General features: G+C 41.6%; 54 protein-coding genes (1 of these 54 running past the window's edge). 26 read left to right on the top strand and 28 right to left on the bottom strand.

Annotated features, from left to right (window positions below; all coding sequences use genetic code 11):
• Window positions 1-422, bottom strand: partial view of a beta strand repeat-containing protein gene (locus tag FCR06_RS22495; protein ID WP_138503676.1) — the start only. The gene continues 2,275 nt to the left of window position 1, outside the view; only the first 422 of its 2,697 coding nucleotides appear in the window; its start codon is at window positions 420-422; its stop codon lies beyond the left edge, outside the window.
• 139 nt (window positions 423-561) lie between these two features.
• Here FCR06_RS22495 and FCR06_RS32900 point away from each other — a divergent pair, with 139 nt between their 5' ends.
• From FCR06_RS32900 to FCR06_RS22485, 3 genes are all read left to right on the top strand, one after another.
• Complete coding sequence (locus FCR06_RS32900; protein ID WP_189523531.1) at window positions 562-711, top strand: hypothetical protein; 150 nt, start codon at window positions 562-564, stop codon at window positions 709-711.
• A gap of 429 nt (window positions 712-1,140) precedes the next feature.
• On the top strand, window positions 1,141-1,263 hold the full coding sequence (locus FCR06_RS34360; RefSeq protein WP_262984702.1) for a hypothetical protein: 123 nt from the start codon (window positions 1,141-1,143) through the stop codon (window positions 1,261-1,263).
• Window positions 1,264-1,582: 319 nt separating this feature from the next.
• Window positions 1,583-2,305 (top strand): class I SAM-dependent methyltransferase, encoded by a 723-nt coding sequence (locus tag FCR06_RS22485; protein ID WP_138503674.1) that lies wholly within the window; start codon window positions 1,583-1,585, stop codon window positions 2,303-2,305.
• Between the two features lie 24 nt (window positions 2,306-2,329).
• On the opposite strand, the gene FCR06_RS22480 is transcribed toward FCR06_RS22485, so the two are convergent.
• The 3 genes from FCR06_RS22480 to FCR06_RS22470 form a co-directional block, all read right to left on the bottom strand.
• Window positions 2,330-2,887: a DUF202 domain-containing protein gene (locus tag FCR06_RS22480; RefSeq protein WP_317616835.1), complete on the bottom strand. Its 558-nt coding sequence runs from the start codon at window positions 2,885-2,887 to the stop codon at window positions 2,330-2,332.
• A gap of 253 nt (window positions 2,888-3,140) precedes the next feature.
• Complete coding sequence (locus FCR06_RS22475; RefSeq protein ID WP_138503673.1) at window positions 3,141-3,791, bottom strand: hypothetical protein; 651 nt, start codon at window positions 3,789-3,791, stop codon at window positions 3,141-3,143.
• Window positions 3,792-3,933: 142 nt separating this feature from the next.
• Window positions 3,934-4,638, bottom strand: a complete 705-nt coding sequence (locus tag FCR06_RS22470) for a cadmium resistance transporter (RefSeq protein ID WP_138503671.1) — start codon at window positions 4,636-4,638, stop codon at window positions 3,934-3,936.
• Window positions 4,639-4,908: 270 nt separating this feature from the next.
• Here FCR06_RS22470 and FCR06_RS22465 point away from each other — a divergent pair, with 270 nt between their 5' ends.
• From FCR06_RS22465 to FCR06_RS32895, 4 genes are all read left to right on the top strand, one after another.
• Window positions 4,909-5,895 carry a LysR substrate-binding domain-containing protein gene (locus tag FCR06_RS22465; protein WP_138503669.1) on the top strand — a complete coding sequence of 329 codons (987 nt, stop codon included), beginning with the start codon at window positions 4,909-4,911 and terminating at the stop codon, window positions 5,893-5,895.
• A gap of 263 nt (window positions 5,896-6,158) precedes the next feature.
• Window positions 6,159-7,469, top strand: a complete 1,311-nt coding sequence (locus FCR06_RS22460; RefSeq protein WP_138503667.1) for an efflux RND transporter periplasmic adaptor subunit — start codon at window positions 6,159-6,161, stop codon at window positions 7,467-7,469.
• A gap of 219 nt (window positions 7,470-7,688) precedes the next feature.
• Window positions 7,689-8,429, top strand: a complete 741-nt coding sequence (locus tag FCR06_RS22455) for an SDR family oxidoreductase (protein WP_138503665.1) — start codon at window positions 7,689-7,691, stop codon at window positions 8,427-8,429.
• 109 nt (window positions 8,430-8,538) lie between these two features.
• Window positions 8,539-8,685 (top strand): hypothetical protein, encoded by a 147-nt coding sequence (locus FCR06_RS32895; RefSeq protein WP_189523530.1) that lies wholly within the window; start codon window positions 8,539-8,541, stop codon window positions 8,683-8,685.
• Between the two features lie 337 nt (window positions 8,686-9,022).
• Here the strand turns inward: FCR06_RS32895 and FCR06_RS22450 are convergent, their stop codons facing one another.
• Window positions 9,023-10,435, bottom strand: a complete 1,413-nt coding sequence (locus FCR06_RS22450) for an NAD(P)/FAD-dependent oxidoreductase (RefSeq protein WP_138503663.1) — start codon at window positions 10,433-10,435, stop codon at window positions 9,023-9,025.
• 276 nt (window positions 10,436-10,711) lie between these two features.
• Window positions 10,712-10,834, bottom strand: coding sequence for a hypothetical protein (locus tag FCR06_RS34865; protein WP_138503662.1), 123 nt, complete (start codon window positions 10,832-10,834; stop codon window positions 10,712-10,714).
• 333 nt (window positions 10,835-11,167) lie between these two features.
• Between FCR06_RS34865 and FCR06_RS22440 the strand changes: the two genes are divergently transcribed.
• Both FCR06_RS22440 and FCR06_RS22435 read left to right on the top strand, forming a co-directional pair.
• The gene (locus tag FCR06_RS22440; RefSeq protein WP_138503660.1) at window positions 11,168-11,350 is read left to right on the top strand and encodes a hypothetical protein; all 183 of its coding nucleotides are present in this window, start codon (window positions 11,168-11,170) and stop codon (window positions 11,348-11,350) included.
• 276 nt (window positions 11,351-11,626) lie between these two features.
• On the top strand, window positions 11,627-12,319 hold the full coding sequence (locus tag FCR06_RS22435; RefSeq protein WP_138503658.1) for a pentapeptide repeat-containing protein: 693 nt from the start codon (window positions 11,627-11,629) through the stop codon (window positions 12,317-12,319).
• Between the two features lie 38 nt (window positions 12,320-12,357).
• Here the strand turns inward: FCR06_RS22435 and FCR06_RS22430 are convergent, their stop codons facing one another.
• The 3 genes from FCR06_RS22430 to FCR06_RS22420 all read right to left on the bottom strand — a co-directional run bounded on the left by FCR06_RS22430 (window position 12,358) and on the right by FCR06_RS22420 (window position 14,184).
• Window positions 12,358-12,933 (bottom strand): TMEM175 family protein, encoded by a 576-nt coding sequence (locus tag FCR06_RS22430; protein ID WP_138503656.1) that lies wholly within the window; start codon window positions 12,931-12,933, stop codon window positions 12,358-12,360.
• Window positions 12,934-13,087: 154 nt separating this feature from the next.
• Entirely contained in the window at window positions 13,088-13,399 is a 312-nt protein-coding gene (locus tag FCR06_RS22425; RefSeq protein ID WP_138503654.1) for a hypothetical protein, read from the bottom strand.
• Between the two features lie 149 nt (window positions 13,400-13,548).
• Window positions 13,549-14,184, bottom strand: a complete 636-nt coding sequence (locus FCR06_RS22420; RefSeq protein ID WP_138503652.1) for a transaldolase family protein — start codon at window positions 14,182-14,184, stop codon at window positions 13,549-13,551.
• Window positions 14,185-14,212: 28 nt separating this feature from the next.
• Between FCR06_RS22420 and FCR06_RS22415 the strand changes: the two genes are divergently transcribed.
• Complete coding sequence (locus FCR06_RS22415) at window positions 14,213-14,452, top strand: hypothetical protein (RefSeq protein ID WP_138503650.1); 240 nt, start codon at window positions 14,213-14,215, stop codon at window positions 14,450-14,452.
• A 95-nt stretch (window positions 14,453-14,547) separates the two neighbouring features.
• Window positions 14,548-17,073 (top strand): cyclic nucleotide-binding domain-containing protein, encoded by a 2,526-nt coding sequence (locus FCR06_RS22410; protein ID WP_138503648.1) that lies wholly within the window; start codon window positions 14,548-14,550, stop codon window positions 17,071-17,073.
• 51 nt (window positions 17,074-17,124) lie between these two features.
• Here FCR06_RS22410 and FCR06_RS22405 read toward each other — a convergent pair whose 3' ends face one another.
• Window positions 17,125-17,595: a DUF4351 domain-containing protein gene (locus tag FCR06_RS22405; RefSeq protein WP_317616834.1), complete on the bottom strand. Its 471-nt coding sequence runs from the start codon at window positions 17,593-17,595 to the stop codon at window positions 17,125-17,127.
• 353 nt (window positions 17,596-17,948) lie between these two features.
• Complete coding sequence (locus tag FCR06_RS22400; protein WP_138503646.1) at window positions 17,949-18,440, bottom strand: cupin domain-containing protein; 492 nt, start codon at window positions 18,438-18,440, stop codon at window positions 17,949-17,951.
• 166 nt (window positions 18,441-18,606) lie between these two features.
• Here FCR06_RS22400 and FCR06_RS22395 point away from each other — a divergent pair, with 166 nt between their 5' ends.
• From FCR06_RS22395 to FCR06_RS22380, 4 genes are all read left to right on the top strand, one after another.
• Window positions 18,607-19,788, top strand: coding sequence for a low temperature requirement protein A (locus FCR06_RS22395; RefSeq protein WP_138503644.1), 1,182 nt, complete (start codon window positions 18,607-18,609; stop codon window positions 19,786-19,788).
• A 507-nt stretch (window positions 19,789-20,295) separates the two neighbouring features.
• On the top strand, window positions 20,296-20,514 hold the full coding sequence (locus FCR06_RS22390; RefSeq protein WP_138503642.1) for a hypothetical protein: 219 nt from the start codon (window positions 20,296-20,298) through the stop codon (window positions 20,512-20,514).
• 267 nt (window positions 20,515-20,781) lie between these two features.
• Window positions 20,782-21,270, top strand: coding sequence for a DUF2243 domain-containing protein (locus FCR06_RS22385; protein ID WP_138503724.1), 489 nt, complete (start codon window positions 20,782-20,784; stop codon window positions 21,268-21,270).
• 154 nt (window positions 21,271-21,424) lie between these two features.
• The gene (locus FCR06_RS22380) at window positions 21,425-22,033 is read left to right on the top strand and encodes a DUF4129 domain-containing protein (protein ID WP_138503722.1); all 609 of its coding nucleotides are present in this window, start codon (window positions 21,425-21,427) and stop codon (window positions 22,031-22,033) included.
• Between the two features lie 229 nt (window positions 22,034-22,262).
• Here FCR06_RS22380 and nifJ read toward each other — a convergent pair whose 3' ends face one another.
• Both nifJ and FCR06_RS32890 read right to left on the bottom strand, forming a co-directional pair.
• Window positions 22,263-25,886: a pyruvate:ferredoxin (flavodoxin) oxidoreductase gene (gene nifJ, locus FCR06_RS22375; protein ID WP_138503640.1), complete on the bottom strand. Its 3,624-nt coding sequence runs from the start codon at window positions 25,884-25,886 to the stop codon at window positions 22,263-22,265.
• Between the two features lie 1,021 nt (window positions 25,887-26,907).
• The gene (locus FCR06_RS32890; RefSeq protein ID WP_189523528.1) at window positions 26,908-27,048 is read right to left on the bottom strand and encodes a hypothetical protein; all 141 of its coding nucleotides are present in this window, start codon (window positions 27,046-27,048) and stop codon (window positions 26,908-26,910) included.
• 182 nt (window positions 27,049-27,230) lie between these two features.
• On the opposite strand from FCR06_RS32890, the gene FCR06_RS32885 reads away from it, so the two are divergent.
• The 6 genes from FCR06_RS32885 (at window position 27,231) to FCR06_RS34350 (ending at window position 33,312) form a co-directional block, all read left to right on the top strand.
• Window positions 27,231-27,383 carry a hypothetical protein gene (locus FCR06_RS32885; protein WP_189523527.1) on the top strand — a complete coding sequence of 51 codons (153 nt, stop codon included), beginning with the start codon at window positions 27,231-27,233 and terminating at the stop codon, window positions 27,381-27,383.
• A 176-nt stretch (window positions 27,384-27,559) separates the two neighbouring features.
• On the top strand, window positions 27,560-29,869 hold the full coding sequence (gene katG, locus FCR06_RS22370; RefSeq protein ID WP_223280241.1) for a catalase/peroxidase HPI: 2,310 nt from the start codon (window positions 27,560-27,562) through the stop codon (window positions 29,867-29,869).
• Window positions 29,870-29,991: 122 nt separating this feature from the next.
• Window positions 29,992-30,123, top strand: a complete 132-nt coding sequence (locus tag FCR06_RS34355) for a hypothetical protein (protein ID WP_262984701.1) — start codon at window positions 29,992-29,994, stop codon at window positions 30,121-30,123.
• 115 nt (window positions 30,124-30,238) lie between these two features.
• Entirely contained in the window at window positions 30,239-30,454 is a 216-nt protein-coding gene (locus tag FCR06_RS33720) for a hypothetical protein (RefSeq protein ID WP_223280240.1), read from the top strand.
• A 418-nt stretch (window positions 30,455-30,872) separates the two neighbouring features.
• Window positions 30,873-33,095 (top strand): hypothetical protein, encoded by a 2,223-nt coding sequence (locus FCR06_RS22355; RefSeq protein WP_138503638.1) that lies wholly within the window; start codon window positions 30,873-30,875, stop codon window positions 33,093-33,095.
• Window positions 33,096-33,183: 88 nt separating this feature from the next.
• On the top strand, window positions 33,184-33,312 hold the full coding sequence (locus tag FCR06_RS34350; protein WP_262984700.1) for a hypothetical protein: 129 nt from the start codon (window positions 33,184-33,186) through the stop codon (window positions 33,310-33,312).
• A gap of 30 nt (window positions 33,313-33,342) precedes the next feature.
• On the opposite strand, the gene FCR06_RS22350 is transcribed toward FCR06_RS34350, so the two are convergent.
• From FCR06_RS22350 to FCR06_RS22305, 10 genes are all read right to left on the bottom strand, one after another.
• Complete coding sequence (locus FCR06_RS22350; RefSeq protein ID WP_138503636.1) at window positions 33,343-34,542, bottom strand: DUF4159 domain-containing protein; 1,200 nt, start codon at window positions 34,540-34,542, stop codon at window positions 33,343-33,345.
• 84 nt (window positions 34,543-34,626) lie between these two features.
• Window positions 34,627-35,658, bottom strand: a complete 1,032-nt coding sequence (locus FCR06_RS22345) for a phage tail protein (RefSeq protein ID WP_138503634.1) — start codon at window positions 35,656-35,658, stop codon at window positions 34,627-34,629.
• Window positions 35,659-35,752: 94 nt separating this feature from the next.
• A complete protein-coding gene (locus FCR06_RS22340; RefSeq protein ID WP_138503632.1) occupies window positions 35,753-37,957 on the bottom strand; it encodes a putative baseplate assembly protein in 2,205 nt (734 codons plus the stop codon).
• On the bottom strand, window positions 37,954-38,367 hold the full coding sequence (locus FCR06_RS22335) for a GPW/gp25 family protein (protein ID WP_138503718.1): 414 nt from the start codon (window positions 38,365-38,367) through the stop codon (window positions 37,954-37,956). The genes FCR06_RS22340 and FCR06_RS22335 overlap by 4 nt, the downstream gene beginning before the upstream one ends.
• A 200-nt stretch (window positions 38,368-38,567) precedes the next feature.
• Complete coding sequence (locus FCR06_RS32880; protein WP_189523526.1) at window positions 38,568-39,065, bottom strand: PAAR domain-containing protein; 498 nt, start codon at window positions 39,063-39,065, stop codon at window positions 38,568-38,570.
• A gap of 88 nt (window positions 39,066-39,153) precedes the next feature.
• The gene (locus FCR06_RS22325; protein ID WP_138503630.1) at window positions 39,154-40,887 is read right to left on the bottom strand and encodes a VgrG-related protein; all 1,734 of its coding nucleotides are present in this window, start codon (window positions 40,885-40,887) and stop codon (window positions 39,154-39,156) included.
• A gap of 88 nt (window positions 40,888-40,975) precedes the next feature.
• Window positions 40,976-41,527, bottom strand: coding sequence for a hypothetical protein (locus tag FCR06_RS22320; protein WP_138503628.1), 552 nt, complete (start codon window positions 41,525-41,527; stop codon window positions 40,976-40,978).
• 33 nt (window positions 41,528-41,560) lie between these two features.
• Window positions 41,561-45,088, bottom strand: coding sequence for a hypothetical protein (locus FCR06_RS22315; RefSeq protein WP_189523525.1), 3,528 nt, complete (start codon window positions 45,086-45,088; stop codon window positions 41,561-41,563).
• A gap of 197 nt (window positions 45,089-45,285) precedes the next feature.
• On the bottom strand, window positions 45,286-45,810 hold the full coding sequence (locus tag FCR06_RS22310) for a phage tail protein (RefSeq protein WP_138503624.1): 525 nt from the start codon (window positions 45,808-45,810) through the stop codon (window positions 45,286-45,288).
• On the bottom strand, window positions 45,810-46,046 hold the full coding sequence (locus FCR06_RS22305; protein ID WP_138503622.1) for a hypothetical protein: 237 nt from the start codon (window positions 46,044-46,046) through the stop codon (window positions 45,810-45,812). The genes FCR06_RS22310 and FCR06_RS22305 overlap by 1 nt, the downstream gene beginning before the upstream one ends.
• Before the next feature lie 191 nt (window positions 46,047-46,237).
• Between FCR06_RS22305 and FCR06_RS22300 the strand changes: the two genes are divergently transcribed.
• The 5 genes from FCR06_RS22300 (at window position 46,238) to FCR06_RS22280 (ending at window position 53,721) form a co-directional block, all read left to right on the top strand.
• Window positions 46,238-47,848: a DUF4157 domain-containing protein gene (locus FCR06_RS22300; RefSeq protein ID WP_223280239.1), complete on the top strand. Its 1,611-nt coding sequence runs from the start codon at window positions 46,238-46,240 to the stop codon at window positions 47,846-47,848.
• Between the two features lie 207 nt (window positions 47,849-48,055).
• Entirely contained in the window at window positions 48,056-48,379 is a 324-nt protein-coding gene (locus FCR06_RS34860) for a papain fold toxin domain-containing protein (protein WP_138503712.1), read from the top strand.
• Window positions 48,380-48,576: 197 nt separating this feature from the next.
• Complete coding sequence (locus FCR06_RS22290; RefSeq protein ID WP_223280238.1) at window positions 48,577-50,994, top strand: DUF4157 domain-containing protein; 2,418 nt, start codon at window positions 48,577-48,579, stop codon at window positions 50,992-50,994.
• Between the two features lie 166 nt (window positions 50,995-51,160).
• Window positions 51,161-52,039, top strand: a complete 879-nt coding sequence (locus FCR06_RS22285; RefSeq protein WP_223280237.1) for a DUF4157 domain-containing protein — start codon at window positions 51,161-51,163, stop codon at window positions 52,037-52,039.
• A 290-nt stretch (window positions 52,040-52,329) separates the two neighbouring features.
• Window positions 52,330-53,721 carry an MATE family efflux transporter gene (locus tag FCR06_RS22280; RefSeq protein ID WP_138503620.1) on the top strand — a complete coding sequence of 464 codons (1,392 nt, stop codon included), beginning with the start codon at window positions 52,330-52,332 and terminating at the stop codon, window positions 53,719-53,721.
• Window positions 53,722-53,904: 183 nt separating this feature from the next.
• Here the strand turns inward: FCR06_RS22280 and FCR06_RS22275 are convergent, their stop codons facing one another.
• From FCR06_RS22275 to FCR06_RS22255, 5 genes are all read right to left on the bottom strand, one after another.
• A complete protein-coding gene (locus tag FCR06_RS22275; protein ID WP_138503618.1) occupies window positions 53,905-54,897 on the bottom strand; it encodes a D-alanine--D-alanine ligase in 993 nt (330 codons plus the stop codon).
• A gap of 108 nt (window positions 54,898-55,005) precedes the next feature.
• Entirely contained in the window at window positions 55,006-55,374 is a 369-nt protein-coding gene (locus FCR06_RS22270; RefSeq protein ID WP_138503617.1) for an SET domain-containing protein, read from the bottom strand.
• A 113-nt stretch (window positions 55,375-55,487) separates the two neighbouring features.
• Window positions 55,488-56,648, bottom strand: coding sequence for a KamA family radical SAM protein (locus FCR06_RS22265; protein WP_138503615.1), 1,161 nt, complete (start codon window positions 56,646-56,648; stop codon window positions 55,488-55,490).
• 130 nt (window positions 56,649-56,778) lie between these two features.
• Window positions 56,779-57,027 carry a hypothetical protein gene (locus tag FCR06_RS22260; protein WP_138503613.1) on the bottom strand — a complete coding sequence of 83 codons (249 nt, stop codon included), beginning with the start codon at window positions 57,025-57,027 and terminating at the stop codon, window positions 56,779-56,781.
• 208 nt (window positions 57,028-57,235) lie between these two features.
• On the bottom strand, window positions 57,236-57,671 hold a 436-nt coding region (locus FCR06_RS22255), incomplete at its 5' end, for a transposase (protein WP_145973337.1).

Here is a 57,671-nt window from a genome sequence, read left to right as displayed (position 1 = left end):
TCACCGCCGTTGCCACCAGTACCAGTGCCAAAGATACTGTCTTTCCCCTGCCCTGTATTTAGTTTGCCACTGTTAGTAATACCAGTGCCATTACCACCGTTGCCGCCATTGTCGTCGTTGCTCAAACCGTCGGCAGCGTTGCCGCCAATACCAGTGCCAGAGATAGTGTCTTCTTGGTTCCCTGTACTCAGTTCGCCACTGTTGCTGATACCTGTGCCAGTACCGCCGTTGCTGCTGTCGGTGTCGCTACCGGTAATACCAGTACCAGTGCCAGAGATAGTGTCTTTTCCTGACAGTGTACGAATGTAACCTCCAGTTAAAATATCAATACCAATTGCTAGAGATACATTTAACTCTTGTCCGATTAAAGTATCGCTACAGTGGGTACCAATAAAATTAGGTGGAACAGTAAGTCTAGACATATCAAAATCCTCTAAATTAGATTAGTACTGTGGTTTTGCTGATTCAAACAATCGATCGGTTTCTCTAAAAAATTCCTGGAATTTTTTCTCCAAGAGTAGAAAATTCAAGCTCTAGTATTTATAGTTTCCTGTGTGGATTTTGGGGCAGTATCTTGCTCAACTCAGTCTTTTTACTGAGTCAACATTTGCTATTTTAAATAAGTTGCTGCATTCCTTGCCAGAATTAGTGAATGGTTACGCTTTTTTAGGCGATCGCTTACTCGAAATCAATAACAGCCAAAGTCAGTAGAGTCGATGGGAACTATTATGTCCTACACCTCTATGTTAGATTCGTACGTGAACCTATCCCACTAATAATATTTGTGCTACAAAGCTTAAGCTTATTCAAAAATGAAAACGAAAAATTCAGGTTTTCAAGCATATTTTCCAAAAAGAAGTAGGGATTTTTAGAATAGTGGGATAGGTTCGTATAACTTTAGCTATATATGACTTCCGATATTCTTAACTTTTGTTTTTACTCATGTGGATGTAATTGTGGCAGCTTTAATGAACTGCTATAAGATTTTTTGCCTTCCAGTTATGGTGGTCTCCATCACTATGATGCAGATGTATCTTTTCCTGAGTGAGTATTTTTAAACCACACTATCCGCACGTATGGTTTTGCCGTTTTAAGGCAATTTATGGAGTTGTCACTAGTGGAAGCAACTGACGATTTTTAATGTTGGAAGGACTAACAGCATACATTGATACAGTTGAATGTTACATCAATGATGTTAATAAGATTCTCGGTATTCTATTGCAACCATTTCAATCTACTTTGCTACAACCATCGTTACGATAATAATTGCAAATTTATCAAACTAGCGATAAATTATCGGTGCATTAGCCAAAACTAAAACCGCAGCAATATGAAGTGGGACTACAAGCAGCGAAGATGGTTTTTTGGAGAAACGAACAATTGAGTATGCTGATAATAGCTACAATAGTCGCAAACTCAGCGAGTTCATAACCAATGTTTGCAGCATTGCACTTATTACAGGATCAGTTTTTAGGATATTGGCTACAGCTACGAAGTCGGACAAACTCCAGTAGGTGATTGGATAGGGGTGCGAACCCAAAGCGAATTGAATACAATTCTTAGAAAGACTAGCAAAAATCTCATGCCTAAAAAGCCGGATTCGCAATTACAAAATCTCTTTGCCACCCATAAATCAAGCAACTGGCAAGAAACATTAACACAAGTAGCCTACCGCTTTAACCGAGAATATCTTGGTCAACCTGTTGAACTTCCAGCTGAAGTTCAAGCAATGCCCATTTTTCGGGAGTGGGCTGGCGGCAATTTTTCTGGGAGAATTGCTTCACCTTTTTGGGAAGTTGCCAAACCTCAAAAGAACCAGCACTGTTTAGATATTGGCTGCGGTGTCAGTTTGTTAATTTATCCTTGGCGAGATTGGCAAGCATTTTTTTATGGACAAGAAATCAGTAATGTGGCGCGGGATATTCTCAATTCTCGCGGGCCGCAGTTGAATTCCAAGCTATTCAAAGGTGTTGAATTGGGAGCTGCTCACGATTTAAACTATTCATCAGCCCAATTTGACTTGGCGATCGCTACAGGATTTAGCTGCTATTTTCCAATCGAATACTGGAATACTGTCTTAGCAGAAGTCAAACGAGTCTTAAAACCAGGTGGACATTTTGTATTTGACGTTCTCAATCCCGAACAGCCTTTAGCAGAAGATTGGGCAGTTCTGGAAACTTATCTGGGTGCTGAGGTATTTTTAGAACCTCTAGCTCAATGGGAAAAAACGATTAAAGGTGCTGGTGGTAAACTAATAAGCCAGAAATCAGGTGAATTATTTGAGTTATACAAAGTGCGGTTTTAAATTAGCCAACAGTTCAAAAGACCATTACTCAGGAATCACTGGACTTGTCGGATCTAAAGAAGTTGTAAAAACAAAATAGATAACTCCAGCGCCGAGAATCATCACAGCCAAAGTAAACAGCAGCACCCAGCGGTCTGTTGGTTCGTAAGTATCTTCTTCAATATCACGACGGACAGCAAAATAATGTCCCGTTGACAGCCATACCGTAATCAAACCCACTAGCGAGAAGACTAAACCTAACTTCCAACCGTTACCAGGACGGGGTACTAAAGGTGTTTGGAAAGCACGCAGACGCACAATGACCACGCCAAAACCCAAAAGAGCAATCCCTGTCCGCATCCAAGCCAGGTATGTACGCTCATTTGCTAGATGGTCTCGGATGCGAGATGGATTGAGTCGTCCTGCTTTCTTTTGACCTTTGTCTTCTTCTGTGGGTTTCGATTTTAACTGCATTAAAAATACCTTTATCCCCAAAGAGGCTCCTTTCCAAAAAACGCCGAAGTAATAACAAATCTCCTTCCAGAGAACTTGCATTAAACGCGTTAATTGTGCTGCTGAAATATATTTATTGTGATTGTACATTTTTTTGCTAACTTTATTTTAATTAAAATTTTGGTTCGTTCTCAAATACCGAAGGTTGGGCAGCAAGCGCAACATGAAAATCAGGGTTTTAGCCAACGATAAGCAGTAATTACTTAAATAAAACAGCCAACATCAGAGAGATTTTTTGCCAGTGCTTGTACTGTTTTATCTCTGATTTTGGCTGTTACCMTGTTAAATTTGAGAATAATCCTTAAGAAACAGATTTCAGTAACTAGTGTTTGGTGTTAGCTGTTTAAGACTTTTCAGTAGGCGCATTTGGAACTCGTGTATTTATTAAAGCTTGCGATACATTTGGGATAAACCAGTTCACTTCATTAGCTTTAACAATTTGAGCATTAGGAATGTTGATTTCAATTGCTGGGTTATCAGGATTGGTTTTAATCGTTAGCTTACTGCCGTCAGGTACTTTAATAGCTACAGATTCTTTCCATTCTTGAATTTGTCCATTTAGGGCTGCAAGTTTAGCATCATTTGGCAGATATAATCCATCACAATCCCAGTTATTTCTAGTTGACTGACCATCAGCTAGAAAATACAAACTATTCTCGTATTTAGCATCGTCATCCTCTTCCTCATTTGCTCTTTTGCCGTATACTGCAATCGTATTACCTGTTTTATTCTCGCATTGACCCCAGTTAATTCCTGTCTCTAAAGAATATTTTTGAAATGCTAACTCATCGATTTTCTGTTGAATTTCTTCTGGTGTGACACCTGTAAGTTCTGTTCTGGCTTCTTTAGCCTGAGTAAGTTGCTTCAGTGCTTTGGTGACTTCGATGTAATCAGGGTTTTTGCTAAATTTTGGTTTATCAGCAAAAGAAGGTTGAGCAAAGGTTAAATTAACAAAAATGATCAAAACAATTAGCACAGATTTCCAGATGTTCATGATTTAATTCCTGTTGATAAGTAATTTTTTTCCAAAAGTTTTTCAAAAAATTTATAGTTTCTCAGTCAAATAAGCTTGACACCGAGCTTTGAAATTTACTTGATATAATTCACTTTCCTTCAAATCTGCTGTAAGTATTTAACTATTCTAACTCTTGAATTGTGACTTCTGAATTCTGACCCCTGCTCAAAATTAATGAAAATAGATAACTAGAAACTACAGATAAAAGAGTCCAAGTGACATTTTCCGAGACAATAAACACGCCCAAGCCAACTAATATACAAGGTACAAAAGTACTGCCATTATCAGTTAAAAATTGAGCGATCACAGGTAAGTAAGTTAACTGATAAGCCGCATAACACCAGACACCGACTAAGGAAAAGAATACGCCCAAAATTAGCAGCAGACTTTCTAACTCCAAGTTGGCAAATAAAGGTACATAAATACTGATATTATCACTACCATTAGCAAAGGCGATCGCCGCTACATTACATGTTTGCGGAGATAGAAAACTGGTAATTACCGAGGGATTAGAATGCTCAGTTTCTTCGGAAACTTCTTGTGGTGAATCCTCTTCCCGTTTTAATAAACTACTTATACCAATAATTATTGGTATTACACCAAGTAATTTAATCCACGATTGCGGTATAATTAGTCCACCAAAAAAACCCGGAAGGCTAGCGACAATCAGTGCTGCAAAACCGAGATACTGACCACTAACAATGTGACGACTGCGGAACGTTTTATTTACTTGTGAAAAAAGCAAGGTTAAAATCACAATATCATCGATATTTGTGGCACTGAATGCCATAATTCCTGTGGTAATTGCAGTGACTAAACCGCTCATTTATGCAAGTCCTTATTTTGGGGATTGGGGATTGGGCACTGGAGAGCCACTGTGTCGGACGGGTTAAGAGGCTTGTTCCCTCTTAGCGTTCCTGCTATAAAAGCAAGTGGCGTCATGGGCATCAGTCTACTTAAAAATGACCCATAACTACGTAGAAAGGTTTGATTTATACTTTAGGCAAACTAAATGATAGAATCAAATGCTTTTTTTTGTCAAAATGATAAATGGAAGTGATGAAAATTTTGACACCAAGTTTTAGGGATACTATCAATGGCAGGAATGACGCTTGAGCAGCTAAAAATATTTCTGGCTGTAGCGCAGCACTTACACTTTACTCGGGCAGCAGAAGAACTTTATATTACACAACCCGCCGTCAGTGCAGCAATCCAGAACTTAGAGCAAGAATACGGTGTAAAGTTGTTCCATCGGATCGGTCGTCATATCGAGATTGCTGAGGCTGGTAAGTTACTGCAAGTGGAGGCGCAGAAAATTCTCGATCAAGTCTCCTTGACTGAAAGGGGATTGCGGGAATTAAATAATCTGCAACGGGGTGAATTGAAATTAGGCTCAAGTCTGACAATTGGTAATTATTGGCTACCAAGCAAGATTAGTGAGTTTAAGAGCCGATATCCCGGTATCCAAATTGACTGTACCCTTGCTAACGCAGAAACAATTTGTGTGGGAACAGCAATGGGACAGTTTGATTTGGGTTTGGTGGAAGGAGATGTGAAGCCAGCGCTTCAGAGTACTTTAGAATATGAAATTATCGGTAGCGATCGCTTGCAAATTGTAGTAGGTGAAAAACATCCTTGGTTTGAGCAAGCAGAAATTGAGTTAAGCCAATTAACTCAAACTCCTTGGGTAATGCGGGTGCCGGAATCTGGAACACAGCAGAGATTTGAGGAAGCCTTGCAAAATTGGGGAATCAATCTCAGTGAACTGAATGTAATTTTAGTGTTCACTAGTGGTGAGATGGCAAAAGCAGCGATTGAAAATGGCGTAAGTGCAACTGGAATTTCTGAGTTGATGGTCAAAAAAGAAATTCAACTGGGAACTCTACAGCCAATTCGAGTGATTGATAATAGACAAGGTGAGAGTGCGATCGTAGAAATAGTTCGACCTTTTTTCAAACTCAAGCATCGTCAGCGCTTTCAAACTGCTCTTTCCAAAGCCTTTGAACAAATGTTGATATCGTCTACGCTCAAGAATTCACATCAACATTCAACAAAAAAGGAAAAAGGAAAAATTAAAAGTTAATTGTTAATTATCAATTGTCATTTGTGATTTGTTATTCTYTTTTCTCCATCTAATTATTCCCTGAGCTCACTTTCGTATAACCATTTTTCTAAATAAATCATTCACCTTTAGATAGATTTAGATAGAATTATCAAAACAGTATATTTGAATGGGCAAATATATAATTTGCCACAATAGCTCATGTAAAGTCAGGAATTTCAATCTCAACAGATAAAATCTTGATTGAGTTTTAGTTAATTTGTTCATTAAATTCCTTATCAGCCATGACATCCCCAGAGCCTCAAACTGATTTTGGAGAAAATTCTTCACAAACCTCATTTGAGCCACCTCCAGAAAAACGGCGGTGGCTTTGGTTATTTTTAGCTGCACTAGTATTGTTAGGCGGTACAGCTATAGTTTGGCGGTTGCTGACTCCACATAATTGGGCACCTTCAACTGCTAACGTGCAACCTCAAGGGGTAAGAGTCAAAATATCTACAGTTCAAAGCGGCATCATTGAGGAAAGTTCAGATTTTATTGCTACTCTGGAGTCACAGCGCTCAGTTAGCCTCAGACCAGCGATTCAAGGTCAAATCACCCAGATATTTGTCAAACCTGGAGATTCAGTAGCACTAGGAGCAGCAATTATCCAAGTAGACTCAAAAGCGCAGCAAGCAACAGTCAATGGAATTAATGCTGCACCTCAGGGATTTTTAATTCAACTGGAAAATGCTCGCGCTACACTCAAGTCTTTGGAAGCAGAACGGCCATCTTACGTTAATAATGTACAACTCAGCCAGCAGGAATACGAAAAGTATTTCAGCTTAGCTCAACAAGGAGCGGTACCTCGACTGGCAAGCAATGAGTACGCTAGTAGGCTCGCCGCGGCTAGGACTAGTCTAAATGCAATTGATTCTAGGATTCAAGCCCAACGAGCCACCATCTTACAAGCTGAAAAATCCTTACAGCAAGCTAATGTAAATCCTAAGCTACAACAACTCCAGTACGAGAAAATTACTGCTCCTTTTGGTGGTACAGTTGGCGACATCTCGGTGAAAGTGGGTGATTTGGTTAATACTTCTACACCATTAGTTACCTTGATGCAAAATCAACCTTTAGAAGTTAAAGTTTCTGTGCCTCCACAGCAAAAACCCATGTTGCGTGAGGGAATGCCATTGGAGATTATGAACACACAAGGTCAGAAATTGGGTAGAACTAGAGTATTTTTCATTGCACCTAATACGAGTAATGAAACACAAGGGATACTGATTAAGGCACTTTTTAAGAACTCTAATGGCCAGGTACGTGCAAATCAATTGGCAAGGGCTAGAGTCATCTGGAATGAGCGCCCTGGAATTTTGATTCCAACAACAGCAGTGACTCGTGTCGGTGGGCAAACTTTTGTCTATGTAGTTGAAAGCGAAAACTCTCCTCAGGGTGTGTCTCGACAAATAGCTCGGCAAAAACGAGTCCAGCTAGGTCAAATCAAAGGTAATAATTATCAAGTGATTGAGGGGTTACAGCCAGAAGATAAAATTATTATCTCAGGACTGCTTAATCTTACCGATGGTATGGCGATCGCTCCTGAATCTTAATAAAACCGCAAACAGTGAATGGTTATCAGGCGTATGGTCTGTTTTACCGCAGACTAACGCTTACCACCTTTTTTGTCAGGGACTTTAACCCAATACACAAGACTGATAACTGATAACTGTTAAAGAAAGTCTACCGAATAAAATTGCTAAATTTAACCTTGGTACAGTACTTTAACAGCAGATAATCACTTTCATGAACTAAATAAAACCAGATTAATTATGCCATCTTTAGCAGGGAAAGTTGCAATTGTTACGGGTGCATCGCGGGGAATTGGACGAGCGATCGCACTTAAGTTAGCTAGTAACGGCGCATCTATTGTTGTTAACTATGCGGGTAATGCAGACAAAGCACAGGAAGTTGTTGCAGAAATCGAAAAATTAGGAGTAGAGGCAGTTGCCGTAAAAGCTGATGTGAGCAAGGTGACTGAAGTCCAAGGCTTGTTCGAGCAAACACTTAAACACTTTGCTAAATTGGATATTTTGGTTAACAATGCCGGAATCGCTTTCTATAAACCAATTACTCAAGTGACAGAAGAAGATTTTGATCGCATTTTTGCCATTAACGTCAAAGGTACTTATTTCGCTTGTCAACAAGCCGCGCAACACATGGCAGAAGGAGGACGGATTATCAACTTTTCCTCATCAACTACGGTGATGATGCTGCCAACTTATAGCGCCTATGTAGCAACTAAGGGTGCTGTTGAACAAATCACACGGGTACTAGCTAAAGAATTGGGTGCAAAAGCGATCGCAGTTAATGTTATTTCTCCTGGCCCCACCGATACAGAATTATTTCGAGAAGGCAAAACACAAGAACAGATAGACCATTTAGCCCAAATGGCTGCTTTTGGTAAATTGGGAGAGGTACAAGAAATTGCCGACGTAGTAGCATTTCTTGCTAGCGACGAAGCCAAGTGGATTACTGGGCAAAATATTCGTGTAAACGGTGGAATTGCATAAGGCAATCTCAACTATCCTGATGAACGCGAGATTCTCTATTTCAAAACCTAACAGACTTCCAAATAGACCTCTTGCAAAAGTCCTTCTTTGCGTTCTCTTCTGTGCATTTGTGTCTTGGAAAGTTCTGATCCCTCCGGCAAGCCCTACGGGTTCGGGGGATCGCAATCGACGGAAACCGCCAAGACTGCGACCCCCTCACCGCAAAGCGTCTACGCCAAAAGCCGGCGCTCAGACTTTCGGTTGCGCCTCTGCGTGAGACAAAAAAATATTTATGCAAGAGGTCTATTAGACTTCTTGCAAAAGTAGGGAAAAGGGTAAGCAGGAAAGGGGAAAGGAACAATAAAAAACCTTTTCTGTTTAACATGCGCCTCTTTTCCCGCCTTTGAGCAAAAATTACTTTTGCAAGAGGTCTATTTACTATTAGTTTCTTTGATTCCCTGCAAGAAGATTGTCGCACCTGTAGCTGAAAATGAAAAAACTTCAAGTCAAGTCGAGCAATTGAATTAACACGTTTAACATCTCAAGAGAAAACCAATTTACAGGTGTTGAAAGCAAAGGTTATCTTCACGACCGCCCTGTTTTGCTGATACTAATCAGGAAGTTGCTGCCTCGATATCCGCAGTGTAAGATTGCAATTTGGAATGAGATGTTGGTTGAGTGGGAGGGTTAGCGATTTTAGTCGCCTCAGTGCTGTTGTTAACAATTTTTGCTTCTTCCAAAGCTTCTTGACCTGTAATCAATCTAGAGCGACGATTACGAGTGATATAATTCCATGCCCACTGAAATACTACTACTAATTTAGTATCAAACTCGATTAAGAAGTAGATATGAACGATTAACCAAAATATCCAAGCAAGGAAACCTTGGAGTTTGATAAAGCTTAAATCTACAACAGCTAAATTTTTGCCAATCATTGCCAAACTACCTACGTCATTGTAACGAAATTGTGGTAGTATTTGACCTTGCAGGCGTTTTTTGATGAGTTTAGCTACATACTCTCCTTGTTGTTTGGCTACCGGTGCAACACCAGGTAATGGTTTTGCATCTTGATAAGAGAAGTTGGCTAAATCTCCGATGACAAAGATATTTTTATAGCCTTTAATCGTCAAGTCTGGTTCTACAATCACACGTCCAGAGCGATCGCACTCTACACCTGTGCGGTTTGCTAAAACTTGCCCCATAGGGGAGCCTTTCACACCTGCTGCCCATAATATAGTTTTTGAGGCAATTTCTTCAACTTCCTCGCCTTGCTTGAAAGTAACGATATCATTTTCAATATTCGTTACCCTAGTTTTTGTGTTGACTACCACACCCAACTTTTGCAAGGATACTTTTCCTACTTCTGATAACTGTGATGCCATATGAGGCAGGATGTACTCGCCTCCTTGCAATAACAAAATCTTAGTTTCTGAGGTATCGATGTTGCGGAAATCTTCTTTGAGAGTTTTATGTGCCAACTCTGCGATCGCACCCGCTAATTCTACACCTGTAGGACCACCACCAACAATTACAAAGGTCAACCAAGCACGGCGTTTTTCGGGATCGGTTTCTTTTTCTGCTGCTTCAAATGCCGAAAATATCCGGCGACGCATTTCTACCGCATCTTCAACAGTTTTCAAGCCCGGAGCCAATGGTCTCCAGTTATCGTGACCATAATAGAAATGGTTAGCACCTGTGGCAACAACTAATGTATCGTAGGGTATTGTTCGATCCCGCAGAATAACTTCTTGGGTTTCTGGATCGATATCATTTACTTCTCCCAAGAACACATGTGTATTCTTGCTTTTCTTAAAAATAGCTCGTAATGGTGAAGAAATGTCAGCAGGTGATAGCGTACCTGTCGCAACCTGATATAGAAGCGGCTGAAATAGATGAAAGTTACGTTTATCGATAAGAGTAACATTAACATTCGCTTTCTTGAGAGTCTTTGCTGTATACAGTCCACCAAAGCCTCCACCAATGATTACAACCTCATGTGGTACATTCTTCTCAAGTGAAACTACCATAAAAAATATTTCCTTGTGTTAAGAGTCTTGTAACGTTTCTTAACAAAGGTGTAGCAAAATTATAATCTTCGTTGCTGTTTATTTAGAACATTTGAAAAATAGTAAAAGTAGTCAAAGTTATCTGCCCTTTAGGCGGCTCTGGCAGAGAGCAGGAGACAGAAGGAAAAAATAAGTATTAAGCAATACCTTTGCTAAAAATAGAGTTATGTATTAGTTAAATTTTTCTGAATAAAAAAATGAAAGAATAATTACTTAAATAATCTGGTTGCGGCAATCTTAAAATAGGTGTTTTTGCGCTTTCGTCGATGAAAATCCTAAACTATTGAGAGTCTTACGCACTGATTCACGATAACATTTGAGATTAAATTGATTGTCAATCAAAACTACTAAACACTTCAACGTCCAACGAGTTAAGAACTCTAGATTCTACTTTTTTTACTAAGGTGCGGTTGCTGCTAGTTCTATGGTTTTACAAATCTCTCTATAAATTGCTTTCTCCATCTGTTTTGAAAAAGGGGGCAATGACCACACCTAATGTCATTAAATTATTACTTTCTAGTTGACAATTTGAGAAAATACCTTCAATCTTTTTGAAGACAAATTTTTGYATCTATTCGCTAAACACCCATAATTTGGGTCGGTTATTACACACACTAGTCTGATTATTATTAGTCATAATTGTAGTAGTGCGATATATTGCACTGTTACAAAAGCTAAATACAGAGGTCAACTATGTTTCCTTTTTGGAGTAACCCTTGTTTTGGAAGCGAACCCATTTCGCATAAAGCTAGCTTAGAGCGGAAACTAAGATTCTTGATTTGGATACGAGATGATTTAGAATCCAAACTAGCTGGTATTAATGCTTCTATTGATACCGTTCGGCAACAAGTAGAACGCTCAAATTCAGCTGTCTAGAACTTAGTTCTTGCAGACATTTGTACTTAAGCCGATTGTAACTCTTTTGTGACTGGGCGCTGTAAATGGGCTGCTACATCAGGTTGTGAGTCTTTGTACAGCGCTCTGTCACAAAGTAGCGCAAAGAGGCAGTTTTTAAAACGAAGCGCAGTGTTTGTGTTGGTGACTAATTAAACTAACTCTAAACAACTTAACCCAGAGTTAGAGTAAGCAAAGTTGATTAATATTTGGAAGTTAGAGTTGTAATCATCACTTAAGCCGCTAAAACTTATAAAAATGAAAAATATTATCTCTTTTTGGAATAACTGGTTAAAACAGCAGAAAGAATCTGTTTTGCTATTTGACTCAATTGCTGCTGCTAGTAAGATTGCCTTTATACTTAACGGTCAGTGGGATGGCTGCAATGGTGTGATCATGGCTAAATATGATGAGGTAGCTGTTAACACTGCTGCCAAACTCTTAGAAGCTAGATGGTGTTATCAGGGTGCATCAAAAGCTGTTTTAGACAGAGTAACAACCGATGAAATTTTACGCCGTTATGCAATGGGAGAAAGGAATTTTATTAATGCTAATTTGAGATGTGCAGTACTTGCAGCAGTGAAGCTAAGTGAAATTAACCTCAGTTATGCTCAGTTGAGTCAGGCAGACCTAAGTAAAGCTAATTTAACTAAAGCTGATTTAACAGCAGCAGATCTGTGCCAAGCTAATTTAAGTGGAGCCGACCTGATTTCGGCATACCTAATGAGGACAAACCTAACAGGAGCAGACCTGCAACAAGCTTCACTTCAGGGGGCTGACCTCAGTAAGGCTAACTTAAGTGAAGTTAACCTCACTGGTGCAAATTTAACGGGAGCTAATCTAGCACTAGCAGACCTCAGAGGGGCAAATTTTCACTTTTGCAATTTGAGTGGGGCTAACCTAACAGGTGCTAAGTTAATTGAAAGTGACTTGGCTTTTGCTAGCCAATAATCACACTTAGATGCGATTCGCTTGAGCGCAGCTCGATGTTAAGAAGTTAAGGTCTTCTCAATGCGAAGGTCGGGGATCAGCCAGATAACTGCGACCAAAATGTATAATACACAAGCAAGCCACGAATTTAGAAAAGCCAGGGGAATTGCTACAGCATAAAAAACTAGAGATATTTTTCCTTTAAAGTCTCGACCGACTGCCATCGCTAAAGTGGAATCGCTCCCATGAACAGAAATTAGAGTACGGGTGAGAATAAAGTAGGCGATCGCAGAAAACAATAAAACCGCACCATAAAAAACAACTGGTATAGTGGCAAAGTGATTCTCGCCCATCCAGCCAGTAACGAAGGGGATTAGCGATAACCAGAATAGCAGATGCAGATTCGCCCAAAGGATACGCCCATTAACATAGCGAATTGCCTGTAATAAGTGATGGTGGTTGTTCCAATAAATGCCAAGATAAATAAAACTCAGTAGATAGCTGATAAATACTGGTATCAGCGGACGCAGTGCGGCTAAATTAGTTCCATGCGGCACTTTAATTTCTAGCACCATAATTGTAATGATGATGGCAATCACCCCATCACTGAATGCTTCTAACCTCCCCTTTACCATGTACGCATTCCTTTTCTATTTATTTAAGAGTGACACTTTGTACTTTATTGTACAAAGTAGCTGCCGTTAATGAAAATTATCTGCGCGATAATTGTTGATATACTAAGGCTGCAAAGCAAAATATTGAATTTTCACTTGCCAATTTCTGCCGTAATTATCGAATAGCTGCGCTAGTATTACGCTCGTAGGCAATTTGCAAATATTCAGTAACTACTTGTGATACATTAATGTTTGGAAAGTAGTGACTGCTAGTTTCAATGACTAAATCTGCAACTACACTTACTTTTCGCCCATGTTTTAGTAGCGGTGTCATCAAAAGAATTTCTCCATTTTGATACTTAATCCGAGGCGAGGAACGCTCGCCTAGTTGCTGATTTAGTGCTTGATAGTCTTGCCAACTTCCCAGCAAGCGGACTACAGCGCCTAGAGGTAAATGTATTTTCTCTGGTGTGACAACAGCGAACATAGAACTGACATCTCTACTGTAATGTTTAGCTTAACTACTCCGACTGAAAAATACAGCAGCTAGGACAATCAAACCTAAAAGCACTAAAGGAACCCAGAGATTGGGAATATCTGACAAACTCATCTTGATTACGAATTACGAATTACGAATTATTTTAAACCTATGCCTTGCTGGGTGAATTCTTCAACAGTTTTTTGTGATAATTCATGAGTAGCGATCGCTTCCAACATTGCCAATGGTAAAGTCAAATGATCTGCCCCGGCTTGTAATGAAGCGGCTGCTTCTTGGGAAGATTTAATACTAGCTGCTAAAATTTCCGTGTCGCTACCTTGGAGTACGCTAGCCATCTCCCGGACTAAGGCAATACCATCACCCAATAACCGAGTAGCGCGATTTACATAAGCTATAGCAATTTTTGCTCCGGCTTCCCGTGCTACTGCTGCTTGTGCTGCACTATAAATTGCTGTCACCGAACAGGTAATTTCTGAGGACAAAATTGCTACTACTTCAAACCCTAACGGTGTTGCCGGAATCTTCAAAATTGTTTTTGAACCAATAATTTCGAAAGCTTTTCTACCTTCAGCCAACATTCCCGCTTTATCAGCTGCTATAAGTTGATAGTATAACGGCCCGTTTGTCAAGGTAGCCAATTTTTGGAGTGTAATTTCTGGTGGAGTGTCACTTTGAGCTAAAAGCGTGGGATTAGTTGTAATCCCCTTTACCCAACCCCAATGCTTGACTATTTCTGCTTCCGATGCGATCGCCGAATCTAGATATAATGCCATAATCTTATGGAATCGATTGTTACAAAAGTTGTTTAACTATGGGATTCTCAAATCTAATGCTCAATCTATTAAGTTTTGGTTAGAATTTGCAATTCCAAAACTGGGATTTAAGGCAGTAGTAAGATTGATTGAAGATTTGAATGATGATACTAATAGATTGCTAGAAAAAGCAATATACTGGCTTCCTTTATTTATTTTGGAGAAAGAAAAAAACTCTGGTGACGTACTACAGAGTTTAAGAGAAAAGGCAAACTCTAAGCAGAATTGAACTTGATTGAGAATTGAGAATTGAGAATTTTGAATTGTTGGCCAACTTTCAAGAGATAATTCCTTTGATACGGCAACCTGCACGGAGAACCGAATATGACATCTCCAGAAACGGTTACATGGCTACAAGAGCGCACAACTTTAGGAATTCTCTCACCTGAGGTGTTGGATGCGATCGCCCAAGTCATTGAAGAACAAGTTATACCACCACAAGTAAACCTGGTTAACGAAGGTACGCCCCCAGAAGCACTTTACATTCTTAAAGATGGTCAACTCGAATGTGATAGCACCGATCATAAAAACTCAGCTTTAGTTCGCGGATTCCTTCCCGGAGAAGTCATTCACCTCCAAGAGTTACTCTTAGATGAGTTAGCCACATTCACAATTGTTACCGTCACAGAATGTCACTTATGGGTTATACCTGCTGAAAAATTTCGGGAATTATTTAACCAATACCCAGAAATTGCTCAGGCTTTTTCCCGTCAATTGGCTCAAGAATTAGCTGAAGTGACATCTGCACTTGGCTACGAACAAGAGCGTTCCATCGCTTTGCGTCCGTATTTAGTCACCAAAGCGCAACGGGGAATTGTCGGTACAAGTCGCTATGCTGTGCGTCTGCGGGAGCAAATTCGAGAAGCTGCTAATGACCGCAAGTCAGTAGAAATTTTTGGCGAACCAGGGTTAGAAAAAGACAACATAGCAGCCTTAATTCACTTTGGTTCTCCCAAAAGGCGAGAACCGATTATTAAAGTTAATTCTGGTATTCTGCAAACAAGCGGTGCAGATTTATTTGGTCGCGTTGGCGGTAAACCAGGACTGTTAGAATGGCTGGGAGAAGGTACCTTAGTTTTCAACAACATTCAAGAATTACCCCAAGAGCTATTACCTGCTGTGACGCAGTTGGTCAAAACTGGCACATATACCCCAGTCGCTCGTCCAGGAGAAGCAGAAGCCGAACCTCGCTCTAGTAAAGCACGTATTCTGATTGTTTCTGAAAAAACTCAGGCGACAGTTGATCGCTCTGTTGGTCATATTATTAAAGTACCGCCGCTACGAGTGCGAAAAGCTGATATTAAAGCCCAGGTCGAATATTATATCAGTCTCTACGCTCGAGCTAGAGGTATTTCCAAACCGCACATCACCCCAGAAGCTTTGCGGCGCTTACAGTCCTATGATTTTCCTGGTAACCTTAAAGAACTAAAAAATCTGGTAGAAAGAGCGATCGTCCAAGCTGAAAATGCTAGTGAATTAACAGAAGAAATCTTTTGGCCAGCAGAAACCAAGAAAAAGCGATTTCGAGTCAATCTTTTAAATACTTATCCTGATTTACGCAAATTTTTGCGGAGTTCGTGGTGGCCAGATCGGATTAATTATGGTTTTACTGCAACTGCTTTTGCAATTATTGTTGCAGTGTTATTTATTGGCCCACAAACTCGCGATCGCAATTTTGTTTTAAATCTATTTTGGGCTTGGTGGTGGCCTTTCTTTTTATTTCTCTTTCCCTTTTTAGGACGTGTGTGGTGTTCTGTTTGTCCTTTCATGATTTACGGAGAAATTACCCAAAAATTATCTTTATGGTTGTGGCCGCGGAAGCTCAAACGCTGGCCTAGAGAACAAGGAGAAAAATGGGGCGGATGGTTTCTTTTTGGACTCTTTACCTTAATATTCTTATGGGAAGAACTTTGGCATTTAGAAAATACAGCTTACCTGAGTGCTTGTTTGCTATTATTAATTACCGCTGGAGCAATGATTTTCTCTGCTATTTTTGAAAGGCGATATTGGTGTCGATATCTCTGCCCCATTGGTGGAATGAATGGGTTATTTGCCAAACTTTCAATGACAGAACTTCGGGCACAACAAGGTATTTGTTCTGCCAGTTGTACCACTTATCAATGCTATAAAGGAGGCCCCCAAAAAGGTGAAGGGATGGAAACTAATGGATGTCCTTTGTATTCTCATCCAGCGCAGTTAGAAGATAACAGAGATTGCGTTTTGTGCATGACTTGTCTCAAAGCCTGTCCCCATCGTTCTGTAGAATTCAACTTGCGTCCTCCTGGAGTTGAATTATGGACAACCCATGTACCCCGCACCTATGAAGTGGCATTATTGTTTTTGTTATTAGGTGGAGTATATCTGCATCGGTTGCCAGAGTTGCAATCTTGGCTAGGGTTACAACTAGATTTAACTAACTTTTGGCAACACTTAGGATTATCACTGGTAGTGTTAATTGTTCCAGTGGCTTTTATCTTTGGGGCTTATGGCTTGCTGAAACTGTTCAACTTGAACCGGAAGCCAAAATCATTTGTAGAGCTTACCTACGGGTATTTACCATTAGTTTTGGGAGGAAACTTGGCTCATTATCTGCGTTTAGGCTTGAGTGAAGGTGGACGAATTTTACCTGTGAGTTTTGCTACTCTTGGTTTGAATGGCGAACAACTGCCAATGTTAGTTGCTCATCCTGCTGTAATTAGTTTTTTGCAAGGTACAACTTTAATCTTCTCAGTATTGTTGACGATATTATTAACCCAAAAAATTGCCAAACAATCATTAAGATCTCTTCTTTGGCAACATTTAGCAGCGATCGCTCTGGGTGTTAGTATGTGGGCAATTATTGTGTTGTAAAAACAATCGCAAATTCTTTGACTTTTGCCTGGTTTGGTACTATGGGTTTAGCTACTCTAATATATTAAACCAGGTTTCTAAATCTGCTTGAGCCTGAAAATCCAACAAAGCTTCGCCAAGATTTTCTAATTGTTCTAAGGAGAGATTTTCAATGCGGTTTAGGACTTCTTGAGGTAATTCTCCCACCCCTCGATTCAGTTGACGGACAATAAGCAATTGTCCTTCTGCTTTTCGTCCTTGTTCCCGTCCCCGTTGTTCTCCTTCTTTGAGAATTTCTTGATAAATCACTGACTCGCGCATCATACCCTCCCGAAATAGTTGTCGAATCAAGTCCTGATTGTATTTTAATCCCGCTAAGATTTGGGTGTAAGCGGAAATTTCTGGTCGTTGTCTTGGCTCAAGTTGATTAACTTTTTCCACAACTGTTTGCAACAAAGCTTGGGGTTGGGTGGTTGCTGTCAGTGGTGCTAAGGGTAACAAAGCCGCGTCATTGAGAAATGGTTCGGGATTTTCTAACCACATGCAAACTCTGTGCGACTTTGCGCCTAGAGCGTGATAAAAAAGCTGTGGTTGAATTTACCTCAAAATAGCTGTAAGAAAGAGACTTTTAGGCTCAGGGGAAACTCTTGATTTAATTAAAATGAGTCTTTGAACTTCATTAAAGAGTCTTTTAGCTCCATTCAAGACTCTTTAAACTCCATTAAAGAGTCTTTGAACTTCATTAATGAGTTTTTGAACTTCATTAAAGAGTCTTTTAGCTTCATTAAAGAGTATTTGAACTGGATTAATCCCCCTCTGAACTCCACTAATGAGTATCTGATATTAAAAACGTTGCCTACACGCAAACCGACTTAAGAACTTGATTTCTCTCTCCCTCAACTTGTCGGGAATTTAATATACTTCGAGGCAATGACAAGGACTTTTTCAAAGTCGGCAGGATTCACAACGCCCAAAAGACTGCGTTCTTCTTCATTTAATGGTAAGTTAACACGATGCCCTACCTCTGCAAAAAACTGCTCGCCCCCTGCTGGTGTCGCCCACATCAGTAGTTTGGTAGGTATCGAGCCGATATTTTTAAAACTGTGCCATTTACCTCTAGGAATATTTATAAAGGTTCCAGCAGTTGCAGTGATAGTTTCCTCGTCAAGCTGGTACTCAATCTCTCCCTCAAGAATATAATGTGCTTCGTCTGCATCGTCATGATTATGGAGTGGTGCAGCGCTTTGTGGTTGCATTAGAGCCTCTACTAACCCATACTCCCCGTTTGTATCTTTTCCCTCAGCAAGCAGAGTGTATAAATCACCCAAAACTAAATATGTAGAACTTTTACCTGGCTGAACTAATGAAGCTTTAATGTTCACTGTCATTATAATTACTCTCCTTTATTTGTTGTGATTAAATCTGATAATAGTTTTCAGAATTCGTACTTTTATCTATCGGCAAATTTTTAGCAATTTATGCAAAATCATCTATCCATTCGCTAATTGCCTACAGCTAATGCTAAAAAACAATTAGCGATTCGCAATTAGCACTATGGCAAATTTTATTCAACCACCAAGGTTACGCACTGGTGAAGACACTCAAGAAGAACGACGCGCCACTTGGMTAGAACTTTTTTATGATTTGGTTTTTGTAGTTGCAGTTTCTCAACTCGCTCACAATCTCAATGAGGATATCTCACTTTCAGGATTATTTGGCTTTGTAGTTTTATTTATACCTGTTTGGTGGTCGTGGATTGGCACTACATTTTACGCGAACCGCTTTGATAGCGATGATGTCGGACATCGACTGTTAATTGGTGTACAAATGCTAACAGCAGCAGCAATGGCTGTGAATATACACCACGGTTTAAGCGAAAGTTCTCCTGGTTTTGCCCTTTCCTATGCTCTCGGTCGGGTTGTGTTGGTGATCGAATACGTCCGTGCTGGAATACACATCCCCTTAGCACGTGCTTTGACGACTCGCCACGCAATTGGTTTTGCGATCGCCGCTTTGCTTTGGTTCATTTCCGCATTTATACCCGTCCCTTGGCGATTCGCCCTCTGGACATTAGCAATCGTTATTGACTTTACTACACCCTTAACAGCACGCAAGTTTCAAGTCGGACTACTCCCTCATGCTTCCCATTTACCAGAACGTTTTGGACTGTTTACTATTATTGTCTTGGGTGAAGCAATTATCGCCGTGGTCAACGGTGTTTCTGAGCAGAAATGGGATACTTTAACTGTAATTTCCGCCGTGTTTGGTTTAATTATTGCTTTTAGCTGGTGGTGGGTCTATTTCGATAATCTGGGCGGTAAACCGATTGAGATAGCGCGGACGCATGGAAAAACTGGTATTGTTTATCTCTGGCTTTACACTCATTTACCTCTAGTGATTGGCTTTGCTGCGGCCGGAGTGGGAGTAGAACAAATCTTGTTAAGCAAACCAACTTTAGCCTTATCGGATTCTTACCGATGGCTGATTTGCGGTTCAGTCGCATTATGCTCGTTAGCTGTTAGTATTCTCCATAGATTTGGGATGATTCGTTATTGCCGAATCCGCTCCCAGTATCGATTTGGGGGTGCAGTTGTGCTGCTGGCGATCGCCATTTTTGGCAAAGGTTTGTTACCTGTTACCGTCATGGCTCTTGTAGCCTTAGTTTCTGCTCTCCAAGTTGTTCAAGACTTATATCAAAGTCGTCCCACCACCCGCTTGGCTGACCCAGAAATCTAGCTCATAGCCCATTGTAGTAGGGTTACACATCGGTGCTACCCTACAATCTATTCACATATTTAGATTTAAATTAAAAATGCATCTATCTTTAGTAGTTTTTTATATAAAATATGAATAAATCTTTATATAGTTGTTTAAAGATTATGTAATCTGAATACTTAACTTTGGTACTACAAAGCTAGAAACTCAGCCTATTGCCGTCTATCTGAGGTGACAAAACCAAAAAAGCAATGTCAAGATTATCAGATGTACCTTTGGGTAGGGAAGTCAAGTAGGTGAAATATTTATTAATATTATTAATAGCTGAGTGTAAATTCTGCCTTAGGAGTTAAAAAACTTCCTCATAGCAGGTATTCCTGATTAAGTCAGCACACAGCGAACAGTTATCAAGTCTATAGCCTGGTGCTACAGCGCACCAATGCTTACCAGTTTTTGGGAGACTTTAACCCAAATCGACAAAACCGATAACTGTATAACCACTAGACATCTCCAACGGAGCGGAAGATTGTGAACGACCAAAAACCATCAGAGTTTAAGGAATTTGTCGGAAATCTCAAGAATGGAATTTGGCTGTTTGGCTTATCATCTTGGGTATTTGGGATTACAGATCGCAGTATTGCTTCATTTGCAGATGGCTATCTGTCGGCTTTAGATTTGATGCAACTATTCACAGCGGCTACATTCTTTATGGCATGGCTATTTTTAAAGCCTGTATCCAAAGTTTAAGTTCACTGAGAAAGAAAACTTTTGGTTACTGTAGGGGTTGCAAGACAGAACGCATTAATTTTTTGTATTCAGTGCGATCGCAGTATCCATTTTCCCAAAAATTTCGATCCACTCAAGCCAGGTGTGCAAATTAAATTTAATAGAAATAAGGCGATATCTGTTGTTTATATGAGATTTAGATTCTAGCGATCGCACTTGCCTCAAGATAGAAGATATTATTCCCAAAAAAATTCTATTTTGGTAGAAAACCGATTTATGAGGTTGAAAATGGAGGCGAAGAATACAACCTTCAACCGACGGACACCCCTAATTATTGCCGGAGTTGTTCTTGGTTTAGGTCTTGGAGGGTTTGTTGATGGAATTGTACTGCATCAGTTGCTCCAGTGGCATCATATGTTGAGCAACATTCGACCTCTGACAAACGTTGCCAATGAAGATTTGAACATGGTGTGGGACGGGTTATTTCATGCCTTTGATTGGGTAGTAACCGTAGTCGGAATAATCTTGCTGTGGCGTGCTGGAGGACGCGATGATGTTCCTTGGTCATCACAGACGTTTATTGGTTCAATACTGATTGGTGCTGGGTTATTCGACTTAGTTGAAGGAGTGATTGACCACCAAATTCTCGGTATCCATCATGTGAAACCAGGGCCAAATCAGTTAGCTTGGGACATAGGATTTCTGGCATTCGGTGCGCTACTTGCTGTTATCGGCTGGATAATGATAAAAAAAGAGTCAACTGTAATTGAGGAATAGGGAATGGGGCAAACAAGGAGTGTCGGAGTTATAGGAGGTGTGGGAGGATGGGGAAAAATCTTGCCCCTTCTCTCCCTACACTCCCTACACTCCCTACACTCCCCACACCTCCCTATCTCCCCATCTCTCCCGACTCTCCCCACACTTCTCCCCTATGTCCACAGATACTTTTGAAAAAACTAGCTGGAATTGGCAGCTTTCTCAATTTCAACAACAAGTAGGAGAATGGTGGGAATACCAGTTTTACCGCTTGGGACAAGCTCTGCCAGAATTGCCTGGTGGATGGTCAATTAGTCCTTGGGTAGGTGAGTTACTGAAATTCCTATTTTGGCTAATATTAGGCTTATTTGTCGCTTGGGTGGTTTGGCGGTTATGGCAAGAATTCAGTCCTTATATATATTCTTGGCTGAGTAGAGGTGGCAATTTTGCTAATTTGGGCGTAAAAACTGCCTCTAGTGAGTCATCCATCGCCATTTTGTTGGAGCGATCGCAACAATTTTACCGTCAGGGTAACTACCGTGAAGCTTGTCGTTGTATTTATTTAGCAATGTTACAGCACTTGCATCAGCAAGCCATTGCACCTCACAAACTTAGCCGTACAGATGGAGAATATCTGCAATTGTTGCGATCGTCTCATCGTCCCATACAGCCTTATGAAACTTTAATTACTACTCACGAGCAATTATGTTTTGGTAATGTTGAGATTTCACCAGATAACTATGAGCAGTGTCGCCAAGCTTATCGGGAAATTTCGTCAGAATGAAAATGCTTCAAAGAGTGAACTTACAGCTATTTTCAGGTAAATCAACCACTGCTTTTTTTATCACGCTCCAGGCGCGAAGTCGCAGAGAGGAAGATGAGTATGTGGTCTAAATAGAATGAAAATTGCTGTGAACCACAGTGCTAATAGCAAAAATCGCGAGTTTCATCAACAAACTCACGATTTTTGTCACAAAAGTAATCCTGTTTCTCATGTAAATCAGGACAGATATTTAAAGAACCTCGCGTTTTGCCAGATATTGATACATCTGCCAACGTGTATTGACCTCAGCTTGAGCTTGTTCTAACAAATGCTTAGCAACATCAGGTTTGCTCTTAGTAAGCATTTTGAAACGATTTTCTTGATACATCGAATCTTCTACACATTGGGTAGGCGATCGCATATCTAATTGCAAAGGATTTTTACCTTGTTTTTGCAACTCTGGATTATGCCGATACAACAACCAACGACCTGATTCTACCAAGGCTTTTTGATGATTCATACCTGTAGTCATGTTAATCCCGTGGGCGATGCAATGGCTGTAAGCAATAATCAACGATGGCCCGTTATAAGCCTCTGCTTCCAAAAATGCTTTCAAGGTATGTTCATCTCTAGCACCAAGGGCTACACTGGCTACGTAGATATTTCCGTAGGTCATAGCAATCATACCCAAGTCTTTTTTTGGTGCAGGCTTACCACTGGCAGCAAATTTTGCAACTGCGGCTCGTGGTGTAGCTTTGGAAGATTGACCGCCTGTGTTGGAATATACTTCTGTATCCATGACCAAGATATTGACATTGCGACCACTAGCTAGCACGTGGTCGATACCACCAAAGTCAATATCATAAGCCCAACCATCACCGCCAACAATCCAAACGCTTTTTTTCACTAGATAATCAGCAAGGGATTTGAGATTTTGGATTTTGGATTTTACATGGGGGTCAAAAGTTGAGATTTCATCTAACTTTTGCTGCAACAATTCTATCCGTTCTCGCTGTTCCCAAATATCAGCTTCAGATTTTTGTTCGGCTTTGAGGATAGAATCAACTAGGTTTTCATCTAATTCACTGCTCAATTGTTGCAAGAGTTCCGCTGCAAATTCGGCTTGTTTATCCACAGATAAACGGAAACCAAAACCAAATTCAGCGTTATCTTCAAATAGATTATTAGACCATGCTGGGCCGCGTCCTTGGGCGTTGGTTGTCCAGGGAGTGGTGGGGAGATTACCACCGTAGATTGAAGAACAACCCGTAGCATTGGCGATGACAGCGCGATCGCCAAACAATTGGGTTAATAATTTTAAATAAGGTGTTTCACCACAACCAGCACAAGCACCAGAAAATTCAAATAAAGGTTCTTGCAATTGTTGTTGGCGAATCTGATTTAATTTCAACTGCCGCCTGTCAGGATTGGGTAAACTTAAAAAGAAATCCCAGTTTTTCTGCTCTTGTTCCCGCAATGGCAATTGTTGTGCCATATTAATTGCTTTACGCAATGGCTCAGATTTATTTTTGGCGGGGCAAATTTCTACACAAATAGTACATCCCGTACAATCTTCTGGAGCGACCTGAATGGTAAATTTTTGATCGGCAAAGTCTTTATCTTTGGCATTAGTTGACTTGAAGGTTTCTGGTGCATTAACTAATTCATCGACTTGATAAGCCTTAGCACGKATAGCGCTATGAGGACAAACCATCACGCACTTACCACATTGAACGCAGACATCCGGCTCCCAAACAGGTATCTCTTGGGCAACGTTGCGTTTTTCCCACTTAGCAGTACCTACTGGAAAAGTGCCGTCAACTGGTAGTGTGCTGACAGGTAAATCGTCACCTTCCCAGATCATGATTTTGCCTAAAACTTCCTGGACAAATTCAGGAGCAGAATTAGGAGAGACGCGATTAATCGCGTCTGTACAAGAGTTAGGATGGAGTGTCTGTGGTATATCTACCTTATGCAAATTGTCTAGAGTGTTGTCTACGGCTTGCAAATTCATGCGGACAACTTCTGCACCTTTTTTACCGTAAGTCTTTTCAATCGCTTGTTTAATTTTGGCGATCGCTTCTTCTTCTGGCAAGACTCCAGCTAAAGCGAAGAAGCATACTTGCATAATTGTGTTAATTCTGCCACCCATGCCACTTTCACGGGCAACTTGATTGGCGTTAATTACATATAACTTCAACTGCTTCTCAATAATTTGCTGCTGCACCTTATGGGGTAAATTTTCCCAAACGCTATCTGCATCATAGGGGCTGTTAAGCAATAAAGTCGCCCCCACAGTAGCAGCTTTTAAAATATCTATGCGTTCCAGAAATCCCCAGTGATGACACCCAATAAAGTTAGCTTGGTCGATTAAGTAAGTCGAGCGAATTGGCTCTTTACCGAAGCGCAAATGAGAAACGGTCATCGAGCCAGATTTCTTCGAGTCGTAGACAAAGTAGCCTTGGGCATAATTATCGGTTTCTTCACCAATAATTTTGATAGAGTTTTTATTAGCGCCAACTGTACCATCTGAACCCAACCCATAGAACATTGCCCTGACAACGTTATTCGATTCCGTAGAAAATTTCGGGTCAAAGCTCAGAGAAGTATAAGTAACGTCGTCATTAATACCAATAGTAAAATGATTTTTTGGTTGACTTTGGGCTAAGTTATCAAAAATGCCCTTAACCATCGCTGGCGTAAATTCTTTGGATGAAAGACCGTAGCGACCACCAATTACTTTAGGCAGAGGGGCAGGGGGCAGGGGGCAAGGGAGAAGCTCCTCCCCTTTGCTCCCTGCTCCCTGCTCCCTTGCTCCCCATGCTTCATGAATAGCAGCCACTACATCTAAATACAATGGCTCACCGGCGCTACCTGGTTCTTTGGTGCGGTCGAGGACAGTGATCGCTTGTACACTACTAGGCAATACTGCAACAAATCTGTGGACATCAAAGGGTCGGTAAAGTCGCACTTTCACCACACCAACTTTTTCACCACGGGCGTTGAGATAATCTACTGTTTCATGGATGGTTTCACAGCCTGAACCCATGAGAACGATGACGCGCTCGGCATCGCTAGCACCATAATATTCAAAAATTTGGTAATACCTGCCTGTGCGTTCTCCAAATCGATCCATCATCCCCTGGACAATTTCGGGACAGGCGTTGTAGTAAGGGTTAGCAGCTTCACGAGATTGGAAGTAGACATCTGGGTTTTGGGCAGTTCCCCGCAACACTGGGCGGTCTGGAGTGAGGGCGCGGCGACGATGGGCGAGTATGAGACGATCGTCCATGAGCGATCGCAAATCGTCTTCTGAAAGCAATTTGACTTTCTGCACTTCATGGGAAGTACGGAAACCATCAAAGAAATGCATAAATGAGACTCGCGCCTCTAAGGTAGCAGCATGGGCGATGAGAGCAAAATCTTGACTTTCCTGCACTGAAGCAGAACACAGCAGGGCAAAACCAGTAGCCCGAGCTGCCATCACGTCGCTATGGTCACCAAAAATTGATAAAGCATGAGTAGCTAGAGAGCGTGCAGCGACATGAATCGTCGCGCTAGTTAATTCACCTGCAATTTTATAGAGATTAGGTATCATCAACAATAATCCCTGAGATGCCGTGAAGGTAGTACTCAGGGAACCTGTTTGTAATGCTCCATGTACAGCAGCAGCGGCTCCTGCTTCGCTTTGCATTTGCACAACGCTAGGAATAGTTCCCCAGAGGTTAGGACGACCTTCTGCTGACCAAGCATCCGCCCATTCACCCATTGCTGAAGAGGGAGTGATCGGATAAATGGCGATCGCTTCATTTAATTTGTAAGCAACACGGGCAACAGCTTCATTCCCGTCAATAGTTGCAAAGGTTTTGTTCATAATTTGATTTTTGTCCCCGCCTCTAAACTGCATTATCGGAACATGTAAATAGAAAAAATAGAAATAGCCAGAGTTATAAAGTTAAGGTATTAAATATATCTAACTTGAAAACTAAAGATTGCTTGGAAGGATTATTTATTAAAACAGCGAACAGTAGCAGCGGCAGTTATAGTAATTCGGTTTGATTGTCTCGACAATCGAGTACAAAAACCAGAAAATTATGATACTTACCTATTGCCTACTTATGCTTTGAAGTTAACTTTCAATAAATACAGCAAATATTAGTATCTCATTTACAATCTGGCATCTATTAATATGTATTAAGTATGTACTCACTCATAAAAATTTTGATTAGGCAAGGCTTTTAGGTAGTTGATTGTTTTTTGTGGGGTATGGGGTCGGGTATTCTTGATGTTGCAGATAGAATAAGGTTAACTTTAATAAAACTGTAAATTATGAGAATGTAATGTAAATTTGGAACGAAAAATTGAGCAGCACTATGGTTCGTTATACCGATTTTGTTGACAATACCAGTTTCACTACTTGTAATTAATATTGTTCCTCTATTTTGCTGTCAAGCACCTTTGGTCAACTCAAAAAGCCAAACTTTCAATGCGATCATTGTACTTGGCAACCCTGCAAATTCAGACGGCAGCGTTGGTGAGATTGCGCGGCAAAGAGTTCTACAGCTTTGAGAACTCTTTCACACTGGACAGGTCAGTGGTAAAATTACCTATTGAATCGATTAACATTTGATAGATATTCAAAATCCTATGGATTGACTCATAAATATAGATACTGCGATCGCGCAATCAAGCTTCGCCGCATTGGCTATATAAAACCTTTGATATACCTTGACCAAAACTAGTTAGTTCAGTCTGACTTGTTTTAAAATTTGTCTAGTTATTTCAACTTCTTGTTTGATTTTATCTGCTTCGTCTTGAGATTCCTGTGCTAGTTCTTGAAGATTATTCGCTATTGAGAATACCTCTGGCACCAACTGATTTGTCTCTACTGATTTTTACTCGTATTTTTGCGAGGCTTCTGTAATTTCATCAAAAATATCTTTATATTCTTCAGGTGGATTTTCTAACCAGTCTTCAAACTCACTTGGCTGTTTTTTAACAATAACAAGAATTTGTTCCCACGAAGAGTAAACCAAAAAGTTTTCCTAAAAGCTCTAACTACTAGTGATACAGAAGATATCACCAGGAAATGAATACAGAGAAACAAGTATTATGTAATACTTATTATATAAGAAATAGTTATCATATTTTACAGCAGTTCTAAATATGAAATGATCAAAGTAGTGTGTCGTATATTGGCTGAAAAAGTGGCCAAAATTTGAGTAATTCTCTGCAAGATGGTCTGCAAACCCTTGTCCTGTCTGGTTTTAATAATTTGTTACTTCCAATTCAAAAAAGCCGTTATTTAGAACGTAAAATCAAACCTTTTCGGGACATCTTGCAGGTTTTTGGTCATATCTCGGTTTTATAGCATAAATGTGCCCTAATGAATGCACTTTAGCAAAGGGTAGCTCATTCAACACTTGCAAGAACTTTAGTGATCAAGGCACATGCTGTTCAAACCGCCACAAATGGCGGCGCTCAACACAGCTTGACTAACATAAACTGTTAGAGAGAATTAAACTTAATGAAGAAGGATTGAACTGAATGAATAACAGCCCCATGAACAACAACCCTGCTACCCCTCCTGGACAATGTCCCTTCCGGGGAACCCGCATTGGCGGCGCGCTCGGCTCCAAGCCGCAAGTTGATGATTGGTGGCCGAACCGACTTCAGGTCGAGCTACTTCACCAAAATTTGCCCCAAGCTAACCCACTGCGAGATTTCGATTACAAGGGAGCCTTCGCGAAGATTGACTTCGAACAGTTGAAGAGCGATATCAAAGCGCTGCTGACCGATTCAAAGGACTGGTGGCCAGCCGACTATGGTAATTATGGACCTCAAATGATTCGTATGGCGTGGCACGCCGCAGGCACCTACCGGATTGCAGACGGTCGGGGCGGAGCGAGTCAGGGTATGCAACGCTTTGCACCAATCAATTCGTGGTGGGATAATGGGAACACAGATAAATCACGACGGCTGCTCTGGCCCATCAAGCAGAAATATGGTGCGGCACTAAGCTGGGCTGATTTGATGAGTCTGACTGGCAACTGCGCGCTCGAAATCATGGGCTTTAAGACCTTCGGTTTTGGTGGCGGTCGCATTGATGCCTGGGAGGCAGATCGCGCGACATACTGGGGGCCGGAGTTCTGGAACGGCGATCCGGTTGACGATATTAAGGAACACCCTGGTCATCCTGACGAGATGGTCACTCGCACAATTCGGTGGGTTGGGAAGCCGAACGAGGAATACTACGACCTTGAGAACCCGCTAGCAGCTTCGCACCAGGCGCTAATTTACGTCAATCCAGAAGGTCCAAACGCCGAGGGCGACCCCTATGGCTCAGCGCGAGACATTCGCGAGACGTTTGCGCGTATGGGCATGAACGACGAAGAAACTGTCGCGCTCATCGCAGGTGGTCATGCCTTTGGCAAAAGTCACGGCATGGTCTCGCCCGACAAGATCGGTCCAGCACCGGAAGCCGCGCCGATTCAAGCTATGGGCTTGGGGTGGCAGAACCCTGAAGGCACTGGGTTTGCCGAATATACGATGACGAACGGGATCGAAGGATCGTGGACTCCAAACCCAATCCAGTGGGACAACAGTTACCTAACCAATCTTTTTAAGTACGACTGGGAACAGACAAAGAGTCCAGTAGGTGCCATTCAGTGGAAGCCGAGCAATCCTGATGCGCCAAAGACACCAGATGCCCATCAACAGGGCGTTGAGCACCCGTTAATGATGATGACTTCGGACATTGCGTTGAAGGTCGATCCGGTCTATCAGGAGATTTGTCAACGCTACTTGGGTGACTTCGATTACTTCAGCGATGCGTTCGCGCGCGCCTGGTATAAGCTGATCCATCGAGACATGGGGCCGAAAACGCGCTATCTCGGTCCGGAAATCCCAGAGGAAGATCTGATCTGGCAAGATCCAATTCCAGCACTGGATCACGAGGTTGTTGATGTCGCTGATATCAAGTCTCTCAAGGATCAGATTTTAGCGAGTGGACTCTCGGTTTCGGCGCTCGTGTCAGCCGCTTGGGCAGCGGCATCGAGTCACCGCCATTCCGACAAGCGCGGCGGCGCAAATGGGGGGCGCGTTCGCCTCAATCCCCAGAAGGACTGGGAAATGAACCGCCCGCAGGAGCTCGGCAAGGTCTTATCGACCCTTGAGCAAATTCAGGCAGACTTTGACAGCGCTCAGTCGGGCAACAAAAAAATCTCGATCGCGGATCTAATCGTCCTCGGTGGCTGTGCTGCGGTCGAAAAAGCCGCGCAAGACGCTGGGGTTTCTGTTGCCGTCCCGTTTACTCCGGGGCGGATGGATACAACTCAGGAACTGACAGATGTTGAAATGTTTAATTGGTTGAAGCCAGTTTCGGACGGTTTCAGAAATTATCACAATGAGGCGGTCGGCTATAAAGTGAAGCCGGAGCGGATCTTCCTCGATCGGGCGCAGCTCCTGACGCTGACCGCGCCCGAGTGGACGGTTCTGGTCGGCGGACTTCGCGCCCTGGATCAGAATTGGGACTATTCAAAGCACGGTAGCTTCACTGATCGACCCGGTGTCTTGACCAATGACTTTTTCCGTGTCCTGACAAGTATGGACTACGAGTGGAAGCCTGCTGACCATCGCGAGATGTTTTTTGATATCTGCGATCGCGAAACCGGTGCAGCGAAGTTCACTGCAACCCGCTGCGATCTCATCTTCGGCTCGAACGCCCAACTTCGTCAAATTGCTGAAGTCTATGGCGCTGATGACGGTCACGAGCGGATGGTCAAGGACTTCGTCGCAGCCTGGAACAAGGTGATGATGCTCGATCGCTTCGACGTTGGTGCTGAACAGACCCGCTAAAGTCTTGAGTGCTCAAGACGCCCGAACTCCACGCGTGTATCGCTGCGCTTATACAGCAGTTTTCAATTGAGTAGATTACAAATCTAGTAAACTTAAAGACGCAGTAAAAATCTTGCTCGTGAATGCCTGCCCCCTACTCTCAGGATATACGCCAACGTGTGGTTGATGCTTATAAAGCAAAGCTCGGGTCTCAACAACAACTAGCTGAACGCTTTCAAGGAGTGCTTATCGTTCGTTCAACGCTTGATACGTAGTTATCAAAAGACAGGAGAAGTGAACGCTAAGCCTCATGGAGGTGGAGCGTTAGCGTAGCTCGCCGTTCGCGTAGCGTCTCGTAGAGAAGGCATCGCTAAAATAAAAATTGAGAACTTGCCTGCTGTACAGCAATTAGTAGATGAGCAACCGGATGCCATACTATCAGAATTATGTGAGCGTTTAGCCGAACGCAGTGGTATTAACGTGAGTATATCAATCATGCACCGTGCAGTTCAACGGTTAGAATTGACCGATAAAAAAACTTTGTATGCCAGTGAGCAAGACAGTCCACGAATCAAACAGATGTGTTTTACAGCAATTTTCAGGTAATTAAACCACATACTCCAATAGAGTGAAGAGATAGCGTTGTTTAAATAGATGCCAGTATCTCACTTAAAAGATTTATGTGAGCGTGTGATTATGGCGTATGTTGTAAAAGAAGGCTCTCAACGTCAGTTGGCGCAAAAATTTAAGGTCAGCTTGTCATTTGTGCGAAATTTACTCCGTCAGTATCGGATTAATTAATGAATTGAGGAGCTTGGATTTTTATTGGTCTTGCTCATGAAAAGCTGCTTCAAGTTCATGAGCGCGATCGCGGTACTACATATTTTCCAGCTTCTCTATCTAGCTTTCAGCCATAGGTAGAATAATTTATACTTAAGTCGATAGCGATCGCAATTAGATAAATTATACAATCGACTCAAACACCATTTTTTGAAACTCACTGTATAGATGGGGGAAGGGTGAGATGAGCGATCGCAAAATTGGGCATCAAAAAAAAGCAGCTACATCCACTTCTACGAATCCCTCGCTTGTTTTTTCAAGTATTCCTACATTGGCGAATCCAACACGTGGTTTCGGTTCACAAATAAATACTGCCCCATCCCCTCAAGTTAATCAGGTAGTAACCGACTCGCAAGATACACAATCTGCCGAGCAACAATTATCACAACCAGAAACCAGCAAGCAACAGCTCCCTAGTCATGACATTAGTCGCATATTCTTGCATCGTCCGCAAGCAAAACTGACGGTTTGCGAACCAGAAGACCAGTACGAACACCAAGCACAGCAGGTAGCTAATCAAATCATCTCGATGCCTGATACTACTGTGCAACGAAAGCAACAGATCGGCATTCACTCCACTTCACAACCCATAATCCAACGATTTGGCTCACTAGAGCATAAATCATTAGGTGATAAAGGGTCTGGTGGGCAAACCTATGACTTTCAGGGAGGAGAAGTCACTACAGGGACAGAAATTCACCCACCCCGACAAATTCCCTTTCGCCTCACTCATGGCGATATCACCATGTTGAGCGGCGACTACTTCGATCCGCGTGATACTCGCCTGAATGAGCAAGGTGTTGAGGAACCTGTTCCTGACTCGCTGTTTCATCTCGCAGCAACCCCATCGCCCGATCCCGGTAAAACTCCCGGCACACAGGATGAAATTATCTATGCCATCAAAACCATCAATCCCCAAGATCCTAGATTTGCTCAAATCTGTACACCCGAACAGCCACAGGGAGGAGTCTGGGCACAGCTGGAATTTTCTAAGGCTGTGACTGAAGCCGTTGATAACCGTTATCTGCGGTTAGCGGCGAACAATAGCGAACATTTCGCTGCCCCTCATGGTACAGCAGGCCCGGACGGAGGAAATAGATCCTCTGCGGGTGGTTCCTATCGAGCTCTACATGAAGACACAATTCTACGGGCATTCTTTGCCGGACAATCTGGGCAAGACATCGCTGAAGGAATGGCGCGTGAAGCCGCTGCCCACCACTTTTTGACAGATCACTTTGCAGCCGGACATTTACGTACACCAAGAGCTGACATTCGGCAGTATTGGCGACAAAAATATCCCTTATTCTTCAACAACATGAAGCGGAAGATTGCCCTTGATGTGGCACGCTACATCAATGACAACACTACAAATGGGGCGACAATTTTCGGAACTGTTTCAGCTATTTACGACACGATTATTGCCCAAGTACAGGAAAAAACTGCCAATATGCCAGAATTGGGATTTGATGATTTGGTGGCTTTAGTTGCCCATGATTTTGATAATGAACAAGGATTGTGGGTGGTGAATGACTTAGGCGATCGCTGGAAAACTTTTGGTGATAGTAACCTGAACAAGGTAGATTCTAATAATCAAACAGCTAAAATGGCAGAATTAGCTGTCAAACTGGGTTGTAAAGATATCGAGAATGCCCACGCTTTCGGAAGTGGTAATCCAGGCCCCTACTCATCGGAGTGGATTTTGGATTCCGTGAAGGCACAAGCTGGCAGTCCTGCTGTTCCTAGTGCTAAGTATGCGCCGGAACAAGTTCTGCCACGTCTCGATGCAGACGCCAATAACGGAACTCAGAACTGGCAAGCAGATTCCCTAGATGCACTGTGGGCTGTAAAAATTCGCTCAGATTTGGAGCGAACCTATGGAGAAGCGATTACAGAGAGTGTTAAATCAGGCGAAATCAAGGATAAGTTAGATGGGATGGCTGCTCAGTTCCCAGAAAATCAAAAAGTTGCAGATGGCTGGCTGGGAACGGTTCATCCTCAAGCAGCATTTATTCATGGATTCCTGGAACCACTGGTAGCTAATCCTCTAGTTGGATTGCGGAGCATTATTGACTTTAATCCATCTGAAGGGCAGGCAGGATTCAATGAAGATGATGCTGTGATGGAAGAGAGTACCGACGATTTGCCCCATCTGACCTTGAATCAACGTGCCGATCGCGTGCGTGCTTTGATTGGAGGTTGGACTGGAGAAGATGAAGGAGAACGGGTGATTGAAATCTTCCGCACAGCTCCAGTGGGCGATCGCGCCCAACTTTATCGCCTTGTAGAAGGTCATGCTTGGAGTGGCGATTGGATTGAAGGAGTCTTTACAACCGATGATGATATCGTTGATGCATTATATCGTAGCCAATTAAATCGCTTACGAAAAATCATCAATGGAGAAAATTGATACTTTAGCCTAGCGCTAAACATTAGACCTCTTGCAAAAGTCCTTCTTTGATGTTCTCTTGTGTGCGTTTCTGTCTTGGAAAGTTCTGATGCCTCCGGCAAGCCCTACGGGTTCGGGGGATCACAATCGACGCAAACCGCCAAGACTGCGACCCCTTCACTGCAAAGCGTCTACGCCAAAAGTCGGCGCTCACACTTTCCCCTGCGCCTCTGCGTGAGACAAAAAAATATTTATGCAAGAGGTCTATTCACCACTGCCCGGAATTATCTTCCTGTTGCAAACCGATTAATTGTCGCCGCTTCCAAGCATAATGAAGAATATTAACTCCGAGTTCTTGAGCTATCCGAATCGTTAATCGCGGTAAATTCAAATCTCTATCCAGTCCCCAAGCAGTTGCTAAATCCCCAATTACTAAAATAATTCCTCCACCGATTAAGAGTTTAATTTGTTGTTGATTAACCATTGGCAAGGCAGCAAACAAAAAAGGTTTTGTTCTTAAAGGATGACTACGTTGTAATTCTTCTAAAGGTCTTAAAGGACTCTCTAACTGTTGTGCTAATGCTTGAATACTTTCAATCAAAGGGTTAGCATTTACTGGTGCATCAACTAAAAGCACACCACCTAAATTTAAGTAATTTTTCAGTGATTCAAATTCCAAACTATTTAAAGATATAGCCTGTCCACCTGTAAGATAAAGTAGGTCAAAGTCTAGAATATTTTCCGATAAAGAAACTTGACCTGGTTCATCAGCTCCTCGCAAACTGGGGTATAAGGGTTCTACTGCTTGTAATAAGTAGGAAAGGCTGAAAAAATTACGCGCACATTCTGGGTCACTATGATTGGCCTGGGCCATACATACAAGTGCTTGGGGACGCATTTGTGCTTGACGGCGATAACGCAAATCAATGTTGTTATATCCAGGAAAAAAAGCATCCGCAGGTTGAATAATATCAGTATGTCCAGGTTGCAGCAGGATTCGACATATTTCAATTTCTGAAGTGACTGGTGTGGAGTTTCTTTGGTCGATTCTATAAGTTTCTTGAACAATATCTCTTTGCTGTGTACGCCGCAATTCATCAGGGTCTACATAGCTAACTACTAAGTAGATTGTGATTGGTTCTGAGGTTGCTACTTCTATATCAATGGGAAAGTCATAGGAGATTGGTACAACAATTAAATTACCTGCTAAATCAATGGCTATACCAGGTTGAATTTGTACCCAACGTCCATCTCGATATCTGGCTTCTACTTGACTTGGTGCAGGAATGTCTCGCACGCCTAAACCGCAGACAATTCCTGGTTGATTTAAACTTTGATATTGGGCGTTTTGCCGTAGACGATGGTAATTGTGGGCTGTCCGCCAGCGTTCAGCATTAATTAGTAATCCATCTGCGGCTTGCAGACGTTCTAAGGATTTAATTGGTGGGGGTGGGAAAGGGTGGGACATAAGTAATTCAAAATTCAAAATTCAAAAAAGCAAACACAGAAACAAAGATAGAAAGAGAAGATTAAGATTTTATTGGCTAAGTTTTTAATTAGCAGGATTTTCAATAGTTAGTTCGTAGGTACAGAAAGCAGGTTTTTCTTGTTCGATAATTCTTTGAATAAGTTGTTCGTTGATGATGCCACTAGAAATATTGGAACGCAAACGGACTATAAAATGATATGGTTGTCCACCTGCTAAAACTGCATTTCCGAGTTGTGCTTCTCCAATAATGAAACTTGGACCAAAAGGTTCTGTGATACTAATATGTTTATCTGCTTCATTAGGTAAATGTTCGTCTAATGGTAAGCCTGTATAAAGATGTAAGTAGAGACGCAATCCTTTACGAGTTCCCCGCCAACGATAAAGTTCTACTGCACGGCGAATTAAACGCCGCTGTTGCTGAAGATTCCAGACGGAATCTACTTGCCAAGCAACCCAATGAGCCATAAAGGGTAATAGTGCTTGCGGTGTTGTCAGAGGGTCGAGGTTTGCCCACATGACGTTATAACTATCAATTATTGGTTGAAAAGCTTGCTCAAATATTTTCATGAAGCGACCAATAAAGTCTACTTCACGATACAAAATTGGCAAGAATTCCATGTAAGCAGTATAAGGACGGATATATAAATCAAAATATTCGCTTCTGTGGATTTGTTCGTTGTCTGTGCCTGAATCGATGTGTAGAGTAACTAAGCTGCGAAAATTAAGAGTTAGTTTCTCTTGTGTACCTGGGTTTATGGCTTCTTGGTCTTCAAAAAATGTCTCAGGAATTGAAAAGTAGAGAACTGCATCCATTTGTCCGCGAGGTGGTATCTCACTACCTTCTGTGCCAATTTGACACCATTGAGTGGGAAAGTTTCCCTCAACGCTAAAGTTTACCTGCAAAGGACGCGCTTCTAAGTTTTGCACTTGCACAACCATCTGGCTTGGGTGTCCAGGATGCAAGAGTAAACTACGTCCTGCTACATTCATGTTTTCGGCATTAGCGAAGGCTAAACCCGCTACAGGTAAAGCTTCGGGAATTTGCATTGGCGTTAATTGAATGCGGACAGCCGGACTAGAGCGACTTTGAACCATAAGATTGGGGACTGGGTATTGGGTATTGGGGGAGAATAACTACTGACAAATTACGAATTACGTTAGCGCAGCGTTAGCGAGTCTTCGAGCGTCATTACGAATTACGAATTATCTGGATGTCGTGATTTGAACGCAGATTTGTATCAGCCCAAGAACATATTAAGCCTTCTGGACCCGGGTCTATTAATTGTTCTGGTGATGATTGTCGTCGCCAATTTTCTCCTTGTTTGCGGATGGGAAATAGCAGGACGGGGCCTAAATGACGCACGCCTGGGGTTTGTTGCAGTAAGGCGACAATATCGGATGTATAAACTGGTCGCCCAAACGGCCAACCTTGGCCGTCAAGTCCGCCTGTTAAAGGATTTAAATATTTATACAGCAATACTCTTAAATTACGGCGAATTTCTTCTCGAGCATAAGGGTTATCATAAGCGGGTTCTAGAGCAATTTCTGTTTGTACAGAAACACCTACGTAATTTGGTTCTTGTAGTTCTATTTGTACTCCTAATAAACGTCTTTCATCTAAGTAACTTAAGATTTGGTCTTGGAGTGCATGACTTAGACCAAATTCTTCTGGTGTCATGCCATTGCCTTGAGTGATCGCATCTGTGTTTGCAAAGGGAACTACCACTAAAGTAACTATACCTGCTTGTCTTTGAGAATTAGCTGGCAGACACCGCACGCGAGCGATCGCTCCTCTACCTGCTTGTTGGGCTAAAACTTCAAAATCTTCGGCAGTGACGGCGCGATCGCGGGTACGTAGGATTCGTGGTGCTTTGATTACAGCTTGTTCTAGCGATTCGGCATCAGCGCCATTAATTGCTGGTATGCGATTAATCACGGTGGCAATATATGGATATGCAGACTTCAAAAACTGAATTGCTCCAGCTTGGACATTGCCTTCTCTGCCACCACCTGTACGATATGCCACCATTCTAATCTCTGCCCCACGGGGAGGAATCGCCCCATACTGGTGTTGAGATTGGCTGTTTTCTAAAGTACTGACTTGTACAGATGTATCATCGAGTGATGGTTGCTGAATGCGCGATCGCACTTGGGTTTGCTGTTTGATTTGATTGGGTTCCCGAATCAACGGGCCAAATTGTACTTCACCCGTGAGCGAATCGACGGTGTAATGAAGGTGATGCGGTGCAGAATCAGCAAAATCTCTTACCTCAGTCCACTTCTGAGGCAAACCATTAGCCGGAGTAACTAAAATATACTCGTTTTCTTTGCGCTCTAAAATTGGTGAGGTTTGCAGTTGGAAACTCTGACCCGGTGTACCATCACTAATTCCCAAGCGCTCATCTAGAATCAGCGTACTGTGACTAGCCCTGACTGTACCGCCAATTGATTGCACTGCTAAGCCAGTAATTCGTGGTGGACGGTTGTAACCAGATTGATTGCTTTGGGTGATGGCAAAGGTACAGCGCAGCCAGCGACCCCGGTAAGAGGTAAAGTTAGTTACAGGCCAAATTTGAGGCAGATGCAAAAGTATTTCTGCACCTTGCTCCGGATTTCCACCTTGTTGCGCCATTTCGTAAAAACTGAAGCCGCGAGTTTTATCATCTGATTCTTGCAATAAAACTGGTTGCCAATTTTCTCCATCCCAAGCTTCCCACTTGCGGGGTGGTTGATTGGGGTTAATCCCCGCAGGGGTAGCGGCAGCTCCTTGGAAAATAATTTCTAAGACATTAGCATCTAAAGAATCCTCAGAATTAATTACTAAATAAAAGCAATTACCAGGCTGGGGTTCTTCTTCAAAAATTGATTGTTCGTTACCTGTCCAGAAACCGTTAAATTCACGAGTCCAGGAAGTTGTGACTCTTTCCCGTAGAGATTGGGGAATATCTTCGGTGGTTTGGGCGGTTAAAAAGTGCTGTATTCGGGGTTTGCCGATAACTAACGGCGAATCCGTACTAAAAGTAATAGAATCTGTTGTTTCAGTTTGAATAGTTGCAGCTTCTAATCCTGCTGGAATAGTATAAGCTTCCGGCAGAGCAGCGGTTAAATAAAAAGTTAATTCTGTGTGTGCTGGGGCGGGAGGCTGGAGACGAATACCGAGTAATTCCAGAAAAGCAACATAATTTTTTCGCGGTACTTGGTTAAATCTGAGCAACATTTGGTCAGTTAACCAAGCAAATAACTCAATGAGCGTAATTCCTGGGTCACTAAGATTGTGGTCTGTCCATTCCGGACAGTAGCGGGGAATACGCATTATACATTCGTCTACCAAGTCATCGAAAGCGCGATCGTCTAGATTAGAAGAAGGTAATTTTGGTAAAAAGTCAAAGTTCACGATTCCTCCCCAGCTGAAACCAAATAAAAAGGATAAACAAAGCTGTAAATATCGGGGCCTTCTTTGAGTCGATAATTGATGGTGATATCTATTCTGCCGCGCACAGGGTCAGTATCAGTGAGAACTTCATCAACAAAAATGCGTGGTTCCCAAACTTCTAATGCTTCCAAAACATAAATCCGAATTCGCAGCAAAGTATCGGTATTTAAAGGTGCAAACGCCAGTTCTGACAAGCGCGAACCAAAAGTAGGTCGATAAACCCGCTCACCTACTCCAGTGCGGAGGATAATCCAAATAGATTCTTTGACTTTTTGTTCTTCACGGCTAAGCTGTATCCCACCTTGCACGCTCAAGCGTAGAGGATAAGCCCAACCTGTTCCCAAATAGGCTCGTTCACGACCATAAACCATATCTGGCACTTAGACAGCTGTGACATGTATATCTTCAAAGATATCGGCACAAAGCGGTAAAGCCTATTCGCCAAAGGTCGAACCCTCCAGGTAATTCAAAATTCAAAATTCAAAATTGCCTTGTTCCCAGCCAGAGGCTAGAAACGAGGTTTAAGCTAAATAATCACGAATTGCGGCTGATTTAGTGCCTGCTTCTGCAATCAGCCGCCAATCAAAACAGTGGGATTACCTTTAACAATTTTATTTGGCGGCCCTAATGCTTCTAAAATAGTATCGCCCATCCGACAGGCAGGCAGATTGTTAATCAGCACTGTCTGACTACCGTCAATCACAACCCCAGGACCGTGAGGAGGTACGGGTAAAGGTGTGGTGCAATTATGAATATCAGCACCAGCAGCAGCAGTAGCGATCGCACTACCCATAGTAGTTGATGCTGTTGCCTTTGTAGTTTGTTCAGCAGATAAGGCAGCAGGTGCCCCTGGTGTACCAGCTGCCGCGAGGGTAGCAGCCTCAGCGGCTTTGATAGCCGCATCAGAAGATGTTTTAGCAGACTGCAAACCTGGTACTGCGGCAGCAAGTATACCCCGCCACGCAGGTAAAGACCCAATCAATACATTGCGACTACCCGGTCCTCCTGTTAAGACTGGGGGTAAGGGGTGCGCCACATTATCAGTAATTCTTGCTGCTGGTCTACCCATTACAATCTCCTATTATATTTATTACGAATTATGAATTACAGAGAAGTAAGCTACGCTTTTAGCCTCTGATTGAGAGCGTCATTAGGAATTAATTAAGTCGAATTAATGCACCTTTGACCGTAATCGTACCAGTAGCGGAAATATCGATATTGCCAGCGGCATCTAATGACATATTACCTGTTGATTTCACTGAAACAGATCTACCCATGTCGTCCATTTTGATTCTATGACCGCCTTTGGTTTCAATTTCTATACACTTCTGACTATCATTAAGATATATTTTGTGACCAGCTTGAGTTTCTATACGAATACCTGTTTTACTGGTGGCTTTATCTTCTTCGATAAACTGTAAAGTATGCCCAACACGAGTTTTAATCGTGCGTAATCTTACACCGCGTCCACCAACTGAGTCATTGACTTTTTCTGGTGGTGCGTCTTTACCATTCCATACGCCGCCAATGACGTAGGGACGATGGATATCGCCATGCTCAAAACCTACTAATACTTCATCGTTTATTTCTGGTAAACAGTCGAAACCTCTGTTTGACCCTGCCCCCACAGCTACAACTCTCGCCCAGTCACTTGTATCTTCTTCTGTGAGAGTAGGAAACTTGACTTTCACTCTACCCCATTTCTGTGGGTCTTGATTATCAGTTACAATTCCTACTAATAAAGTCTCAGATGGCTGTAAATGTTTTTTTGCGGATAGAGTTGTGAATAGGTTAGCAGCACGCAACCCGCGCACACCGAACTCGGTTTCATAAACCCGCCCATTGTAAAAGTGACGTGTTTCGGTGACATAATACTGACCATTATAGCGATCGCCCATACCATCAAGACGAATCACTCCTCTGGGTCGAATTTCTGGATTTCCTACTGCTTTAGCATCTGCATAAACAAATTCTCCTCCCAGTTCATCACACAAAGCTTGAGCCATCTTGTCTGCTTGTTTTTTGTTAGCAACAGGTTTATCTACAACAATCATTTTGGGAGTTTGCAGATTGCGAAATGCTTTACTGGTAGTACTTCCTAGCTTATTACCTGTCTGGGTCATTTGCTTCTCTTTGGTGGCTGTTGAGGTAATCAATCTTTTTTGGGTATAGTCCCAGCCACGTACTTCCACAGATGTCACCTGCTCAGCACTAGTGACACGAGTACTAAATTTACTAATATCAACTAGCCATTTCAATACTAAAGATGTCTGACTTTCTGGTTTACAAAAATTTATTTTGTCATCTGTAATGAATAAATCAAAACCAATACGAGCGGCTCTTTCTTGCAAGAACTCCATATTAGTTTGATTTTCTTGGAATACATACTTATGAACTTCGCCACTTTCGTCTATTTTGCCAATTTTTATCCCTGTTTCTTGAGCAATTTTTTTAACTATTTTGCTATCAGTTGTATTTAAAAAAGAACGATTATAGCGACCTCTGTGAAGGCGATGCGATATGTCATAACCACGAACAATTATATTAGCTTCGGATTTCTCATTGAAGTGAACTTCCATCCCGGTAATTTCCCCTTCAATCAAAATTTTTCTTTTCTCCTCTTTAAAATTCTGATTTTGAGTAGTACCCGATTTAAAACCTAAGGTTACTTTATTACCAATTTTAAAAAACTTCTCGTGTCGCCAAGGTTGGTTTTCTGGACGTTCAGATGTGGGAAGATAGCTATTATGTATTACCAGCGTAAATATTGCTGGTAAATGCATACTTTCTTCTACAGTAATTTGCAGCAAATCTTTCATTAATTCAGGAGAAGCAGCCTTTCCTTCTATTTCAAATATAGGTTCGCTTAGATAAAGATTTACGTCAGGCATAAACTTTCAGTTAATAATATTAAATGAAAAACTTTAGAGGGATAAACTCAGCATTTATGAGTTGTTTTCGCCTACTTTTTTCTACCCATTAATTTTTTGCTACCTTTGGATTTGCTTTCCGGTCTTTGTCTTTAGATTTAGATTCTTTTCCCCCAGGAAGATTATTTTTATCTACTTCTTGCAAGTCTATATCTACCATTGCTCTAACTGGTGTGCCATCAGTTAAAAACATATTTAATGTGTAAGTTAACTTTGTGATTACACAATAAAAGTACACTGTTCCCCATGTTAGTATGTAAACAGGTGGACGTTTGTCAGCTGCTCCTTTAATTGTTTCTACGCCTTTCTTGATTTTGTCTACATACTTTGTCATTACCGACTCTTTAGTTTCATAAGTATCAAATAATAACTGTTTCAGGCTAAACGTGTAAGGTTTGACGCCAGAAAAGTTAACCTTTGGGAGCAGTTCTGTACCTCTATTTCCATCATTACTTTTCCACTCAACAGTTCGACTAAAACTAATTTCTGTAGGATTAAACATCAACTCAAAATCTGGTGCTTCACCGTTATAAGCTACAAGTTTGGCTTTCTCAAGTTGGGGTTGACGCTTATGAGTAACAATAATTGCTGGAGTTGCCATTTGAGTATTTCTCCTAAATTGATTTAATGAAATCTACCAAGGTAAACGACCTGAAAAACCGCCGTGACGTTCTCGTTCAATTTCCAAACGTTGGCGTAATCTACTATAAATTTCTCTGGCTAAAGCTTCCAAATTTGCTGTATCATCTTTGTTATTCCCTTCATCTTTGAGAGCAGAGCTTTCTATCGTTTCGGTTATCGGTTGTGTGTTTACAGATGTAAGTGTAGTGACTTCTCCACCATCAGCAAAGCCTATAGGTGCAGAAACGTATTTAGGAGCATGTGAAGATTCTGATGGAAAAACAGTAGAAAATTCAGAATTTTGACTTTTAGATTCCCCACCGCTAAAGAAGCTGGAAAATTCATCATTACCATCATTAAATAATTCTTCTACATTTGACCATTGAGAAGGTGTGTCTGACCATTGGGAAGGTGTATTAGTAGTAGAATTTGCTTTTCTAAAAATTAGTGAAGGCGATGAGTATTGAGGTGAAGTTCCACCCACATCAGTCTTTTTGCTTTCGACAGCACTAAGTTGAGGAGAGTTGAGTACCGAAAGTTTCTTTCCAGTATTCAACCCCAAGGAAGCAGGAATTAAAGAATTAGACTCTTCAGGTGATTGATTATCAAGGTTTTTTAGCTGTAATGAAGTATCTGAAAAAGAATCGACTTTAGTCGAATTCTCTGGAGAAGTTTTTTGTTCTGGTTCTTTAAGATTGGGTATCTGTAAACTTGGAAGAATAATATCGTCCGGTGTACCACCAGTGTTGATGTGGTGTAGTAGAGGTAGATTTTTCTGTGCATCCCTAGTATTAATCACAAACTCGCCAGGCGTCAGCATTGCAGGTATTGTATCTGAAGGTGCTATCTGCTGATTATTTTGATGATGGGAGTCTCTTACCTGACCACCAGTAGCATAACCTTTAGGTGCTGCTAAATTTTTAGTGGTGGTATTTTGTTCAACTTGAGGAGGTGTGCTTAGCTGATTTTGGGGAAAAGTTGATTTTTCTGAGATATCTTGGTTATCTGAGGCATCAACAAAAGTTATAATTTCAGAGTTTTCAGAATTAGCGATCGCTCCTAATAAATCTGACTCTACTATTTGTTTATTTTCAACTATTTTTCGGAAAATACTCGATGTTTCCACAATTGATGACACATCACTAATTTTTGGTGGTTCACCAATATCAGGCGATACATCGCTAACTTGTGCTGTTTGCACAATCTCCTGACTTATTGCAGAATCTGGAAAACCTGTGTCCAAATCTCTTTCTTCATCAAACAGAGGCTTTGAATTTTCCTGATTCGAGTTGACAAAAGTTTTTTCACTTTGATGTTTTGTTTGCAGAGGGTTAGCTAGAGGTAGAGATGGTGCTTGAGGGGTTAGGTTTGGCGTTGTGATTTCGACTTCAGGTGAAAACTCAGAAATAATTTCAGGCGATGTAGGGTTAACTGCTGGTGGTTCACTAATCTCAGGGAATATATTGCTAACTTTTGCTGTTTGCACAACCTCTTGACTTGTCACAGAATTTGGAAAACCTGTCTCTAAATCTATTTGGTTGTAGGAGAGAGGCTTTAAATTTTCCTGTTTTGTTTGCAGAGGATTAGCTAGAGGTAAAGATGGCGGTTGAGAGATTAGGTTTGGTGTTAACTTTTCTATATCAGCAGAAAAGTCAGAAATAATTTCAGGCGATGTAGCGTTAACTGCTGGTAATTCACTAATCTCAGAGAATATATTGCTAACTTTTGCTGTTTGAACAACCTCTTGACTTGTCACAGAATTTGGAAAACCTGTCTCTAAATCTATTTGGTTGTAGGAGAGAGGCTTTGAATTTTCCTGATTCGAGGTGACAAAAGTTTTTTCATCTTCCTGTTTTTTTTGCAGAGGGTTAACTAGAGGTAGAGATGGTGCTTGAGAGATTATATTTGGTATTTTTTCCACTTTAGGCGAAAAGTCAGGAACTATCTCAGAGGATACGTTACTAATTTTTGGTGCTTCAACAATCTCAGGAAAAATATTGCTAACTTTTGGTGCCTCAACAATCTCAGGTAGTGCTAAAATAGGCTGATTTTCTATAGATTCGCTGATAGTATTCTCAAGATTGTTGTCACGTTGGAGTGAAATTACATTTGCTGGAATATCTGAAATATTACCCACCACAGCAGACTGAGACTCTGAAGTTACTAATTGTTCGTTTTCATTATATTTTTGAAAATTACTTTTTATCTCTTCAATCTTGTTTGAGTTAGGTGTTAATTGAATAGGTGGAGAGGCTAGAGAATCACTCGTAACACTAGAATCAATTTCTTGTTTGACTGTAATCGGATTTTTTGTAAGTGAAGGCTCAGAATTAGCTAAAGTAGACGGTATATTCGATTCTACTGATTGTTGAGAGTTTACTAAAGGATTGAGTAAAGTAGGTACTTCATTTATACTAGGGAAATTAATTACTGATGGTATAGGTGCATTTGTTAAAGAATTCTCAGTAACAAAATCATTTGTAGTACTTTCTGATATAAAATTTGGCTCAATGGCTGTAATTGCTTCAAGATTATTACTTCTTATATTTAGTAACTCTTCTTGCTGAGACTGAGAACTTGAGATTGGTGATACTTCTTGTTTTTGAATTAAATTATTCAGAGTAGTGCTACTTTGATTATTAGCAGTAACTTGAGATATTTCAAAATCTTGTTGTGGAGATACTACACTAATGGGAATATCTGAAATCTCAAATGTTTGGGATGCTTCAGTATCTAATTGTTGTTTATTTTTTAAGTTACCCTTCCCAGAAAAAGTAGATTTTTCCTCTAAATTAGTAAGCAAAGAAAATTCTCTAGGTGAATTTTCTGCTAATTCAGTTGTGTTTTCGTCTAATCTAGTTTTTTGTGAAAATGGCAAAATACTTTCTGGAACAGATGGCTCTGCACTCGGTAAAGTAAATGGTAACTCAGAAATTTCTTGTAGTTCTTCGTTGCCAATTTTCCTAAACAAACTTGGTTGTTCTTCAACATTAGACCAAGTAGATGTTGTTATAGTAGGCGTAATACTATTTGGAGAATCGTTATCATCTGTAGTATTATCTAAACCAGATAAACCGAAATCATGTTTTAATATGGGTACTTCTGAATTAACCTCAGCAGAGAGAGTTTCCTTTTTTGCTATGAAGATATCTTCGTAAGGATTATTGAGAATATTACTTGCTTCAGCAGCTTGTATAACATTCTTAGCTGGAGAGGATTTAACTGATTTTTTCTTTCTTGATTGTGTCTTATTTTTTGGTTCTCGTTGAGATTTATTAGTTTTTTGAGAATTAGATTTAGTCTTAGTTTGAATATTTACTTTTTTTGAACTATCATTATTTTCATGATTTTCAATGATATTTGGTACTATTACTGAAATATTGCTTTTTACTATTTCGTTATTAGGAAAATTATTTTCTTCTGAATTGATTGATTCAAGAGGATTAAAGTCAATAAATGGCAACTCACCATTAGTATCTTGATTATCCCAACTATCCCATCCAATTAAGGGTTTTATCGATGGTTCTTGCTCGCGAGACAAGAAAAATTGAGAAGATGTAACCAATGGCGATTTTGTTTGTATATGACTGATGATATTACTTCGGGAATGCAGTAAATTTGACTCTTTCGTTAATCCTAATCTGTGAGTATTAGCTAAAGGTGAACTGATCCCGAGTGGATGAATATTTCCTAATGGATTTTGAATTATTTGCATACTTTTACTGGAAAAAGAATCAATTAACTAGAAGCGAAATATCCTGTTTTGGCATTCCGGTCTACAGAATTGCCTCCTCCTGTAGTTCTGGCAACTTTTAAACCTTCATAAGCTAAAGTTAATTCTTCAATAGCAACGGCCTTCCCATCTGCTTGGAGTGTAGGTGTTTTCCAAGTTACTGGAATAGCACCAATCAAAGTCCAACTCATCATCGTTTCACCAGATTGATTGAAAATCAAAATATTTACATTGCGTCGAGATGTTTTCTTCTGTTCGTCAAAAACTGCATTAATCCAGTTCCAAAAACCTGGATGGTCGGTAACTCCACGTTTAAGAGTTACATCTGCAAATTCTGTATGTCCTAAATAAATTCTTTGCTGGTCGTTGACACCACCTTCTTGAAAAACATTTTTCTTAATTTGAACGCTTAATCCCGTACATTCATTAAAAGATGCAGCAATAGAACTATCTATTTCTACATAAAAACGATTACTAGTAACATAATTCAATTCGTGAGTTACTTTGCCGTTATTACCATTTCCAGCCATTACAACCACCTATGAGAACTATAATCACCTGTTCTTTCCCGCTGCGATCGCAAATCTTCTTGCAAAATTTTATACACCTGCTCTGTTAATTCGTTCAGCAGTAGTGAATCGTTGAGGTATTTACTTGCAGTTTGAGCAATGTTGGCATCAGAAGTCATTGCAAGTCCGGCGTATCCAGCCGTACTGCCAACATCGCCATTAAATGTAGAAAAAGTTTGTTCTTGATATGAATCCATAAATAAAAAAACTCTCCTACAATCAAGGCTAAAGGTAGTCCACCAGAATCAAAAGTAGCCAAAAGTCGAACTTAGTTTTTGCTTTGATTTAGACTTTAGAGGAATTGTGTTACAAGTGCGATCGCAGTACTCTGGATATTATTAACAGTAAAATATTCATCTAGCTACTGCTTGGGCATCTGGAGAAGAAAATGAGAGAACAGGTCAGTCGGCAGAAAAAAACTACTACAGGCTTCTCAATTCCATCCCTGAAACAACCGATACATGGCTTTGGTTTGGAGTCGTCGGCAATTTCACGCCAAGCAATTCCTCAGATACAACCACTCCACAAACCAGTTACTCACGATATCAGTCGCATACCCCTGCGTAGTCCCCAAGCAAAACTCTCAATTAGCCAGCCTGGAGATCGGTATGAGCAGGAAGCTGATAGCGTTGCACAGCAGGTAATGCAAAGAATGGCGCAACCTGTAAATCGCCAGTCTATTCAACCAGAAGCATTGCCAGAGGATGAAGAATTGCAGATGAAACCTTTGGCAAATTCCATCATGTCTTTGCAACGAGAAGTATTGCCAGAGGATGAGGAAGAATTGCAAATGAAATCTCTGGACAATAGCACACTGCAACGAGAAGTATTGCCAGAGGATGAGGAAGAATTGCAGATGAAATCGATGGTGCAGCGTCAGGCTGGAATAGCTACTGCACCAGATTTGGAAGCGTCCATCAACCAAGCCAGGGGTGGAGGAGTGGCGATGGCGGACAATATCCGCGAACCGATGGAACAAGCGTTTGGCGCAGATTTCAGTGGGGTGAAGGTTCACACGGATGATCGGTCCGATCAGTTGAATCGGTCAATTCAGGCGCGGGCTTTCACAACAGGACAGGATGTGTTCTTTAAGCAGGGGGAATATAATCCTCGGAGTCAGGTCGGTCAGGAGTTGTTGGCTCATGAGTTGACTCATGTGGTGCAGCAGAATGGGGCGGTGCAGCGATCGGCTTCTAATTCAGTAGACTCAGCTCCATTTGGGATACAGAACCAGCCTTTTGAAAAAACGATCTCACGGGAGCTAGTATCAGAAAATGACGAGAAAATCCAGCGAAAGCCTACTGTGATGAGGGGGAGGGATCACCTTGGAGATGACCGTCAGCTACCCGGTATGAGAGTGCCAGATATGGAGATGCAGCAATATGCAGAGCATGTACAAACTCGAGTCGTGCTATTTTTCAGTGTGACATCGAAGGCATTACGACAGATTCTCGGAACTGGCAGACAGGTTCCGCCAAAACTGTTCCATCCACACGCAATGGCGCAGATTGGTAGTGGTTATAGAGGAGACAAAGAGCAAGAGACAGTGAAAGGCGAACTTAGGTATGACGCAGCCCATTACATGAACACGACACTTAATCAGCAAACATACGCAAGCGCGATGGGAATTCCCATAGATTCGCACGAGGTGCAGGACCTATATAGTCTAACAGCAGCGACGAGTAACCAGTTCCAAACGTCGAACGTTAGCTCGGATAAAGTAATCGATAGTTTGCAGACAGAATATGTGAACAAGATGATCGCGCTGTGCAACCAAGAGGGGGCGTGGAGAGACGATAGGATAAAGGAAGCAGTTGTTGCGTTTTTAATAGATGGGAAGAATCGTCTCTACACACAAGCCAATGCATTGCTCCATTCAGGAAATGTCGAGGATAATCAATTAAAAACAAGTTCGTATTTTGCTGCGGCCGGAGCGATGGCGCACATGTTAGGAGAAATAGATCAGACGTTAGAGAAAATATTACAGGAATTAGGCTAGGCAAGGGGTGAAGCTTGGGTTAGGCGCAGTGTGATCGCACGATCTTGTATGGTGCATTAACGAAGTGCAATCGCCTGATATTGTAGTGACTATCCTGAAAGTTGAGCGATCGCTCAGAGGCTAAAATAAAACCACCTTTTTATTCGGGAGGTGCTTTGCCTGACAGAACCCGTAAACGATGCAGCCATTACAGAACTTTAGGAAGCTATAGGCAATATTGTCATCCGATTTCCTATACTTCACTGTCAAGAATGTTCCAGTATACTTAAAAGATGGCTCAAACAATCGGCGTACCAGGAAAACTTTGGCGAATTTCCACCCAATACGACCAATGAAGATTTTACCAAGAGCGACCGCCTAGAACAACAGGGTTGCTTTGAAAGCATTACTGAAAATGGTCTTCACGTGTTAAAGTCTATGGAAAAATCTTTGACAACTTTTCAAGACAAGGACTTTCACCAGAAAATTAGGTTAAAGATTTTACTTATCTATGCTAGTGAACTTAAAACTGAAATAATTGAAAAGTTTTAGAGATGCGATTTTATGGAGCTAAAAATGAGTACGTTATTTGAACTACTGGAAAAAATCAAAAGCAAACCAAGGTTATATCTCGGCTATGCCTCCATTAAAAACTGGATTTTGCATTGATTGTTACAAGTGCGATCCCTTTACACTAGATATTAGTATCAGCATATTTATCTACCTACTGGTTGGGCGTTAGAAAATATATGAAAGAACGCATCATTCAGCCTAAAAAAATTACTACAGATTCCTTCTCAATACCTGCACTCAAACAGCCAACGCCCGGTTTTGATTCGCACTCTTCTGGTGCTTCATCTCCAACAGCGCTAAACAAACCTGTAGTCCACGACATTAGTCGAATACCACTGCGTCGTCCCCAAACCAAACTCACGGTTAATCAGCCAGGAGATATTTACGAGCAAGAAGCTGATACTGTCGCACAACAGGTGATGGGAAAATTGGCACAGTCTGGAAATTCTTCGTCTATCCAGCGCCAACAAATGCTACAAGAGCAAGAATTACAAATGAAACCTCTGGCAAGTTCTATCATGCCTGTGGTGCAACAAGAGTCAGCGCCAGAGGAAGAGGAAGAAGAATTACAAATGAAATCTCTCGACACTAGCACGCTGCAACGAGAATCAGTGCCAGAAGAAGAGGAAGAAGAATTACAAATGAAATCTCTCGACAGTAGCACACTGCAACGAGAGTCAACGCCAGAGGAGGAAGAATTACAAAAGTCGCCGATGGTGCAGCGTCAGGCTGGAATGGCTGCTAACTCAGACTTGGAAACGTCCATCAACCAAGCAAGGAGTAGCGGACAGCCGATGGCTAACAATATCCGCCAACCGATGGAACAGGCTTTTGGGGCTGATTTCAGTGGAGTGAAGGTTCACACAGATGCTCAATCAAATGAGTTGAATCAATCAATTCAAGCGCGGGCTTTCACCACGGGACAGGATGTGTTCTTTCGCCAAGGGGAATATAATCCTGGCAGTCGGGGCGGACAGGAGTTGTTAGCGCATGAATTAACTCACGTTGTGCAGCAAAATGGGGGGGCGGTTCAGAGATCTTCAGACTCGCAAGACCTAGAAACTAGCTTGTCTGAGTTTTCGATCCTCAACTCAGAACAGGAGCAGTCGCAGCCGCATCAAACTAAACTAATGCAGCAAAATGATACTCAATTGGCAACAACACCAATCGTCAGCAAGGCCAACAGCACTGCCTCGATTCAGCGAAAAATTGGATTTGAATACGAGATGAGCCAAATTTTTAGTGCGCTTGCTACTCCGGTCACTCCTGCCGAGAAGAAAGAATTTGCAAAGCAGGTTAAACGTGCTGGACGTGGTAAGACTATCAAGTCTGATTTTACTCAACAGACGGACTCGCAGCGTCGTAATTATCTTGGCTCAGGCGAACTTGTTGATAACAAGACTGGTCAGGATATGGAAGGCAGTGGTAATGAAAAAATGGGTAACTATAGGTTTCACGCGCTCTCGAAGAAAGAGAAAATCGTGCGTGGAAATCAGTTCACTCTAGAAGCAGACGAAGGCAATGCATTTCCAGACGGCAGCAGTATGTCAAATACTGAATTTGTTACCGATGCTTTTGAGGAAGATGAGAATGGACGCAAGGCACTTGAAAAAGCACTCAAGGATTTCACCGAAATAACCCAGAGAATTACAGGATTTTTTGGCAAGCGTCAAGTAGTTCACGCTGCGGAAGTCGCGCCAAACAGCGGTCTAGTTGGGAAAGTCATTTTCCCAGCCAAAAGCGCTGCGGGAGCCTTACAGGTGACAGGCGCGGTCGATCTTGCGAGGGTTCCCGAACTTATGAAGTCCATGAACGCTGCTGAGAACGAGTCAGAGGAGACAAAACAACAGAGAAAAGATACACGAGATATGCTTGGGGCAGCGCTCGGAGGCGCCCTTGGTCCTTCAAGTGCAATCGGAAAAGCTCCAATAAAAGCAGAAGAAGCTATTGAAGACCATCTCTATTTTGCTGAGTTTTCTAATTGGCATCCCCCTGAAGAATTTGGCTCAAAGGAACTTTGCGGGCTATTGTCACTCATAGCAAGTTACATAGTAAGTGCAGATAATAAAAATCTTGGATACGCAAAAACGATCGCTCCAGTCATGGCACGCACTGATTTCGCAGCAATGTTTAAACTGCTCGATCGCAATGAGCAGACCTACTTCAAACAGAATTCAGACGCGCTAGTCTATTTGGTAAAATATGCGACTGGTGACCTTGATATGCAGACCGATCTCTTCCCTCACGGTATTTATAATGACCCACGTGCAGCAGGTGCAGGCGATCAAAATGCCTTAGAAGGGTTGACTCGCAAGCAATGGATACTAGGTATCATGAATGGAACAGATTACCTTACAGCAGCACACTTTAATGAGAATCCAGATCTCAATTTAGAAGACACTCACGATAAAAAGGATGACCTGGAATCAATGGGTGCGATGGGCTCTCGTACTGAAAATGTAGATAATAATCGAAAGGAAGCACCGATCTTCGAGATTCGCTCGCTTGGACAACTTGCTACTCCAGAGCAACTACAAGAACGGGCGCTTGAGATTTTTGATTACATCGTCAGTTTAAACAAGAGTGCTCTGTAGTAGTTTGATTGCTGCTATTCCAGAGATTCTAGCCTATTTATCAAGCGCGGAGTGTATTAAATATCAAGCGATCGCTCATGTATGATGCTTGATTGAGTGCGATCGCTCTACACTAAATATTAATATCAGCATATTCATCTACCTAATGGTTGGGCGTTAGAAAAATATGAAAGAACGCATCATTCAGCCTAAAAAAATTACTACAGATTCCTTCTCAATACCTGCACTCAAACAGCCAACGCCCGGTTTTGATTCGCACTCTTCTGGTGCTTCATCCCTAACACCGCTAGACAAACCTGTAGTTCACGACATTAGTCGAATACCACTGCGTCGTCCCCAAACTAAACTCACAGTTAGTCAGCCAGGAGATATTTACGAGCAAGAAGCTGATACAGTCGCACAGCAGGTGATGGGAAAATTGGCACAGCCTGGAAATTCTTCGTCTATTGAACGCCAACAAATACTACAAGAGGAAGAATTACAAATGAAACCTCTGGCAAGTTCTATCACACCTGTGGTGCAACTGCAAGAAATACCAGAGGAAGAGGAAGAAGAATTACAAATGAAATCTCTCGACACTAGCACGCTGCAACGAGAATCAGTGCCAGAGGAAGAGGAAGAAGAATTACAAATGAAATCTCTTGACAGTAGCACGCTGCAACGAGAGTCAACGCCAGAGGAAGAAGAATTACAAAAGTCGCCGATGGTGCAGCGTCAGGGTAAAGCTGGGATGGCTGCTAACTCAGACTTGGAAACGTCCATCAACCAAGCAAGGGGTAGTGGACAGCCAATGGCTAACAATATCCGCCAACCGATGGAAGAGGCTTTTGGTGCAGATTTCAGTGGGGTAAAGGTTCACACGGATGCCCAATCAAATGAGTTGAATCAATCAATTCAGGCGCGGGCTTTCACGACGGGACAGGATGTATTCTTTCGCCAAGGGGAATATAATCCAGGGAGTCGTGGCGGACAGGAGTTGTTAGCGCATGAACTAACTCATGTTGTCCAGCAAAATGGAGAGACGGTGCAGCGAATACAGCCCTAGGAAATTGGCCAAAATTACAAACACGACCATATATCATTTCAGCGTAAAGAAAAATTACGGATATCTTCAGATAATCCCTGGCTCTAGACCGAGCGAGGCTATAGTAACAGCAGATTTCAAGCAAATTGAAGTAGACAACGATTCCTCTTTAAACCAGAGATAAAGCCTGTTTCGCTTGTGAATTCAGTAATTCTGCTGTCAAAGCTAAAATTTATTTTGATTATTGACCTTAACTTATCTTAATATACTAAGGCGACCTTTTTGTTGGCCTATTTAGTGTTTGTTCGAGAATGGAGTTAACCTCAAAAGAATTTAAATCAGAGTTCATATTAGAAATCCAAGCCTGCTTACAATTAGCAGTTCCTTTGGTAATCGCTCAAATATTGGAAGCAGGGATTCCTTTATTGGATGGGGTGATGATGGGCTTACTTAACAGTCAAGCTTTAGCAGCTGGTGCTTTAGGTGCAGTCACCTTTTCGACCCTAGCCTCCATTTGTCGTTCTACTCTTTCAACAGTAGGTGCTACCGTTGCGAATGCTTTTGGTGCAGGAAAAATAGAGCGAATTAGCTGTGCTACCAGTCAGGGAATTTGGTTAGCTGCGATTATGTGCTTCCCTGTAATGTTTCTTATTTGGCACTTTGATTCTATTTTGATGCTCACTGGTCAAGAACAAAGCAACGTATTATTAGCTAAAACATATTTACAATCTATTGTTTGGGGTTTTCCTGCTGCACTCGGCTTTTGTATTTTAAAAGAAGTTAGCTCTGCCCTCAATCGTCCCCAATTCCTGACAGTAATTACAATCACAGGATTATTATTGAATGCAGCTGCTAATTATGTATTTATGTTCGGAAAATTTGGTTTACCAGCCCTTGGTTTAGCTGGTATTGGTTGGGGAAGCACACTTATTCTCTGGCTGAATTTTATCGCCGCCGTTACTTGGATTTACTTTGATGAGTATTTTCAAGACTATCAGCTTGATTGCGCTTTGTTTAAATTCGATAGGGAGATGTTTGTAGATATCTTCCAAACAGGCTGGTACTTGGGTTTGCAGTATGGAGCCGAAGTTGGAGTATTCACTGCCATTGCTTTATTCATGGGGTGGTTTGGCACAGATAAATTAGCAGCCCATGAAATAGCCGTTGAAACAGAAAGTTTTGTGGAGACTGTGGCTATAGGTATTTCTTATGCTATCACCATGAGAGTAGGACTACTGAAGGGACAAAACGATTTTAAAGGTGTAAGCATAGCAGCATTTATTTGCCTTGGACTGATCACTCCTTTTGTGAGCATTGTCGCCATAATTTTTTGGCTATTTCCCAACTATATTGTGGGAATGTATTTGGACATTAGTAATCTGAATAATATCGAGATAGTTAATACTGCAATTTCTTTGTTAGCTGTAGCGGCAATCGTTCAAGTATTTTATTCTATTCAAGCGATCGCTGCGGGTGCTTTAATTGGGTTAAAAGATACGCGTATACCGACATTAATCACAATGTTCGCTTACTGGGGAGTTGGTCTAGGTGGCGGCTACCTGATGGCATTTACTTTAGGTTTGGGTGCTATAGGGTTATGGTTAGGTTTATTACTAGGGCTACTTATAGGTGCAGTGCTTTTAGTTGGGCGTTTTTATTTTTTGGTCGCTGATTTAAGCACTAAGCAAGAATTGGAATGTTGAGTGTTGAGTGAGGAGTTATAGCAGGAGGCAGGATAACGCAGCGTTAGCGAGTCCACGAGCGTCGGCAGAAGGCAGAAGGTAAAACTATTACTATTCCTAGCTTTCACCCTTGTCACTATGTCCTAAAGGATGTGACTACGGCTATATTATTTTCTCCCCTGCCTCCTGCCCCTCTGCCCCCTACTACCTCGATTCATATCTTTGCCAAGCAGACTCAACTATTGTGGCAATGATTTGTGTGTATGGCATACCAGCCAAACGTGCCATAATTGGCAAATCTGAGCGGATATGATGAAGTCCTGGCAATGGGTTAATTTCCAGAAATTGCAACACACCATTAGCATCACAGCGTAAATCTACGCGGGCAGCGTCACGGCAATCAAGAGTATAGTAAGCATCGAGCGCCAGTTGTCTTGCCTGTGCTGCTAGTGGTTCAGGATCGATGAGCAAACGATAAGATACGCGTTCCAAGTATTCATCTTTGTTAAGAGTGGTATAGGCAGAAGTTTCTGCTTTGGCTGTAAAAATTACTTCCATAACACCTACTACCTGTGAGTTGCTGCCGTTACCAATAATACCCACTGTTAATTCTCGACCAGGAAGAAAGGTTTCCACCAGTACGGGCTGCTGAAGTTGTTCGCGTAATAATTGGTACGTCGTCACTAGTTCTTCGCATTCTTTAACAAACGAATGCCCAGTTACTCCTTTAGAACTTCCCTCTGCCACAGGCTTGAGGAACAATGGCAAAGGTAGGGATACAGCTTGTACTTCAGCAATGGAATTCACTACTTCAAACGCAGCTGTGGGCAAACCGCGATCGCGCACTACTCTTTTAGCTAGTGCCTTATCTAAAGTCAGGGCGCAGGTTAAGGGATCGGAAAAGGTGTAAGGTTGAGCGAATAATTCACAGACTGCTGGAACTTGGGCTTCGCGAGAACGACCTTTCAAACCTTCGGCAATATTAAAAACCAAATCCCACCGATCGCCTTTTGCTAACCTGAGAGCAAGTTCTCTGCCATTGCCAATCCGTTCAACCTGATGACCTAACTCAAATAGTGCTTGTTCTAGCCCAATGATAGTTTCTTCATCGTCAAATTCCATCACTTCATCAGCACTGAAACCAGCCTTCAGGTAGTCTGTTTTCAGGTCATAACAAAGACCGATAAATAGTTCCATTACCTTATAGCTTCCAGTGAGCAAGCTTTCGTTGTTAGCTGTAATCAACTAAAATGTCTTAATTACCAGAATTTCGATTACTCAGTTGGCAAGATTATCGAAGATATCTCAATCAATAACATTAAACCAGATTGGAGATAGATCCTCAGGAGAACCGTTATAGTTGGCAGTAATTTCTTCTCCCACTTCTATATCTCTGTACGCGATTAGCTCCACCTCACGTTCAGCAAATTTTTTCACATAGTAAGTATTAGGATGGTAAGAATGGTTAAACAGGGACAATAAACCAAGAGCGATCGCTCCAGCTTCATCTTCCCAATCATAGTAATAATTAGCTAAGACTGTTTGATCGATTAATTTGACTTCTTGTGCGGGTATAACAATTACTGGCACTCTTTCAAGAATTTCTCCTTTAAGAAAACGCTTTTGTGCAAACACGCCTCTACCTTTGAGTTTTGTATTACCCACAATCAACATTCCAACTTCTCTCCTGCAATTACTTAGTTTTTTATTGGTCAAGAAGTTAACTGAACTATCCTAAGTGTCTGTTTTACATGGCAATCAACTCTTCTATATATAGATATATAGTGTTAGTCTTGCTCTACTGGATCTACATAAGTGTAGGTTTTGCCTGCCCAATTTCGGACTGTAGCTGTGCCGTTTTCATAGGTAAGTAGAGTTTCAGCTTGAATTGGCACTTTGCCACCACCACCAGGCGCATCAATTACATAAGTTGGCACAGCATAGCCAGTGGTATGACCGCGCAATTGAGAGATTAAATCAATCCCCGTTTGCACACTTGTTCGCAGATGTGCAGTACCAACAACGGGGTCGCATTGATAAAGGTAATAAGGTCGTACCCGCAGTTTGAGAAGACCGTGAAATAAATTCTTCAGCGCTTGGTGTGAATCATTGACACCTTTTAATAGCACAGTTTGACTGCCTAGAGGAATACCACCATCAGCGAGGCGATCGCAAGCTTGTGCTACTTCAGGCGTGAGTTCCTGCACATGACAAAAGTGCAAAGATAACCACACGCGATGTTTACGCAGCAAAGCAACTAGTTCTGGTGTAATTCGTTGTGGTAAAAAACTCGGCACGCGGGAACCAATCCGAATAAATTCAATATGGGGAATCGCACGCAACCGTCCCAGCAATTTATCTAAAGGTTCATCAGACATCAGCAGCGGATCGCCGCCGGAAATTAAGACATCACGTACCTCAGTGTGTTCTTCTAGGTAAGCAACAATCGCATCTAACCGTCGCGTGACTGGATGCATCTCACCTTGACTGACTAAACGAGAGCGGGTACAGTAACGACAATAAGCCGCGCAAGTATCTAGGGCAAGCAGCAATACGCGATCGGGATAGCGATGTACAAGTCCTGGAACTGGTGAGTCACAATCTTCTCCACAAGGATCTACCAAATCTGTGCTACTGACAATCAGTTCTTCTTCCCTTGGAATCACTTGTAACCGTAGTGGACAAAGCGGATCTTTTGGATCGAGTAGTGATGCAAAATGTGGTGTTACGGCTACAGCAAACTTTTCTGGTGCTATTAAAAGTCCTCGTTCTTCAGCAGGAGTAAGCTGTAATAACTGCTGAAACTGTTCCAGCTTAGTCAACCGATGCCGCATTTGCCAGCGCCAATCGTTCCAACGTTCCTGGTTGTAAGTCTCTCCTAAAATCTGACAAATTTCTGCACGCCCAATACTGGTTATTAAAGGATCTAAAACAGTGTTTGCAATCATAATTAAAACTGAATCAACTGAGAATTATTAACTAATCAGCAGCTATTTTTATACCTACATTTTGTAAGCAGTGGCAAGTATTAAGAACTGTGACAAATTCTGATTAAAATTCCTCTTCAATCAGGTAATCTTAACTTGTGGCGTAGAAATAAAAATAGTTCGGCTCGTTGCCTGCCAGAGATAATGGCTGCTTATGCCTATCTATAACTGTAATGGGAAAATTCGAGTGAGGATGTAATTTCGCCTCAGTACACTCTTGGTAACGAACAAGAGTGTTTATAATCACCTTAGATTTGAATGCCTCAGCCTGATTAGCGTAAATAGCTAGCTTTTGATGAAGATGAGGTGGAATTCTGATATCGGCTTGAATAGAGGACATGAAAACTAACTTGCAACTGCTTTAGAAATAATATCAAAAGTTTAACAATAAGTATCTCACTATACTGAATAAGTATATTTTTTATGATTTCTACACCAAAATTGAATGGTAGTCGATTGATTAACCTCACTTTTTATGTCATGTGTAAAAGCTAACACCAAACCTAACTCTCCAGCCTTTTCCCTAATACTACGTGAGTTCGACAGAACTAAAAAATGGCAGGAGGTAGAGCAGGAAGGTCTTTTGGGTAAATGTCAATAGATGGTTTTTGAGGTAAATAGCTATAAGCAGCTAAAGAAGCCATCAAATTAACCAGAAAGTTAAAAGGGCTACGATGCCGAGAGTGTTCTACTTGGCATATATTTTTGAGATGGTCATTCACCGACTCAATCACTGCTCGCTTGCCTAAGAGAATTTTATCAATCAATTTAACTAAGCGATTTTTCATGTTCTTCTTGGATTTGATAATTAATTCTAAACCTCGCTCATATAACTCCTCAAATAGTTTTTGAGAAATATATCCTCTATCTCCAAAAAGTTGAGCCAGTGCGTTGGGCGGCTCTGCCGACTTGAAGCAACTGGCGTTACCAATCAAATCCTCAGTCATTTCTGGTACTGGCTTTCGGTCATCTACATTCGCCGGA

The organism is Nostoc sp. PA-18-2419, from assembly GCF_005869855.1.
In the GTDB taxonomy this organism is placed as follows: Bacteria; Cyanobacteriota; Cyanobacteriia; order Cyanobacteriales; family Nostocaceae; genus Nostoc.
The sequence above is the reverse complement of the archived record's forward strand: the minus strand, read 5'-3'. Positions and strand labels throughout refer to the sequence as shown.

Bases quoted from the DNA above. Each gene is read 5' to 3' on its own strand.
- FCR06_RS34360 (WP_262984702.1), top strand. From the start codon at position 1,141: ATGTTGGAAGGACTAACAGCATACATTGATACAGTTGAATGTTACATC.
- FCR06_RS22485 (WP_138503674.1), top strand. From the start codon at position 1,583: ATGCCTAAAAAGCCGGATTCGCAATTACAAAATCTCTTTGCCACCCAT.
- FCR06_RS22480 (WP_317616835.1), bottom strand. From the start codon at position 2,887: ATGTACAATCACAATAAATATATTTCAGCAGCACAATTAACGCGTTTA.
- FCR06_RS22475 (WP_138503673.1), bottom strand. From the start codon at position 3,791: ATGAACATCTGGAAATCTGTGCTAATTGTTTTGATCATTTTTGTTAAT.
- FCR06_RS22470 (WP_138503671.1), bottom strand. From the start codon at position 4,638: ATGAGCGGTTTAGTCACTGCAATTACCACAGGAATTATGGCATTCAGT.
- FCR06_RS22465 (WP_138503669.1), top strand. From the start codon at position 4,909: ATGGCAGGAATGACGCTTGAGCAGCTAAAAATATTTCTGGCTGTAGCG.
- FCR06_RS22460 (WP_138503667.1), top strand. From the start codon at position 6,159: ATGACATCCCCAGAGCCTCAAACTGATTTTGGAGAAAATTCTTCACAA.
- FCR06_RS22455 (WP_138503665.1), top strand. From the start codon at position 7,689: ATGCCATCTTTAGCAGGGAAAGTTGCAATTGTTACGGGTGCATCGCGG.
- FCR06_RS22450 (WP_138503663.1), bottom strand. From the start codon at position 10,435: ATGGTAGTTTCACTTGAGAAGAATGTACCACATGAGGTTGTAATCATT.
- FCR06_RS22440 (WP_138503660.1), top strand. From the start codon at position 11,168: ATGTTTCCTTTTTGGAGTAACCCTTGTTTTGGAAGCGAACCCATTTCG.
- FCR06_RS22435 (WP_138503658.1), top strand. From the start codon at position 11,627: ATGAAAAATATTATCTCTTTTTGGAATAACTGGTTAAAACAGCAGAAA.
- FCR06_RS22430 (WP_138503656.1), bottom strand. From the start codon at position 12,933: ATGGTAAAGGGGAGGTTAGAAGCATTCAGTGATGGGGTGATTGCCATC.
- FCR06_RS22425 (WP_138503654.1), bottom strand. From the start codon at position 13,399: ATGTTCGCTGTTGTCACACCAGAGAAAATACATTTACCTCTAGGCGCT.
- FCR06_RS22420 (WP_138503652.1), bottom strand. From the start codon at position 14,184: ATGGCATTATATCTAGATTCGGCGATCGCATCGGAAGCAGAAATAGTC.
- FCR06_RS22410 (WP_138503648.1), top strand. From the start codon at position 14,548: ATGACATCTCCAGAAACGGTTACATGGCTACAAGAGCGCACAACTTTA.
- FCR06_RS22405 (WP_317616834.1), bottom strand. From the start codon at position 17,595: ATGTGGTTAGAAAATCCCGAACCATTTCTCAATGACGCGGCTTTGTTA.
- FCR06_RS22400 (WP_138503646.1), bottom strand. From the start codon at position 18,440: ATGACAGTGAACATTAAAGCTTCATTAGTTCAGCCAGGTAAAAGTTCT.
- FCR06_RS22385 (WP_138503724.1), top strand. From the start codon at position 20,782: ATGGAGGCGAAGAATACAACCTTCAACCGACGGACACCCCTAATTATT.
- FCR06_RS22380 (WP_138503722.1), top strand. From the start codon at position 21,425: ATGTCCACAGATACTTTTGAAAAAACTAGCTGGAATTGGCAGCTTTCT.
- katG (WP_223280241.1), top strand. From the start codon at position 27,560: ATGAATAACAGCCCCATGAACAACAACCCTGCTACCCCTCCTGGACAA.
- FCR06_RS34355 (WP_262984701.1), top strand. From the start codon at position 29,992: ATGCCTGCCCCCTACTCTCAGGATATACGCCAACGTGTGGTTGATGCT.
- FCR06_RS22355 (WP_138503638.1), top strand. From the start codon at position 30,873: ATGAGCGATCGCAAAATTGGGCATCAAAAAAAAGCAGCTACATCCACT.
- FCR06_RS34350 (WP_262984700.1), top strand. From the start codon at position 33,184: ATGCCTCCGGCAAGCCCTACGGGTTCGGGGGATCACAATCGACGCAAA.
- FCR06_RS22350 (WP_138503636.1), bottom strand. From the start codon at position 34,542: ATGTCCCACCCTTTCCCACCCCCACCAATTAAATCCTTAGAACGTCTG.
- FCR06_RS22345 (WP_138503634.1), bottom strand. From the start codon at position 35,658: ATGGTTCAAAGTCGCTCTAGTCCGGCTGTCCGCATTCAATTAACGCCA.
- FCR06_RS22335 (WP_138503718.1), bottom strand. From the start codon at position 38,367: ATGGTTTATGGTCGTGAACGAGCCTATTTGGGAACAGGTTGGGCTTAT.
- FCR06_RS32880 (WP_189523526.1), bottom strand. From the start codon at position 39,065: ATGGGTAGACCAGCAGCAAGAATTACTGATAATGTGGCGCACCCCTTA.
- FCR06_RS22325 (WP_138503630.1), bottom strand. From the start codon at position 40,887: ATGCCTGACGTAAATCTTTATCTAAGCGAACCTATATTTGAAATAGAA.
- FCR06_RS22320 (WP_138503628.1), bottom strand. From the start codon at position 41,527: ATGGCAACTCCAGCAATTATTGTTACTCATAAGCGTCAACCCCAACTT.
- FCR06_RS22310 (WP_138503624.1), bottom strand. From the start codon at position 45,810: ATGGCTGGAAATGGTAATAACGGCAAAGTAACTCACGAATTGAATTAT.
- FCR06_RS22305 (WP_138503622.1), bottom strand. From the start codon at position 46,046: ATGGATTCATATCAAGAACAAACTTTTTCTACATTTAATGGCGATGTT.
- FCR06_RS22300 (WP_223280239.1), top strand. From the start codon at position 46,238: ATGAGAGAACAGGTCAGTCGGCAGAAAAAAACTACTACAGGCTTCTCA.
- FCR06_RS22290 (WP_223280238.1), top strand. From the start codon at position 48,577: ATGAAAGAACGCATCATTCAGCCTAAAAAAATTACTACAGATTCCTTC.
- FCR06_RS22285 (WP_223280237.1), top strand. From the start codon at position 51,161: ATGAAAGAACGCATCATTCAGCCTAAAAAAATTACTACAGATTCCTTC.
- FCR06_RS22280 (WP_138503620.1), top strand. From the start codon at position 52,330: ATGGAGTTAACCTCAAAAGAATTTAAATCAGAGTTCATATTAGAAATC.
- FCR06_RS22275 (WP_138503618.1), bottom strand. From the start codon at position 54,897: ATGGAACTATTTATCGGTCTTTGTTATGACCTGAAAACAGACTACCTG.
- FCR06_RS22270 (WP_138503617.1), bottom strand. From the start codon at position 55,374: ATGTTGATTGTGGGTAATACAAAACTCAAAGGTAGAGGCGTGTTTGCA.
- FCR06_RS22265 (WP_138503615.1), bottom strand. From the start codon at position 56,648: ATGATTGCAAACACTGTTTTAGATCCTTTAATAACCAGTATTGGGCGT.
- FCR06_RS22260 (WP_138503613.1), bottom strand. From the start codon at position 57,027: ATGTCCTCTATTCAAGCCGATATCAGAATTCCACCTCATCTTCATCAA.